53 protein-coding genes (1 of these 53 running past the window's edge) are annotated in these 57,074 nt (G+C 72.7%); 23 read left to right on the forward strand and 30 right to left on the reverse strand.

Translation table 11 applies throughout. The annotated features are described in order from the left end of the window. Positions 1-82 precede the first annotated feature (82 nt). Complete coding sequence (locus M8C13_RS33330; RefSeq protein ID WP_252484751.1) at positions 83-580, forward strand: peptidylprolyl isomerase; 498 nt, start codon at positions 83-85, stop codon at positions 578-580. A gap of 47 nt (positions 581-627) precedes the next feature. On the opposite strand, the gene M8C13_RS33335 is transcribed toward M8C13_RS33330, so the two are convergent. After that, complete coding sequence (locus M8C13_RS33335) at positions 628-1,584, reverse strand: SDR family NAD(P)-dependent oxidoreductase (RefSeq protein WP_252484752.1); 957 nt, start codon at positions 1,582-1,584, stop codon at positions 628-630. Between the two features lie 811 nt (positions 1,585-2,395). Here M8C13_RS33335 and M8C13_RS33340 point away from each other — a divergent pair. From M8C13_RS33340 to M8C13_RS33360, 5 genes are all read left to right on the forward strand, one after another. Beyond that, entirely contained in the window at positions 2,396-4,180 is a 1,785-nt protein-coding gene (locus M8C13_RS33340) for a sugar-binding domain-containing protein (RefSeq protein WP_252484753.1), read from the forward strand. A gap of 109 nt (positions 4,181-4,289) precedes the next feature. Then, the gene (locus tag M8C13_RS33345; protein ID WP_252484754.1) at positions 4,290-5,459 is read left to right on the forward strand and encodes an acyl-CoA dehydrogenase family protein; all 1,170 of its coding nucleotides are present in this window, start codon (positions 4,290-4,292) and stop codon (positions 5,457-5,459) included. After that, positions 5,456-7,585 (forward strand): thiamine pyrophosphate-dependent enzyme, encoded by a 2,130-nt coding sequence (locus M8C13_RS33350; RefSeq protein WP_252484755.1) that lies wholly within the window; start codon positions 5,456-5,458, stop codon positions 7,583-7,585. The genes M8C13_RS33345 and M8C13_RS33350 overlap by 4 nt, the downstream gene beginning before the upstream one ends. A gap of 128 nt (positions 7,586-7,713) precedes the next feature. Then, complete coding sequence (locus tag M8C13_RS33355; RefSeq protein WP_252484756.1) at positions 7,714-8,181, forward strand: hypothetical protein; 468 nt, start codon at positions 7,714-7,716, stop codon at positions 8,179-8,181. Between the two features lie 51 nt (positions 8,182-8,232). Continuing rightward, positions 8,233-9,105 carry a ketopantoate reductase family protein gene (locus M8C13_RS33360; RefSeq protein ID WP_252484757.1) on the forward strand — a complete coding sequence of 291 codons (873 nt, stop codon included), beginning with the start codon at positions 8,233-8,235 and terminating at the stop codon, positions 9,103-9,105. Here the strand turns inward: M8C13_RS33360 and M8C13_RS33365 are convergent. After that, a complete protein-coding gene (locus M8C13_RS33365; protein WP_252484758.1) occupies positions 9,102-9,905 on the reverse strand; it encodes an SAM-dependent methyltransferase in 804 nt (267 codons plus the stop codon). The genes M8C13_RS33360 and M8C13_RS33365 overlap by 4 nt on opposite strands. A gap of 64 nt (positions 9,906-9,969) precedes the next feature. Here M8C13_RS33365 and M8C13_RS33370 point away from each other — a divergent pair, with 64 nt between their 5' ends. Both M8C13_RS33370 and M8C13_RS33375 read left to right on the forward strand, forming a co-directional pair. After that, positions 9,970-11,061 (forward strand): serine hydrolase, encoded by a 1,092-nt coding sequence (locus tag M8C13_RS33370; RefSeq protein ID WP_252484759.1) that lies wholly within the window; start codon positions 9,970-9,972, stop codon positions 11,059-11,061. A gap of 12 nt (positions 11,062-11,073) precedes the next feature. Next, on the forward strand, positions 11,074-11,664 hold the full coding sequence (locus tag M8C13_RS33375; protein ID WP_252484760.1) for a DsbA family protein: 591 nt from the start codon (positions 11,074-11,076) through the stop codon (positions 11,662-11,664). Between the two features lie 18 nt (positions 11,665-11,682). On the opposite strand, the gene M8C13_RS33380 is transcribed toward M8C13_RS33375, so the two are convergent. The 5 genes from M8C13_RS33380 to M8C13_RS33400 all read right to left on the reverse strand — a co-directional run bounded on the left by M8C13_RS33380 (position 11,683) and on the right by M8C13_RS33400 (position 18,063). After that, positions 11,683-12,342, reverse strand: coding sequence for a response regulator transcription factor (locus M8C13_RS33380; RefSeq protein WP_308202885.1), 660 nt, complete (start codon positions 12,340-12,342; stop codon positions 11,683-11,685). Beyond that, complete coding sequence (locus tag M8C13_RS33385; protein ID WP_252484761.1) at positions 12,339-13,901, reverse strand: histidine kinase; 1,563 nt, start codon at positions 13,899-13,901, stop codon at positions 12,339-12,341. Before M8C13_RS33385 ends, M8C13_RS33380 begins: the two co-directional genes overlap by 4 nt. A 102-nt stretch (positions 13,902-14,003) precedes the next feature. Then, positions 14,004-15,362, reverse strand: a complete 1,359-nt coding sequence (locus M8C13_RS33390; RefSeq protein ID WP_252484762.1) for a carboxyl transferase domain-containing protein — start codon at positions 15,360-15,362, stop codon at positions 14,004-14,006. Continuing rightward, positions 15,355-16,806: an acyl-CoA synthetase gene (locus M8C13_RS33395; protein ID WP_252484763.1), complete on the reverse strand. Its 1,452-nt coding sequence runs from the start codon at positions 16,804-16,806 to the stop codon at positions 15,355-15,357. Before M8C13_RS33395 ends, M8C13_RS33390 begins: the two co-directional genes overlap by 8 nt. Before the next feature lie 15 nt (positions 16,807-16,821). Continuing rightward, complete coding sequence (locus M8C13_RS33400; RefSeq protein ID WP_252484764.1) at positions 16,822-18,063, reverse strand: SLC13 family permease; 1,242 nt, start codon at positions 18,061-18,063, stop codon at positions 16,822-16,824. A gap of 99 nt (positions 18,064-18,162) precedes the next feature. Here M8C13_RS33400 and M8C13_RS33405 point away from each other — a divergent pair, with 99 nt between their 5' ends. The 3 genes from M8C13_RS33405 (at position 18,163) to M8C13_RS33415 (ending at position 20,131) form a co-directional block, all read left to right on the forward strand. Further along, positions 18,163-18,870: a FadR/GntR family transcriptional regulator gene (locus tag M8C13_RS33405; protein ID WP_252484765.1), complete on the forward strand. Its 708-nt coding sequence runs from the start codon at positions 18,163-18,165 to the stop codon at positions 18,868-18,870. Beyond that, complete coding sequence (locus M8C13_RS33410) at positions 18,860-19,168, forward strand: helix-turn-helix transcriptional regulator (protein WP_252484766.1); 309 nt, start codon at positions 18,860-18,862, stop codon at positions 19,166-19,168. Before M8C13_RS33405 ends, M8C13_RS33410 begins: the two co-directional genes overlap by 11 nt. A gap of 78 nt (positions 19,169-19,246) precedes the next feature. Beyond that, positions 19,247-20,131 carry a TIGR03620 family F420-dependent LLM class oxidoreductase gene (locus M8C13_RS33415; RefSeq protein ID WP_252484841.1) on the forward strand — a complete coding sequence of 295 codons (885 nt, stop codon included), beginning with the start codon at positions 19,247-19,249 and terminating at the stop codon, positions 20,129-20,131. Here the strand turns inward: M8C13_RS33415 and M8C13_RS33420 are convergent. Then, on the reverse strand, positions 20,119-20,490 hold the full coding sequence (locus M8C13_RS33420; RefSeq protein ID WP_252484767.1) for a DUF4406 domain-containing protein: 372 nt from the start codon (positions 20,488-20,490) through the stop codon (positions 20,119-20,121). The genes M8C13_RS33415 and M8C13_RS33420 overlap by 13 nt on opposite strands. A 49-nt stretch (positions 20,491-20,539) precedes the next feature. Between M8C13_RS33420 and M8C13_RS33425 the strand changes: the two genes are divergently transcribed. After that, entirely contained in the window at positions 20,540-21,319 is a 780-nt protein-coding gene (locus tag M8C13_RS33425; RefSeq protein WP_252484768.1) for a DeoR/GlpR family DNA-binding transcription regulator, read from the forward strand. Positions 21,320-21,409: 90 nt separating this feature from the next. On the opposite strand, the gene M8C13_RS33430 is transcribed toward M8C13_RS33425, so the two are convergent. Beyond that, a complete protein-coding gene (locus M8C13_RS33430) occupies positions 21,410-22,300 on the reverse strand; it encodes an alpha/beta fold hydrolase (RefSeq protein ID WP_252484769.1) in 891 nt (296 codons plus the stop codon). A 558-nt stretch (positions 22,301-22,858) separates the two neighbouring features. Then, the gene (locus M8C13_RS33435; protein WP_252484770.1) at positions 22,859-24,445 is read right to left on the reverse strand and encodes an NAD(P)/FAD-dependent oxidoreductase; all 1,587 of its coding nucleotides are present in this window, start codon (positions 24,443-24,445) and stop codon (positions 22,859-22,861) included. Between the two features lie 121 nt (positions 24,446-24,566). Between M8C13_RS33435 and M8C13_RS33440 the strand changes: the two genes are divergently transcribed. The 3 genes from M8C13_RS33440 (at position 24,567) to M8C13_RS33450 (ending at position 28,160) form a co-directional block, all read left to right on the forward strand. Then, positions 24,567-25,262: a response regulator transcription factor gene (locus tag M8C13_RS33440; protein ID WP_252484771.1), complete on the forward strand. Its 696-nt coding sequence runs from the start codon at positions 24,567-24,569 to the stop codon at positions 25,260-25,262. After that, a complete protein-coding gene (locus tag M8C13_RS33445) occupies positions 25,252-27,003 on the forward strand; it encodes a cell wall metabolism sensor histidine kinase WalK (protein WP_252484772.1) in 1,752 nt (583 codons plus the stop codon). Before M8C13_RS33440 ends, M8C13_RS33445 begins: the two co-directional genes overlap by 11 nt. Positions 27,004-27,146: 143 nt before the next feature. Then, positions 27,147-28,160, forward strand: coding sequence for a Gfo/Idh/MocA family protein (locus M8C13_RS33450; RefSeq protein WP_252484773.1), 1,014 nt, complete (start codon positions 27,147-27,149; stop codon positions 28,158-28,160). Between the two features lie 7 nt (positions 28,161-28,167). On the opposite strand, the gene M8C13_RS33455 is transcribed toward M8C13_RS33450, so the two are convergent. Then, positions 28,168-28,824, reverse strand: a complete 657-nt coding sequence (locus M8C13_RS33455) for an anti-sigma factor (protein WP_252484774.1) — start codon at positions 28,822-28,824, stop codon at positions 28,168-28,170. Further along, positions 28,821-29,405, reverse strand: coding sequence for a sigma-70 family RNA polymerase sigma factor (locus M8C13_RS33460; RefSeq protein WP_252484775.1), 585 nt, complete (start codon positions 29,403-29,405; stop codon positions 28,821-28,823). The genes M8C13_RS33455 and M8C13_RS33460 overlap by 4 nt, the downstream gene beginning before the upstream one ends. 135 nt (positions 29,406-29,540) lie before the next feature. Between M8C13_RS33460 and M8C13_RS33465 the strand changes: the two genes are divergently transcribed. Next, on the forward strand, positions 29,541-30,611 hold the full coding sequence (locus M8C13_RS33465) for a GDSL-type esterase/lipase family protein (protein WP_252484776.1): 1,071 nt from the start codon (positions 29,541-29,543) through the stop codon (positions 30,609-30,611). Positions 30,612-30,669: 58 nt separating this feature from the next. After that, positions 30,670-31,491, forward strand: a complete 822-nt coding sequence (locus M8C13_RS33470) for an alpha/beta fold hydrolase (RefSeq protein WP_252484777.1) — start codon at positions 30,670-30,672, stop codon at positions 31,489-31,491. On the opposite strand, the gene M8C13_RS33475 is transcribed toward M8C13_RS33470, so the two are convergent. Beyond that, positions 31,460-32,842, reverse strand: a complete 1,383-nt coding sequence (locus M8C13_RS33475) for a phenylacetate--CoA ligase family protein (protein ID WP_252484778.1) — start codon at positions 32,840-32,842, stop codon at positions 31,460-31,462. The genes M8C13_RS33470 and M8C13_RS33475 overlap by 32 nt on opposite strands. 91 nt (positions 32,843-32,933) lie before the next feature. Between M8C13_RS33475 and M8C13_RS33480 the strand changes: the two genes are divergently transcribed. Together M8C13_RS33480 and M8C13_RS33485 are read left to right on the forward strand one after the other, a co-directional pair. Continuing rightward, complete coding sequence (locus M8C13_RS33480) at positions 32,934-34,310, forward strand: serine hydrolase (protein WP_252484779.1); 1,377 nt, start codon at positions 32,934-32,936, stop codon at positions 34,308-34,310. A 54-nt stretch (positions 34,311-34,364) separates the two neighbouring features. Next, the gene (locus M8C13_RS33485) at positions 34,365-35,285 is read left to right on the forward strand and encodes a pentapeptide repeat-containing protein (RefSeq protein ID WP_252484780.1); all 921 of its coding nucleotides are present in this window, start codon (positions 34,365-34,367) and stop codon (positions 35,283-35,285) included. Here M8C13_RS33485 and M8C13_RS33490 read toward each other — a convergent pair whose 3' ends face one another. The 5 genes from M8C13_RS33490 to M8C13_RS33510 all read right to left on the reverse strand — a co-directional run bounded on the left by M8C13_RS33490 (position 35,286) and on the right by M8C13_RS33510 (position 40,668). After that, positions 35,286-37,043, reverse strand: a complete 1,758-nt coding sequence (locus M8C13_RS33490; protein ID WP_252484781.1) for a serine/threonine-protein kinase — start codon at positions 37,041-37,043, stop codon at positions 35,286-35,288. It lies immediately after the preceding gene. A 28-nt stretch (positions 37,044-37,071) separates the two neighbouring features. Continuing rightward, positions 37,072-37,521 (reverse strand): Lrp/AsnC family transcriptional regulator, encoded by a 450-nt coding sequence (locus M8C13_RS33495; protein WP_252484782.1) that lies wholly within the window; start codon positions 37,519-37,521, stop codon positions 37,072-37,074. Continuing rightward, positions 37,518-38,669: a Xaa-Pro peptidase family protein gene (locus tag M8C13_RS33500; protein WP_252484783.1), complete on the reverse strand. Its 1,152-nt coding sequence runs from the start codon at positions 38,667-38,669 to the stop codon at positions 37,518-37,520. Before M8C13_RS33500 ends, M8C13_RS33495 begins: the two co-directional genes overlap by 4 nt. A 161-nt stretch (positions 38,670-38,830) precedes the next feature. Continuing rightward, positions 38,831-40,084: an MFS transporter gene (locus M8C13_RS33505; RefSeq protein WP_252484784.1), complete on the reverse strand. Its 1,254-nt coding sequence runs from the start codon at positions 40,082-40,084 to the stop codon at positions 38,831-38,833. Further along, a complete protein-coding gene (locus M8C13_RS33510) occupies positions 40,081-40,668 on the reverse strand; it encodes a helix-turn-helix domain-containing protein (RefSeq protein WP_252484785.1) in 588 nt (195 codons plus the stop codon). Before M8C13_RS33510 ends, M8C13_RS33505 begins: the two co-directional genes overlap by 4 nt. 83 nt (positions 40,669-40,751) lie before the next feature. Here M8C13_RS33510 and M8C13_RS33515 point away from each other — a divergent pair, with 83 nt between their 5' ends. Further along, positions 40,752-41,699, forward strand: coding sequence for a 5'-3' exonuclease (locus M8C13_RS33515; RefSeq protein ID WP_252484786.1), 948 nt, complete (start codon positions 40,752-40,754; stop codon positions 41,697-41,699). On the opposite strand, the gene M8C13_RS33520 is transcribed toward M8C13_RS33515, so the two are convergent. Genes M8C13_RS33520 through M8C13_RS33530 form a run of 3 tightly spaced genes read right to left on the reverse strand, consistent with a single transcriptional unit; the run spans position 41,696 to position 44,639 of the window. Further along, positions 41,696-42,358, reverse strand: a complete 663-nt coding sequence (locus M8C13_RS33520) for a hypothetical protein (protein WP_252484787.1) — start codon at positions 42,356-42,358, stop codon at positions 41,696-41,698. The two genes, M8C13_RS33515 and M8C13_RS33520, sit on opposite strands and share 4 nt — an antisense overlap. Before the next feature lie 28 nt (positions 42,359-42,386). Continuing rightward, positions 42,387-43,394 carry a hypothetical protein gene (locus M8C13_RS33525; RefSeq protein WP_252484788.1) on the reverse strand — a complete coding sequence of 336 codons (1,008 nt, stop codon included), beginning with the start codon at positions 43,392-43,394 and terminating at the stop codon, positions 42,387-42,389. 42 nt (positions 43,395-43,436) lie between these two features. Beyond that, complete coding sequence (locus M8C13_RS33530) at positions 43,437-44,639, reverse strand: GNAT family N-acetyltransferase (protein ID WP_252484789.1); 1,203 nt, start codon at positions 44,637-44,639, stop codon at positions 43,437-43,439. A gap of 132 nt (positions 44,640-44,771) precedes the next feature. Between M8C13_RS33530 and M8C13_RS33535 the strand changes: the two genes are divergently transcribed. The 3 genes from M8C13_RS33535 to M8C13_RS33545 are packed head-to-tail and all read left to right on the forward strand — an operon-like array spanning position 44,772 to position 47,688. Continuing rightward, positions 44,772-45,752, forward strand: coding sequence for a helix-turn-helix domain-containing protein (locus M8C13_RS33535; RefSeq protein ID WP_252484790.1), 981 nt, complete (start codon positions 44,772-44,774; stop codon positions 45,750-45,752). Further along, positions 45,749-46,732, forward strand: coding sequence for a helix-turn-helix domain-containing protein (locus M8C13_RS33540; protein WP_252484791.1), 984 nt, complete (start codon positions 45,749-45,751; stop codon positions 46,730-46,732). The genes M8C13_RS33535 and M8C13_RS33540 overlap by 4 nt, the downstream gene beginning before the upstream one ends. After that, on the forward strand, positions 46,729-47,688 hold the full coding sequence (locus M8C13_RS33545; RefSeq protein ID WP_252484792.1) for a helix-turn-helix domain-containing protein: 960 nt from the start codon (positions 46,729-46,731) through the stop codon (positions 47,686-47,688). Before M8C13_RS33540 ends, M8C13_RS33545 begins: the two co-directional genes overlap by 4 nt. 287 nt (positions 47,689-47,975) lie before the next feature. Here the strand turns inward: M8C13_RS33545 and M8C13_RS33550 are convergent, their stop codons facing one another. The 9 genes from M8C13_RS33550 to M8C13_RS33590 form a co-directional block, all read right to left on the reverse strand. After that, positions 47,976-48,749, reverse strand: a complete 774-nt coding sequence (locus tag M8C13_RS33550; RefSeq protein ID WP_252484793.1) for a DUF4333 domain-containing protein — start codon at positions 48,747-48,749, stop codon at positions 47,976-47,978. Between the two features lie 103 nt (positions 48,750-48,852). Next, positions 48,853-51,639 carry an RNA helicase gene (locus tag M8C13_RS33555; RefSeq protein ID WP_252484794.1) on the reverse strand — a complete coding sequence of 929 codons (2,787 nt, stop codon included), beginning with the start codon at positions 51,637-51,639 and terminating at the stop codon, positions 48,853-48,855. Between the two features lie 29 nt (positions 51,640-51,668). Then, positions 51,669-52,067 (reverse strand): hypothetical protein, encoded by a 399-nt coding sequence (locus M8C13_RS33560; RefSeq protein WP_252484795.1) that lies wholly within the window; start codon positions 52,065-52,067, stop codon positions 51,669-51,671. A gap of 34 nt (positions 52,068-52,101) precedes the next feature. Then, positions 52,102-52,998 carry a diacylglycerol kinase family protein gene (locus M8C13_RS33565; RefSeq protein ID WP_252484796.1) on the reverse strand — a complete coding sequence of 299 codons (897 nt, stop codon included), beginning with the start codon at positions 52,996-52,998 and terminating at the stop codon, positions 52,102-52,104. Continuing rightward, on the reverse strand, positions 52,995-53,978 hold the full coding sequence (gene tatC, locus M8C13_RS33570; protein ID WP_374213236.1) for a twin-arginine translocase subunit TatC: 984 nt from the start codon (positions 53,976-53,978) through the stop codon (positions 52,995-52,997). Before tatC ends, M8C13_RS33565 begins: the two co-directional genes overlap by 4 nt. A 26-nt stretch (positions 53,979-54,004) precedes the next feature. After that, positions 54,005-54,334, reverse strand: a complete 330-nt coding sequence (gene tatA / locus M8C13_RS33575) for a Sec-independent protein translocase subunit TatA (RefSeq protein WP_252484797.1) — start codon at positions 54,332-54,334, stop codon at positions 54,005-54,007. A gap of 23 nt (positions 54,335-54,357) precedes the next feature. Continuing rightward, on the reverse strand, positions 54,358-54,594 hold the full coding sequence (locus M8C13_RS33580; RefSeq protein WP_252484798.1) for a bacteriophage holin: 237 nt from the start codon (positions 54,592-54,594) through the stop codon (positions 54,358-54,360). A gap of 147 nt (positions 54,595-54,741) precedes the next feature. Further along, complete coding sequence (locus M8C13_RS33585) at positions 54,742-55,641, reverse strand: alpha/beta hydrolase (protein WP_252484799.1); 900 nt, start codon at positions 55,639-55,641, stop codon at positions 54,742-54,744. A gap of 477 nt (positions 55,642-56,118) precedes the next feature. Beyond that, positions 56,119-57,074: the 3' portion of a YafY family protein gene (locus M8C13_RS33590; RefSeq protein ID WP_252484800.1), read on the reverse strand. The gene runs 22 nt beyond the window's last position; only the last 956 of its 978 coding nucleotides appear in the window; the start codon falls outside the window, past its right edge — the gene reads right to left on this strand; its stop codon occupies positions 56,119-56,121.

Genomic DNA, 57,074 nt, shown 5'->3' on the forward strand with positions numbered 1-57,074 from the left:
GCGCGGCTACCGCGGGCGGGGCTTTGACGACCCGGCCTAGCCCAGCCCAGCGTGCGCCGTCGTGCGGTGACAGAATCGTGGCATGACCAAGGCACGTCTGGACACCAACCACGGCAGCATCGTCCTGGAACTGGACGCCGACAAGGCGCCGAACACGGTGGCGAACTTCGTGGAGTACGTGAACAAGGGCCACTACGACGGCACGATCTTCCACCGCGTCATCAGCGGTTTCATGATCCAGGGCGGCGGTTTCGAGCCGGGCCTGAAGCAGAAGCCCACCGGCACCCCGATCAAGAACGAGGCCACCAACGGCCTGAAGAACAACCAGTACACCGTCGCCATGGCGCGCACCGGTGACCCGCACTCGGCCACCGCCCAGTTCTTCATCAACACCGTCGACAACGACTTCCTCAACCACACCTCGCCCACCCCGAACGGCTGGGGCTACGCGGTGTTCGGCAAGGTCGTCGAGGGTCAGGAGACCGTCGAGTCGATCCGCGGCGTGGCCACCGGCAACGCGGGCGGCCACTCCGACGTCCCGAAGCAGGACGTGATCATCGAGAAGGCCAGCATCGTCTGACCCCCCGGTCCCCGACCGGCGCCCCACGACCGGTCGGGGACCACAGGTCACCGCCTGACCAGCAGATCCACCCCCGTCAGCTGCGCGGACAACCCCCACAGCCGCTCCGCCGACGCCGGGTCCACCGCGTAGGCCGCGACCCCGCGGTGCTCCACCACCGAGCCACCGACCTCGGCGATCTCGCAGTCCTCCAGGTAGACCCCGCCCATCCCCGCCAACTGCGGCGAGGTGGCCGCCCAGACCTGGGTCGCCGCCCCCTCCGGCACGGTCTTGAAGGACGGGTCGACCGGGTTGCCCTCCTCATCCGCCCACCCGTTGGCGATCTGCTCCTCCAACGGGATGTGCCGGGCCAGCGGCGTCATGATCGCCCCCGGGTGCAACGCGAAGGCCCGCACCCCGTGCTCCCGCCCGATGGCGTCCAGGTGCACGGCAAAGAGCACATTCGCGGTCTTGCTCTGCCCGTAGGCCTGCCACTTGTCGTAGCCATTGGCGAACTGCGGGTCCTCCCAGCGGATGTCGGAGAGGAAGTGCCCCCGCGAGGACACCGAAACCACCCGGGCATCCCGACCCGTCAGCGCCGGCCACAACCGGTTGACCAGCGCGAAGTGCCCAAGATGGTTGGCCGCGAACTGAAGCTCCCAGCCCGGTCCCACCCGGGTCTCGGGCGAGGCCATCACCCCCGCACTGTTGACCATGATGTCGATACCGCGACCAGTGGCGAGGAAGTTGTCGGCGAAGGTCCGCACGCTGTCGAGGTCGGCCAGGTCCAGCGCGGCGACTTCGGCCTCGTCGCCAAGGGCTTCGGTGGCCAGAATCGGACGTCGGGCTGGGACCACGACGTGCGCACCGGCGGCAGCCAGCGCCCGGGTGGTCTCCAGGCCGAGACCGGAGTAGCCGCCGGTGACGATGGCGAGCTTGCCGGTGAGATCGATACCGGCGAGGACTTCGGTGGCGGTGCTGTGCGCGCCAAAACCGGAGTTGAGGGGCCGTTGTGGGGTCGTCATGGCAACGACGCTATGACTTGAAGCGCGCTCCAGGTCAAGCGAATCCACTGTGGACAGTCCCGATGTGCGACAAGGTCCACCCCGGGGGTGAAAACCCACAAAGCGGGCCTCTCGTCTTCTCCGTACGGCCTGGAGACTGCTGACCGCGCCTCCCCGCCCGGCCCCTGCAACCTGCCGCCGCCCGGCCTGCCCAACGTGACGGGGGCCGGGCGGGGAGGTGTGGTTTGCTGTCGGAAGGTCGTGCGGAGAAGACGAGAGGGTCGCGAGCACGCTGGAACCGGCCCCGGCAGCCTGCTCAACCCCGCAACCTGCTTGTCCCGGCTTTTGACTTGTCCCACCCCTCCGGGGGCCTGCCCGTCCGGCGAGGACAATCTTTTCGCTTTTAAAGAAGAAGAAGAAGAAGAAGAAGTGTCCTCGCCGGACGGGCAGACCATCAAAGCAGGGGGGAGGATCAAAGGCGGCGAGATGAGTTGCAGACAAGTGCGAGTTTGTGTTGGCGCGCTTGCAGCGGCGTGGGTGGTTCCGCGGGGTCTGGGTGGTTCTGCTTCGACGGCCTTCCAAAACCAAACCAGCCCTGTCAAGCGCCCCAGTGCCAGCCTCCGGTGCGGTTGGCGGGGTGGGTGGGGCGCTTGACAGGGCTGGTGTGTTTTTTCCAGGCCGTCGAAGCAGAACCACCCAGACCGGCCGCTCCGTTTGCGATCAAAAGCCAAGGCCAGGCAAGTGTCGCGGAAAGTTTGCCAACATCAACTTACAACGTTGTACACTGGGGGTCTGCGACCGTGTCCTCGACCGTATCGGGAGCCCTGGTTTCGTGACCGCCGCGCACCTCGCCGCAGCCGACCATCCCCGCCCGCAGCTCATCCGCGATCCTGACTGGTCCGATTTGTCCGGGCCGTGGGGGTTTGCGCATGACGACACCGACTCCGGGCTGAGCTCCGGCTGGTACCGGAGTGCTGAGCCGTTCGACCGGACCATCGCCGTGCCCTATCCGCCGGAGTCCAAGCGGTCCGGGATCGGGGACCGGGGGTTCCATCCGGTGGTCTGGTACCGGCGGGAGTTCACCGCCGCTCCCCCTGCTCCCGGGCGGGCCTTGCTGCTGCACTTCGGTGCGGTGGACTACCGGGCCACGGTGTGGGTCAACGGGCATCAGGTTGGCGCGCACGAGGGTGGGCATGTTGGGTTCTCGCTTGATGTGACCTGGGCGCTGACTCAGTCCGGCACCCAGGTGGTCACTGTCCGGGTGGAGGACTGGCCGCAGGACACCGCGCAGCCCAGGGGGAAACAGGACTGGGCCGTTGAGCCGCATGTGATCTGGTACCACCGGACCACCGGGATCTGGCAGCCGGTGTGGCTGGAGGAGGTGCCCGCGCTGCGGGTGGACTCGCTGCACTGGACGCCGGAGGTGGCCGCTTGCCGGGTGCGGTGCGAGCTGGGGCTCAACACCTGGCCCGCGGAGGCGCACACGGCGGAGGTGGAGCTCCGGTTCGGGGACGAAGTCCTTGCGGTGCAGAGTTTTCGGCTCACCACTCGTGAGCTTCGGTGCGATATCGCCATTCCGGCGCTGCGGAACGCGCAGGACCTGGACCGTCTACTGTGGACTCCGGAGCGGCCGCACCTGATCGACGCCTCGGTACGGTTGCTGAGCGCGGACGGGGCGGTGGTGGACAGTGTGTCCTCCTACCTCGGGTTGTCCAGTTTTGGGGTGGCTGACCGGCGGTTCCTGGTCAACGGGCGGCCCACGTTCCTGCGGTTCGCGCTTGCCCAGAACTACTGGCCGGAGTCGCATCTGGCGGCCTCGGCGCAGGAGTTGCGGCGGGAGGTGGAGCTGGCCAAGGCGCTGGGGCTCAACGGGATCCGGGTGCACCAGAAGGTGGAGGATCCCCGGTTCCTGTACTGGTGCGACCGGCTTGGGCTGCTGGTGTGGGAGGAGATGCCGAGCGCGTTCGAGTTCGGGCCGACCACCGCCCAGCGGCTGCTGGCCGAGTGGCCCAGGGCCGTGCAGCGGGACCGCAGCCATCCCAGCATCATGGCCTGGGTGCCGTTGAACGAGAGCTGGGGGGTGCCGGACATCGGGGTCGACCCGGCGCAGCGGCACCTCGCCCAAGCCTTGTTCCACCTGACCAAGTCGCTGGATCCCTCGCGTCCGGCCATCGCCAACGACGGCTGGGAGATCGCCGGGGGTGACTTCTGGGGTGTGCACGACTACCACCAGGACCCGGACACGCTGAAGTCCCGCTACACCAGGGAGAACCTGGACCGGGGGCAGTTCACCGAGCGCTGGCCCAACTCGCGGCGGCTGCTGCTGGACGGGGTGGACTACGCGGAGCAGCCGATCATGCTCAGCGAGTTCGGCGGGGCCACCTTCACCCCGGTCAACGGGGCGGAGGTCTTCGGCTACGGCACCATCGACTCGGCCGAGGACTACGCGGCCATGCTGGACGCGGTGATCGGCGCGGCGCGCTCCGGTGGGCTCGCGGGGTACTGCTTCACCCAGCTCACCGACACCGAGCAGGAGACCAACGGGCTGCTCGACGAGCACCGTACGCCCAAGATTCCACTCGAACGGCTGCACTCCATCCTGTCCCGCAACCCCTAGGCCCAGCCGTCGTTGTGCTCAGCGCGAAGGTCCGTCGGCCTGGGGGACTTGGGGCTGCCCCGGCCCCCGGGCCATGCTGGAAACCCGGCGTGAAATGAGCGGAGAGACGATGCCCGAGCGGATCGACCCACTGGACCTGCTGTCCGCCGACGGGCTGCTCACCGAGGAGGAGCGGCTCATCAGGGACACCGTCCGGCGGTTCGCCGACCAGCGGCTGCGGCCGGTGATCGGGGACTGGTTCGAGCGCGGCTACTTCGATCGGGACCTGGCGCTGGAGTTCGGCAAGCTCGGGCTGCTCGGCATGCACCTCCAGGGTTACGGCTGCGCCGGGTCCAGCGCGGTTGGGTACGGGCTGGCCTGCTTCGAGCTGGAGGGCGTGGACTCCGGGTTCCGCAGCTTCGTCTCGGTGCAGGGCTCGCTGGCCATGTACGCCATCCACCGCTGGGGCTCCGAGGAGCAGAAACAGCGCTGGCTGCCGGAGATGGCCGCGGGCCGCGCGATCGGCTGCTTCGGGCTCACCGAACCCGACCACGGCAGCGACCCCGGCAACATGCGCACCAACGCCAAGCGCGACGGCGGCGACTGGATCCTCAACGGCGGCAAGATGTGGATCACCAACGGCGGGCTGGCCGACGTGGCCGTGGTGTGGGCGCAGACCGAGGACGGCGTGCGCGGGTTCCTGGTGCCGCGCGACACCCCCGGCTTCAGCACCCGGAACATCACGCACAAGCTGTCCCTGCGCGCCTCGGTCACCTCCGAGCTGTTCTTCGACGACTGCCGCCTGCCCGCCGACGCCCAGCTACCCGAGGCCGCCGGACTGCGTGGCCCGCTGAGTTGTCTGAGCGAGGCCCGCTTCGGCATCATCTTCGGCGCGCTGGGTGCGGCCAAGGACTGCCTGGACACCGCGCTGGACTACTCGGTCACCCGCACCCAGTTCGGCAAGCCCATCGCCGGGTTCCAGCTCACCCAGCAGAAGCTCGTCGACATGAGCCTGGAGCTGCAGAAGGGTTTCCTGCTCGCCCTGCACCTGGGCCGGCTCAAGGACGCCGGGCAGCTGCACCCGCGGCAGGTGAGCATCGGCAAGCTGAACAACGTGCGCGAGGCCATCAAGATCGCCCGCGAGGCACGCACCATCCTCGGCGCCAGCGGCATCACCCTGGAATATCCGGTGCTGCGGCACGCCAACAACCTGGAGTCCGTGCTCACCTACGAGGGCACCAGCGAGATCCACACCCTGGTGCTCGGCGAGGCCCTCACCGGCAACCCGGCCTACCGATGACCCAGCCGGTCGACCAGCACTTCCTTGACGTCATAAGGAATATGCCCACCGCACAGTCCACAATGGACATTGATGGGCTGGACGCGGACCGGGCGCTGGCCCTGTTCGACGCCCAGCTGGGCAGCCGCCACCTGGACCTGGCCGCGCGCGAGCTGGGCCGGCGCGGCGAGGGCTTCTACAGCATCGGCTCCAGCGGCCACGAGGGCAACGCCGCGGTCGCCGCCGCGCTCCGGGTCACCGACCCCGCCCTGCTGCACTACCGCTCCGGCGGCTTCTACCTCGCCCGCGCCGCCCAGAAGCCCGGCTCCACCCCGCTGCGGGACGTCCTGCTCGGCATCACCGCGGCGGCGGCCGAACCCATCTCCGGCGGACGGCACAAGGTCTTCGGCCACCGCGCCCTGTCGGTCATCCCGCAGACCTCCACCATCGCCTCGCACCTGCCCCGCGCGGTCGGCGTCGCCTTCGGCATCGAACGCGCCCGGAAGCTGGGCCTGCCCACCGAATGGCCGGCGGACGCGATCGTGGTCTGCTCCTTCGGCGACGCCTCCGCCAACCACTCCACCGCCACCGGCGCGCTCAACGCCGCCACCCACTGCGCCTACCAGAAGCTGCCGCTGCCGGTGCTGTTCGTCTGCGAGGACAACGGGATCGGCATCAGCGTGCGCACCCCGAAGGACTGGATCGCCGCCGCCTACGGCAACCGCCCCGGCCTGCGCTACTTCGACGCCGACGGCACCAACCTGCCCGAGGCGCTCCGGGTCGCGGAGGCCGCTGCCGACTGGGTGCGCACCCGCCGAGCCCCGGCCTTCCTGCGGCTGCGCACGGTGCGGCTGATGGGACACGCGGGCTCCGACGTCGAGTCCGCCTACCGCAGCCAGGCCGAGATCACCGCCGACCTGTCCCGCGACCCGGTCCTGCGCACCGCGATCCTGTTGGCCGAGCACGGCATCCTGACCCCGGCCCAGCTGCTGGCGCGGTACGAGGCCAAGCGCGCGGAGGTCGCCGCGCTGGCCGCCGAGGCGATCGCCGAACCGAAGCTGGCCTCGGCGGCGCAGGTGCTGGCGCCGCTGGCCACCGGCGACTTCCCTGCCACGCCAACGCTTTTCGTCGACACGTCCGCTGCCGAGCCCCGCACGCTGGCCCAGTCCATCAACCACGCCCTGGCCCAGCTGCTCACCGAGGACCCGGCCACCCTGGTCTTCGGCGAGGACGTGGCGGCCAAGGGCGGCGTCTACGGCGTCACCCGCGGCCTGCGCAAGTCCTTCGGCGCGGCAAGGGTTTTCGACACCCTGCTGGACGAGCAGACCATTCTCGGCACCGCGCTGGGCACCGCGCTCTGCGGCTTCCTGCCCATCCCGGAGATCCAGTACCTGGCCTACCTGCACAACGCCGCCGACCAGCTCCGCGGCGAGGCGGCCACGCTGCGCTTCTTCGCTGACAACCAGTACCGCAACCCGATGGTCGTGCGGATCGCCGGACTGGCCTACCAGAAGGGTTTCGGCGGCCACTTCCACAACGACAACGCCCTGGCCGCCCTGCGCGACATCCCCGGTCTGGTCATCGCCGTCCCCGCGCACCCGGCCGAGGCCGCCCCGCTGCTGCACGCCTGCGCCGCCGCGGCCCGCGGGCACGGCGCGGTCTGCGTCTACCTGGAACCCATTGCCCTGTACCACACCAGGGACCTGCACTCCCCCGGCGACAACGCCTGGCTCGACCCGCTACCGGCCGCCCCCGCCGGCCCCGGCCGGGCCCGCACCCACGGCGAGGGCACCGAGCTGACCATCGTCACCTTCGGCAACGGCGTGCCGATGAGCCTGCGGGTGGCCCGCCGCCTCGGCCTGTCCTGCCGGGTGGTCGACCTGCGCTGGCTGGCCCCGCTGCCCGTGGCCGACCTGCTGCGCGAGGCCGAGGCCACCGGCCGGGTGCTGATCGCGGATGAGACCCGGCGCACCGGCGGGGTGTCCGAGGCCGTGGTCACCGCGCTCACCGACCACGGCTTCCGCGGGCCGATCCGCCGGGTGTCCAGCGTGGACAGTTTCATCCCGCTCGGCCCGGCCGCGCACCACGTGCTGCTGGCCGAGTCCGACATCGCCGAGGCGGCCCAGGAGCTGCTGCACATTTCCTGAACCACCCGCCTTCAGCCCTGCCTGAACCATCTTGCGGGTGGTCCGAGCCATTCCTAGCTTCGTCCACAAGAAATGCGGGGGACTGGCCGCCACTGTTGCCCTCGCACTGACGGAAGTGGGGTTTCCACATGTCCAAGTTGAAGGCACTCGTGCTGGCCGCGGCCAGTGCGATCGCGCTGACCATGGGCGCAACCGCCCAGGCCACGGCCACGCCAGAGGCATCCGCGCCCGCGCCGAGGATCCCGGTGCCCTGTGACAACCAGTGGCACCAGACCGGAACCTTCGTCGGCGAGTGGATCTCGCCCTGGTTCGGGACTTCCCCCGGCCCCGGCTACACCCGGGAGATCCAGTTCAGGGCAACCGGCGGCGTGAACGCGACCCGGGGCATTCCGCAGGGCACCGTGGGCTGCTTCTGGCAGACCACCAAGGTCGCGGTCGCGGGTCAGCAGCGCACGACCAACTGCATCAGGCCGACCTCGTGCAACGTGAGCGGCTGGGCGAGCACCAACTCCCCGTGGCACAACTGGCGCAGCCCCGGCAAGGTCATTGGTTGGGATCCGTTCGCCTTCATCTGGCGCGAGTACGCCCAGCTCTGATCTGATGGGTGCCGGGCCGGACGCGGCCCGGCACTACAGACTGGAGGGGTCATGGCGAGCATCGGAGTACTGGGACCGGGCGGAGTCGGCGGGTTGATCGCGGCCCGGCTGGGCGCGGCCGGACATGAGGTCACCGTGGTCGCCACCGAGCGGACCGCGGCGGAGATCACCGCACACGGACTGTCCTTCCAGGCCCCGGGCGCCGCGCCGGTGGTGAGCCATCCGGACGCGCGCCCGTGGCTCACCGCACCGGTGGAGGTGCTGGTGATCGCGGTCAAGGCCACCGAACTGCTCGCCGCGGTGCAGCGGGTCCCGGCCGCGGTGCTGGACAAGGCGATCGTGCTGCCGCTGCTCAACGGGATCGACCACCTGCCGGTGCTGCGGGCGAGCTACCCGCGGGCCACCGTGCTGGCGGCCAGCATCGCGGTGGAGGCGGTCCGGCACCGGCCGGGTGCGATCGAGCAACTGTCCACAATGGCCGATCTGGCGATCGCGGACGGCACACCCGAGGGCGTGCGGGCGGCCGAGCTGTTCCGCGCGGCCGGGCTGACCGTGGGCACGCACCCCGACGAGCAGACCGTGTTGTGGCGCAAGCTGTCCTTTTTGGACCCGTTCGCGCTGCTCACCACCGGCGCGGACGCCCCGATCGAGGAAGCCTTGCGGCGCAAGCCGGAATGGCTGCGGCCACTGGTGGACGAGGCCGCGGCCGCGGCGGCCGTGCACGGGGTGGACATCAACGCCGACGCGGTGGAGTCCCGCATCCGGAGCCTGCCCGGCACCATGCGGTCCTCGATGCTGCGCGACCGCCAGGCCGGCCGGGCACTGGAGCTGGACGCGATCGCCGGACCGGTGATCCGCGCCCTCGGCCACGCCAAGGCCACCACCACCGTCGAGGTGGCGCGCACGATCCTGGGCAACAGCTAGGGTTTCCGCGCCGCTCCGGCGTAGAAACCGCTCACCGCCAGGGCCGGCTGACCGCGATCGGGCAGCCAGTCCACCGCGTCCACCAGCCCTGGCGGGACCAGCGGCAGCTCGCCGAACATGGCCAGCACGTCAGCCTTCGGCCGCGGGTGGATCGGGGTGGCGCTGCGCTGGTACAGACCAGCGACCGAGCGCCACTCCGGCGGCAGGTTGTCCGTGGTGACATGGGAGATCGCCACCAGGCTGCCGGGTGCGAGCCGTTCGGCGTAACGCCGCACCACCTCGGCGGGCTCGTCCTCATCCGGCAGGAAGTGCAGCACCGCCACCAGGAGCAGCGCGATGGGCTGACTGAAGTCCAGCTGCGCGCGCACCCCGTCGGCGGCCAGCACCGTTGACACGTCACGGAGATCGGCCTGGGTGACGCTCACCCTCGGATGCCCGGCCAGCAGCCGGTGGCTGTGCGCCACGGCCACCGGTTCGGCGTCCACATAGGCGATCCGGCACCGCCGATCGGCCGCGTGCGCCACCTCGTGCACGTTCGCCTCGGTCGGAATTCCTGAGCCCAGGTCCAGGAACTGCCGGAGGCCCAGGTCCACCGCGTACCGCACTGCCCGGCCGAGGAAAGCCCGGTTCAGCCGCGCCGCCCTGGGCAGTTCCGGGCGCAGCGCGATGGCCGCGTCGGCGAGCTCCCGGTCCACCGGGAAGTTCTGCGTGCCACCAAGGAAGTAGTCGTACATGCGCGCGGGATTCGCCCTGGTCAGGTCGATCTCCCCGCGCACCCAGCCCAGCTCGTCCGGACCCACACGATTGAGTGTGCGCACCCGCACCGGTTGCGGGCAAGATGGCAGCAACCGGAAGGGGAGTCCGATGACATCGATCCGTGCCACCACCGCGGTGTTCGCCGCGCTGGTCCTCATCACCACGTCTACAGGTACCGCCGCCGCGAGCACCGACCCGCATCGCGAGGCGGTGCAACGGCAACTGACCGCCGCGGTGGCCAGCGGGGCCGCGGGTGTGCAGATCCGGGTCACCAGGGACGGCCGCCAGTTCACCGCCCGCGCGGGCGTGGCCAAGCTGGGCAGCCCACAGTCGGTACCGCTGAACGGCCGCTTCCGGGTCGGCAGCATCACCAAGACCTTCGCCACCACCGTCACCCTGCAACTCGTCGGCGAGGGCCGGATCGGCCTGGACGACCCGGTCTCCCGCCACCTGCCCGGCCTGCTGCCCGACGGCGACCGGATCACCGTGCGGAACCTGTTGCAGCACACCAGCGGCCTGCACAACTACACCGACGACATCCCCAGGGACCCCAAGGAGTTCCTGCCCCGTCGCTTCGACCACCACACCGCGCTGGGCACCGTGCGCAAGGCCGCGGCCAAACCGCTGCTGTTCCCGGTGGGCACGAAGTCCTCCTACTCCAACACCAACTTCCTGGTGGTGCAGCTGCTGATCGAGAAGGTCACCGGGCGGTCGTGGCGCGCGGAGGCGCACCGGCGGATCCTGGGCCCGCTGCGGCTGACCGACACCGAGGTGCCCGGCGACAACCCGTTCATCCTCGGCCCGCACGCCCGCGGATACCTGGTGGTGGAAGGGAAACCGGTCGACGTCAGCGCGCTGAACCCGAGCATGGCAGGGGCCGCCGGGGAGATCATCTCCACCACCGCCGACCTGGACCGCTTCCACCTCGCCCTGCTCGAAGGCCGGCTGCTCGCCCCGGCTCAGCAGGCCGAGCTCACCAGGACCACCGCGGTCAGCCCGGGCTACGGCCTCGGCTACTTCAAGATGACCAGCAGCTGCGGGATCACCCTGTGGGGCCACACCGGCGGAATTCCCGGCTACCTCAGCGTGATGCTCAGCAGCGCCAACGGCAGCCACCGGCTGGAGAGCTCGCTCACCACCGGCACCGCGCTGGACCAGCAGGTGCTGACCAAGGTGGTGGACAGCGCGGTGTGCGGCTGACAGCCTTGTCGCGTGGCGGAAACCGATGTCGACTTCTGGTTCGACCCCAGCTGCCCGTACACCTGGGTCACCGCGCGCTGGCTGACCGAGGTGGCACGGGTCCGGCCGATCACGTTGCGGTACCACGTGATGAGCCTGTCCGTGCTCAACGAGCACCTGGAGGTCGACCCGGAAGGCGACACCGGCGGCTACCTGTGGATGCCGGTGCGGGTCTGCGCCGCGGTGGAACGCCAGCACGGCCAGGACGGTCTGCGCCGCTTCTTCGCCGCCTACGGCGCCAGGGTGCACGAGCACGGTGACTGGGACTTCGCCACCGCGCTCACCGAGGCCGGACTACCGGCCGACCTGGCCGGGGCCGCCGGCGACGAAAGCTACGACGCGGCTGTGCGCGCCTCGCACGAACGGGGAATCTCGTTGGTGGGCAAGCATGTCGGCACCCCGATCATCGCCGCCCAGGGCACCGCTTTCTTCGGCCCGGTGATCTCCACGGCGCCGCGCGGCGAGGCGGCCGGGCGGCTGTGGGACGGCGCACTGCTGGTCGCGGGCACCCCGGGATTCCACGAGCTGAAGGGAATCCCGCACCTGCCGCCGGACTTCACCTGAAGCCCCACCCACCGGGGATCAGTCCAGCAGCCCGGCCTCGTGCGCCACGATCGCCGCCTGCACCCGGTTCGCACAGTCCATTTTGGTCAGCACCCGGCTCAGGTGCGCCTTGGCGGTGCCGACGCCGATGTGCAGCCGCTGCGCGATCTCCGCGTTGGACAGCCCTTCGCCGACCAGCTTGAGCACCTCGCGCTCGGCGTCGGTGAGCCGGGCCACCCTGGGCCCGGCGTCCCTGGCGCGGGCCGGGCCGAGCAGGTGCCGCTCGATCAGGTCGCGGGTGATCCGCGGCCCCAGCACCGACTCCCCCGCCGCGGCCAGCCGCACCGCGCGGATCAGCTCGGTCGGCCCGGTGTCCTTGAGCACGAACCCGGTCGCCCCGGCCCGCATCGCCTGTGCCACATAGCGTTCCTCGCCGAAGGTGGTGAGCATGACCACCCTGGTGTCCGGGGCCAGCCGGGCGATCTCCGCGGCCGCGGCCAGCCCGTCCCCGCCGGGCATCCGGATGTCCAGCAGCGCCACGTCGATCCGCTGCCGCACACAGACCTCCACCGCCTCCGGCCCGCTACCGGCCTCGGCGGCCACCACGATGTCCTCGGCGGTCTCCACGATCATCCGCACCCCGGCGCGCATCAGCCGCTCGTCGTCGGCGATCAGCACCCGGATCTCCCGCTCGCTCACCGGCGCAGTTCCTCCTTGCTGACCAGCATCCCGTCCCGGAAGCACAGCCGGTACTGGCGCACCGCGGGATCGTCTGCCGCACGGTAGTGCAGGCACTCGGCGTTCTCCGGCATCGGCACCGGGTCGAACGGGCTGAGGTCGCTGCCCTGGCCGAAGCGCTCGCGCACCGACTCCTGGCTGGCGCCGAGGTTGAGCCCGGCGTAGTCGGCGGCCGGGATCGGGCCACCGCCGGTGAAGAAGCCCAGCACCACGAACACCACCGCGACCAGCAGCATCGGCGCCACCACCAGCAGGCCGAGGCAGCCGGAGCCGAGCACCCGGCCCGCGGTGAGCACCTCCCCGGCCAGCGGACCCGGCGGCGCGACCGGCGCCGCGCGCTCCGGAGCCGGCGCGGCGGGCGGCAGCATCGGCAGCGCGGCCCGCAGTTCGAACCCACCGTCCACAGTGGACCCGCTGGTGCACCGGCCGCCCAGCAGCTCCACCCGTTCCTGCAACCCGGCCAGCCCGCGCCGGGTGCCCAGCGGCCCGCCGGCGGCCGGACCGTTCTGCACCGCCACCCGGACCCAGTCCGCATCGACCTCGACCCGCACCTTGGCGGTCGCGGCCGGGGCGTGCTTGTGCACGTTGGTCAGCCCCTCGCGCACCACCCGGTGCACCGCCCGCCGCACCCGCACGTCGACCTCGTCCAGCTCCGGCCCCTGCCAGCACAGCTCGACGTCCACCCCGACCCGCCGCGACTCGGCCACCAGCCGGGCCAGGTCGGCCCTGGTGCCGCTGTCCTGGTCGAGCTCCTCGGCCGGGCCGACCCGCAGGATGCCCAGCACGTCACGCAGTTCGGCCATGGCGGTGCCCGCGGTGGTGCGCAACAGGTGCGCGTGCTCGCTCAGCTCGGGGGCCTGCTTGGCGGTGGCCAGCTCCAGCGCGCCGGCGTGCATGGAGATCAGGCTCAGCCGGTGCCCGAGCAGGTCGTGCATCTCCGCGGCGATGTGCGCGCGCTCGGCGGTGCGCGCCTCCGCGGCAGTGAGCAGCCGCACCTGTTCCAGGTACTCGTTCCGGTCGCGCAGCACCCGCGACAGCGGCCGCCGCCGCCCCACCAGCAACCCGGCCAGCGCGGGCAGCACCAACAGGCCCGTGGTGATCAGCAGGTACCCGGCCAGTTCCTCGGTCTCGAAGTCCGGCCCGCCGAGCAGGAACCCGGCGAGCAGGGTCACCGCGAGCGCGAGCCACAGCCGCGACCGGGGCAGCACCCGCCGCCCGGCGTGGAAGCTGATCACCGCCAGCACCGGCATCGCGGCGAACGAGCCGACCAGGTACAGCCCGGCCGTGCCGAGGAGCGCACCGGCCGGCCAGCGCAGCCGGGCCACGGTCAGCAGCACGGCCAGCGCCGCCGCGACGAACACCGACGGCATGGACAGCGGCAGCAGCACCACAGGCAGCAACGCCAGGCCGAGCACGAGCAGCACGAGCAGCGACTCACCGACGATCCGGGCCGGGGAGGCCGCGCGCACAGCGTCGAGGATCAGTCGGGGCTCCGCGCGGAGCCGGTCCAGCCAGGTCACGTGCACACCGCCTCTGTCCTACGTTCGGCGCAGTACATCGTGCCCGGCGCGGCCGCGGCCAGTGCCGACCGGCCATCGCCACCTGGCCGGGTGGCCACCGGCTCAGTCGATCGGCTCCTCGCCCGCGATGCCGTGCACCAGGCCCAGCTCCAGCAGGTCCTGCGGGCGCAGCCGGAGCTGGTTGGCGGTGTGCTCGACCTCGGCGGCCTCCCGCTTGAGGATCGCCGCGCCCAGCTCGGGGGCGATCACCGAGAAGTAGGCGTCCGGGGTGATCCACAGCCGGTCGGCCGAGGACAGCGCGAGCGCGCCGCCGGAGCCGCCCTCGCCGATGACCAGGGTGGTGATCGGCACGTCCGCCGCGGCCACCGCGCCGAACAGCTCGGCCAGCGAGCTGCCCACCCCGGCCTGCTCGGCGGCGCTGTCGTTGGCCGCGCCGGGGGTGTCGACCAGGGTGAGGATGGGCAGCCGGAGCTGGTCGGCCAGCCGGATCAGCCGGGCCGCGGTGCGGAACCCGGCCGGGGTGTTGGCGGTGCCGGTCTGGGCCACGTAGGCCACGGTGGCGCCGTCGCGGCGGCCGAACCCGCAGCGCATGCCGGGGTCCACGCCACCGGCCCGGTCACCGCTGATCTCGAAGCGCCGGTCGAAGTAGTCCTCCAGGTAGGCCTGCGCGCGCGGGCGTTCCGGCGCGCGCGCCCTGCGCACCGCGGACCAGCCGTCGGCAGGCCAGTCGTCGCGGCCCAGCGCGCGCGGCACGGTGGCCGGCTGCACCGGGGCGGCGCCGATCGGGGCGAGCAGCTCGACCACCTGCCGCAGCACCTCGGGCAGCTCGGCGGGCGTCAGCACCGCGTCCACCGCGCCCGCGGCGAACTGGCCCTCGCTGTGGAACTCCGGCCCGTCCCCGGTCTCCGGCGGCCGCACCCGGCGCCCGCCGAAGGCGACGGTGGCCCCGCGCAGCGCGAGCACCACGTCCGCGCCCGCGCCGAGGGAGGCCCACACCCCGCCGGTGGTGGGCTCGCGCAGCACCGCGATGTGCGCCAGGCCCTCCCACCGGGTGAGCTGGCACTGCCGGGCGATCCGCTGCAGCTGGGCCAGCGAGCGCATGCCCTCCTGCATCCGGCTGCCGCCGGTGGAGATCAGCGAGACCACCGGCCAGCGCAGCCGCCGGGCGATCTCGAACGCGCGGCAGATCCGGGTGCCCGCGCGCTGGCCGAGCGAGCCGCCGATGTAGCGGAAGTCGAAGGCCACCAGCACCACCGGCTGGGTGCCGATCTGGCCCTGCCCGCAGACCACCGACTCGGACTCGCCGGACCGGGTGCGCGCCCGAGCCCGCTGCTCCTTGTAACCGCTCCAGGAGAGCGGGCCATCGCCGTAGTCGGCCTCCGGGCCGGTGTCGGCGAAGGAGAACTCGGCGAACTCACTGGTGACCGCGGCGATCGCGGTCCGGGCGCCCCCATCAGTCACCGGCAAGCGACCTCTTCATGATCTTTCCCATCTCGTTGCGCGGCAGGCGGTCCAGGAACTGTACGCGGCGCGGGCGCTTGTGCGGAGCGAGCTGGGTAGCCACGAGGTTAACCAATTCTTCCGGCTCGGGTGTGCGGCCGGGAGCCGGCACGATCCAGGCCACGATGCGCTCGCCAAGATCGGGGTCGGGCTCGCCGGTGATCGCCACCTCGGCCACGTCCGGGTGCTCCAGCAGCACGTTCTCGATCTCGCCCGCGCCGATCTTGTAACCACCGCTCTTGATCAGGTCGGTGGCCTTGCGCCCGACCAGCCGGAGGTAGCCGTCGGCGGCGCGGGTGGCCACGTCACCGGTGCGGAACCAGCCGTCCCGGAAGGCCGCGGCGGTGGCGTCGGGCCGGTTGAGGTACTCCAGGAACAGGTTCGGGCCGCGCACCTCGACCTCGCCGACGGTCTCGTCATCGCTGCTGGTGACCACCGTGCCCTGCTCGTCAACCAGCCGCACCTCGACCCCGTCCACCGGTGCGCCGACCGTACCGGGCCTGCGCTCGCCGTCGGCCCTGACCGCGCAGTTCATCAGCGTTTCTGTCATGCCGTAACGCTCGAGGACTTTGATGCCGGTGGCCGCGGTGATCCGCTGGTGGTCGCTGACCGGCAGCGCGGCCGAGCCGGAGACCAGCAGCCGGGCACGGCCGATCGCCGCGGCCAGCGCCGGGTCGGCCTCCACGTCGGCGGCCAGCCGGTGGTACATGGTCGGCACGCCGAACATCATGGTGCCCGCCCCGGCCAGCTCGCGGGCGGCCGCCTCGGTGCTGAACCGGCCCAGGTGGCGCACCGACCCGCCCAGCCGCAGCGGGCCGAGGATGCCTAGGATCAAACCGTGCACGTGGAACAGCGGCAGGCCGTGCACCAGCACGTCGGCCGAGGTCCAGTCCCAGGCCTCGGCCAGGGCGTCCAGGTTGCTGGCCAGTGCGCGCCTGGGCAGCACCACGCCCTTGGGCGGGCCGGTGGTGCCGGAGGTGTAGACGATCAGCGCGGGCGCCTCCGGCCCCGGCTCGGCCGGGAGCTGCACCCGGGGCGTTTTCGCCAGCGCGACCGGGTCCACCTCGATCCTGGGCAGGGCGGCCAGCGCGGGCGGCAGGGTCTCGCCGGGGGCGGTGAAGACCAGGCCGGGCCTGCTGTCGCCGAGGATGTGCCCGAGCTCCCGCGCACCGGCCTTGGGGTTGATCGGGATCACCGGCACCCCGGCGAGCAGCGCGCCGACCACGGCCAGGCAGGTCGACATCGAGTTGGTGGCCCACACCGCGACCCGCTGCACTGAGGCGGCCTGACCGGCCAGCGCGCCCGCGGCGGCGGCGAGTTCGGCGTAGCTCAGCGCCAGGTCGCCGAACCGCAGCGCCTCCCGGTCACTCGGCTCGGTCAGGGCGGGCAGCAGCGGTGAGGACACGGGCACCTCTTTCGATCAGTGGAGCGTGGGCACGACCAGGGTGAGCCAGAGCAGCGGCGGGGCCGCCACCACGATGATGCCGCCATAGGCCATCAGCCTGCGGAAGAGCCGGTCCCGGTCGGCCTCGGCCGCGTTGGCCAGCACGATCGCGCCGTTGGTCGAGAACGGGCTGACGTCGACCACGGTCGCCGAGACGGCCAGCGCGGCGATCATGCCGACCGGGCCGACCGTGCCCTCGGCCAGGAAGGGCACCGCGAGCGGGATGGTCGCGCCGAGCAGGCCGACCGAGGAGGCGAAGGCGGAGACCACCGCGCCGATGTAGCAGAGCAGCAGCGCGGCCAGCAGCGGCGCGCCGACGTCCTTGACCGCCTCGGCGATGTAGGTGATGGTGCCGAGCTTCTGCAGCACGCCGACGAAGGTGAGCACGCCGCAGATCAGCAGCACGGTGGGCCAGGTGATCTGCCCGACCGCGGCCTTGTGCGTGCTCGGGGAGAGCAGGCCGAGCAGCACCGCGATGGTGATCGCGACCAGGCCGACGTCCAGGTTGAACGCCAAGGTCAGCACGACCAGCACGAGCAGTCCGGCCAGGGTGAGGACCCGGTCCCGGTCCAGCCGCACCCGCTCGCCCGCCCCGGCCTCGGCGACCGGGGTGCGGGGCAGGCGCAGGCCGCCGAGCAGCACGAAGGCCGCCACGGCGATGACCAGGTTGGCGATCAGGCTGGCCAGGAACACCGTGACCGGGCTGCCGGGCAGGCCGTTCTTGTCCACCAGGCCGTTGACGATCGCGCCGTAGACGCTGATCGGGGAGAAACCGCCTGCCTGCGCGCCGTGCACGACCATGATCCCGATCAGCAGCGGGTTGATCTTGTACTTGGCCGCGAAGCCGAGCGCGATCGGCGCGACGATGGCCACCGCGGCCGGGCTGACCGCGCCGATCGCGGTGAGCAGCGCGGCGACGGTGAACATCACCCACGGGATCACCGCCAGCCGCCCGCCAGCCAGTCGCACCGCGGCCGCGACCAGCCAGTCGGTGGTGCCGTTGGCGCGGGCGATGGCGAACAGGTAGGTGACGCCGACCAGCACCACGAAGATCCCGCCGGGGAAGCCGGACATGATCTCCTCGGTGGAGAGCCCACCGGCGAAGGCGCCGACCAGGAACGCGGCCGCGAAGGCCAGCAGTCCCATGTTGACCGACCACACCGAGGCCACCACGAAGATGGCGGCCAGCGCGAGGATGGAGACGATCTGAGCGGACAAGGCGACCCCCTCGAATTGGCTCAGCCACTGAACCACCAGGCCACTGACCGGGTCAACTGCTAACGTGGCCGGGAGCGTGCCGTCCTAGGGGGAAAGCCGGTGTCCGACACCCTGCGCCCGATCAACCGACCCCGCCTCTACGAGCAGGTCGTGGCGAGTCTGCGGGACTACGTGAGCAGCTCGGGCCTGCGCACCGGCGACCGGCTGCCACCCGAACGGGAGCTGGCCGAACGGCTCGGGGTCAGCCGCGCCTCGGTCAAGCAGGCGATCGTGGTGCTGGAGGTCCAGGGCCTGGTCGAGGTCCGCCACGGCGGCGGCAGCTACCTGCTCCGGGACACCCTGGACACCGAGCCGGTGGCCGCGCTGGTCGAGCGCCGCCGCAGGCTGCCGGACGTGCTGGAGGCCCGCGAGGCGATGGAGACCAAGCTCGCCGAACTGGCCGCCGAGCGCCGCACCGCGGCCGACCTGGAGGCCATCGAGGCGGCGCTGCGGCACATGTCAGCCGAGATCGAGGCGGGCGGCATCGGCATGGAGGGTGACCGCCGCTTCCACGCCGCGGTCACCGCCGCGGCCCGCAGCTCGCTGCTGGCGGAGTTCATGGGCATGATCGCCGAGCAGATCACCGAGAGCCGGGCGGAGTCGCTGCGCCAGCAGGGCAGACCGCGGCGCTCGCTGGAGCAGCACCGGCGGATCGCGGCGGCGATCAGGGCTGGGGACGGGCCGAGGGCGGTCTCGGCGATGCGGCGGCACGTGCGCACGGTCAGCCGGGTCCGGCTGCTGACCTGGGAGCCGGCCGATGAGGACTGAGATGACCGAAGCCGAGCTGCTCGAGGTGTTCAAGGCCCTGGCCAACCCGGTGCGCCTACAGCTGCTGCGCTGGCTGCGCGAGCCCGCCCGGCACTTCGCGGAGATCAACGAGGTCGGGGTGTGCGTGAGCCACATCCAGGCCAAGGCGGGGCTGGCCCAGTCGACGGTGTCGGCCTACCTGACCACGCTGGAACGGGCCGGGCTGGTGCGCTCCACCCGGGTCGGGAAGTGGACGCACTACCGGCGCGACGAGGACCGCATCGCCCAGCTGGTCGAGGAGCTGGGCCACTCGCTCTGACCCTTGCCTCAAATCGACAATCTGCGATACTTCGATTCAACTGAGTCGAGGGAGAGCAACGTGAGCACGATCGAGGGCATGGACCTGGGGCGCTTCGGGGTCTGGACGTTCGACTTCGAGGACCAGCCCGCGAGCCGGATGCGCGAGGCCATCCAGGAGCTGGAGGAGCTCGGCTGGCCCGCATTCTGGATCCCGGAGCGGGACGGGCGCGAGGCGCTCACCCACGCCGGGTTCCTGCTGGCCGCCACCGAGCGGATCGCGGTGGTCAACGGCATCGCGCGGATCTTCTCCCGGGAGGCCCGCTGGACCCGCGGCGCGGCCCTGCTGCTGGCTGATGCCTACCCGGACCGGCACCTGCTCGGCCTGGGCGTCAGCGGCGCCCCGACCGAGGTGCCGCCGCTGCGCGCGATGCGCGAGTACCTGGCCGAGATGGACGCGGTGACCAGCGCCAACCCCCTGCCTGCCAGGCCGATGCGCCGGGTGCTGGCCGCCTACGGGCCGAAGATGCTGGCGCTGGCCCGCGACTTGTCAGCGGGCGCGCACACCTACCACGTGCCGGTGCGGCACACCGCGCAGGCGCGGGAGGTGCTGGGCGCGACGCCGTTCCTCGGGGTGGAGCAGGCGGTGCTGTTCGAGACCGATCCGGCGCGGGCCAGGGAGATCGCCCGCGAGCACCTGCACGTCTACCTCACCTCGCCGTTCAACGTGGCCAAGTTCCGGCGGCTGGGCTACACCGAGGCCGACCTCGACGGCGGCCGCGGCAGCGACCGGCTGGTCGACGACCTGGTGGTCTGGGGTGATCTCGACACCATCACCGGCAGGCTGCACGAGCACCTGGACGCCGGCGCGGACCACGTCGGCGTGCAGGTGCTCGGCATCCGGCCGGGCGAGTCGGCGCTGCCCCAGTGGCGGCTGCTGGCCGAGGCGCTGCTGCCGCGGCCGGGGGCGGGTCAGGCGGCGTAGCCCGGGATCTCCTCGATCCGGTGGTAGACCGGGATGCCCCGCTGCCGCGCGATGGCCACGTCCTGGTCAGCGCCCTGGGATTCGCCGGGCAGGCGCAGCACCGCGTCGCAGTGCGCGAGCAGGCGCTCGGCGGTGGGGTACATGATCCCCTCGGCCACCGGATCGGCCGGACTGGTGCCGCCCGCGCCGCGCAGCACGGGCAGCGCGACCCACTCGCCGATCATCGGCAGGTGCCCGCTGCGGAAGATCGGCCAGGCCGCTTCCTCCAGCCTGCGCAGGTTGGCGGCCAGCAGCTCCGGGTCGTCACCGGTGCCGGAACGGTAGGGACCGGCGATCAGAATCAACAGTGGTGTGTGCATGCCCGGCACGCTAACGTGCATAAGTCGGCAAAAACAAGGAGAAATACGGATGCTCAGTGCGCAACGCCGCGAGCTGCTGCTGGCCCGCCTGCGCGAGACCGGGCGGATCGTGGCCAAGGACGTGGCGGCCGAGCTGGGCACCTCCGAGGACACCATCCGCCGGGACCTGCGCGAACTGGCCGCGGACGGGCTGTGCCAGCGGGTCTACGGCGGCGCGCTGCCGGTCAGCCCGGCCATCGGCGACTACGCCACCAGGGAGAACCTGCGGGTCTCGGCGAAACAGCTGGTGGCGGCCAGGGCCGCGGCTCTGGTCCGGCCACACAGCACGGTGATCCTGGACGGCGGCACCACCGCGCTGGAGGTGGCCAGGCGACTGCCGCGGGACCTGACCGCCACCGTGGTCACGCACAGCCCGACGGTGGCGGTGGCCTTCGTCGACCACCCGGGGGTGGAGGTGTTCCTGCTCGGCGGCCGCCTGTTCAAGCACTCCCTGGTCACCTGCGGCGCGGCCACCGCCGAGGCCGCCGAGGGCGTGCGCGCGGATGTGTTCCTGCTGGGTGTCACCGGTGTGCACGCCGAGGCCGGGCTGACCACCGGCGACGCCGACGAGGCCGCGATGAAGCGCACCCTGGCCGGGCGGGCCGCGGACACCTACGTGCTGGCCAGCTCGGAGAAGATCGGCGCGGCCTCCCGCTTCTCGGTGCTCCCGCTGACCAGGGTCGCCGGCATCATCACCGACGCCCCGCCGACCGACCCGACCGTGGCCCGCCTGACCCACGAGGGCATCGAGGTCCTGCACACCGAGTCAACCGTGCAAGATCGTGCATAACCAGGACCTCCCCGTCCCAGGGACGGAGAGGTCTCTGGTACTCCCCCGGCATCCCCGCCAACCTGGATGCCATGACCCCCACACCTCGCCTCAGACGGCATCCAGGAAGTCCGGCACCAACGGGAACAGCAGCGCGGGCTGCGCGGTCACGGTCGTGTGCTTGGTCCCGGGCAGGACCGCCAGCCGCGACTTCGGCAGCCCGGCGACATCGCCGTTGACGCCCCCGCCGAACAGCGAGAACAACTCCACAGTGTGAGCCAGCCGGATGATGTCGGAGTCACCGGCGATCAGCAGCACCGGTGCGGTCACCGCACGCAGCTGCGCCGGGGTGATCACCGGGAAGGCGGTCAGGTAGTTCTTGACCTTCTCCACCAGCCGGGGGAAGTCCTGCGGTCGCGGCGCGATCCGCAGGTACTCCTCGTGGTAGGGCGAGCCGACCAGGTGTTCGGGCTTGAGGTTGGCCATCGACTCGACCATGCCGGGGTGCATCCCGTCCAGCGTGTAGGCGACCGAGGCCAGCACCAGTTTCCGCACCTGGCCGGGATGGCGCAGCGCCAGCGACAGCGCCACCCCCGCCCCCATGCTGTAGCCGAAGACATCGGCCTTCGGCACCCCGATCGCGCGCAGCAGGGCGGCGGTGTCATCGGCCATGCCTTGCAGCGTCAGCGGCCGGTCGATGTCCGCGGTGTGCCCGTGCCCCTGGAGCTCCACCGAGATCACCTTGCGCCCCCTGGCCAGCCGCGGCAGCAGCGCGCCGAAGGAGGTCCCGGTGGCGGAGAAGGCCCCGTGCACCAGCACCAGCGGCGTCCCCCGCCCGTGCCCGTGCACCTCGTAGTAGGACCGCAGCCCGTTGACCTCGACGTAGTGCCCCTTGCCCGCCGCCGACTCGGGCGCGGCGGCCACGGTCGGGGCCGCGCCGACCGCGACTACGGCGGTGGCGGCCAGCACGACGCTGGTCAAGGTGGCGATGAGTGTGCGCATGGGTTCCTCCCGGTGTCTGTCCCACCCCTGCGTCGAACGGGGACCGGACGGATCGACACCCCCGCCGGAACTTTTTCCGCGAGTTCAGGCGACACCCGCGGGGCCGACCCGGGCCACCCCGGCCACAACCAGGTCCGAGCTGCGCCCGGCCGTCACCGTCGGGACGCTGCCCAGCACCCGAGGAGCACCGACCACCAGCGGCCCTGACGACAGCCGCACCCACCCCGCCGCCGCACCGCGTCCCGCTCCCGCTCGGCCAACGCCAGCCGCTCCAGCCGCAGCCAGGTCAGGCGCGCCAGCCTTCCCGCCGGGGCGCTGCCCGGCACCCAAGTGGCTGCGTCTCCTGCGGCCTCGGGCGACGCCCGCACCCCCAGCGGCACACCGCGTCCCGCTTCCGGACGGCCCGATGGCGTGGTCATTTCTGGACCCCGGCCAGTCGGCTCCGGCGAGCGGAAGCCGCCGCCAAGGACGCGACGCCGCCCTTCGCCCTCCGTGCGCAGGCTGACCCGGCCGATCAGCCCGCCTGCCGCGCGCGATCGCGATCGCGGTCGCGGTCGCTCAGGACAGCCGCAGGCCGCGATAGCCCTCGGCGGCGATCTGTTCGCACAGGGCCCGGTAGTTGTGGAAGCCGCCCGCGTACGGCATGAAGACCCTGGGCTTGCCGGGCACGTTGGCGCCCAGGTACCAGGAGTCGGCGTGGGGGTACAGGGTGGCCGTGGCGGCTTCGGCCACGTGGCGGGTCCACTCCTGTTCGGCGGCGGGGTCGGCCTCGGCGCGGTGCAGGCCCTGCTCGCGCAGGTGGGTGAGCAGGGCGGTGAGCCAGTCGACGTGTTGTTCGGCGGCCAGGATGACGTTGGCCAGCACCGAGGGGCTGCCGGGGCCGGCGAGGACGTAGAAGTTGGGGAAGCCGGCCACGGTCAGGCCGAGGTAGCTGGTGGGGCCTTCCGCCCAGCGGTCGGCCAGGCGGACGCCGTGCTCGCCGCGGATGTCCAGGCGGAGCAGTGGGCCGGTCAGGGCGTCGTAACCGGTGGCCAGGACCAGCACGTCCAGGTCGTGGTCCTGGCCGCCTGCCTGCACGCCGCTGGGGAGGATCTGTTCCAGGGGGTTTTTGCGCAGGTCGACCAGGGAGACGTTGGGGCGGTTGAAGGTCTGGAAGTAGCCGTCGTCGACGCAGGGGCGTTTGGCGCCCACCGGGTGTGAGTCGGGGGTGAGGGCGGCGGCGGTGTCCGGGTCGTGCACCAGCTCGGCGATCTTGGCCCGGAGGAACTCCGCGGCGGTGGCGTTCGCGGCCGGGTCGAGGATCAGGTCCTGGTAGGTGAAGAAGAAGCCGAGACCGCCTTCCCGCCAGCGCTGCTCGTAGAGCTCCGCGCGTTCGGCCGGGGTGGCCGCCAGCGCGGAGGGCTCCGACTCCAGCGGCACCCCGGCGAAGGAGGCCAGGGACTGCTCGCGGAGCTCGGGGTAGGTGGCCTGGACTTGCTGCCACTCCTGGTCGGTGAACCGGCGGTGCTGGGCGGGCACCGAGTAGTTCGCGGTGCGCTGGAAGACGGTCAGGTGTCCGGCGGTCTCGGCGAGCACCGGGATGGCCTGGATGCCGGAGGAGCCGGTGCCGATCACGCCGACCCGCAGGCCGGTGACGTCCACCGGTTCGGCGGGCCAGGCGCCGGTGTGCAGCAGCAGGCCGGTGAAGGTGTCCAGGCCGGGCAGGTCGGGCACGCTCCTGGCGGACAGGCTGCCCACCGCGGCGACCAGGTGCCTGGCACGCAGTTCGGCGCCGGTGTCGGTGTGCACCAGCCAGTCCTCGCCCTCGCGGGTGGCGCCGGTGACCCTGGTGCCGAAGGTGATGTCCCGGCGCAGGTCGAAGCGGTCGGCCACGTGCTGGGCGTAGGCCAGGATCTCCGCCTGGGTGGCGAAGCGCTCCGACCAGCGCCACTCGCGTTGCAGGTCCGCGTCGAAGGAGTAGGAGTAGAAGACGCTGGTGATGTCGCAGCGCGCGCCCGGGTACCGGTTCCAGTACCAGGTGCCGCCGACGTCCTCACCAGCCTCGACCACCCGGACCCGGAAGCCCGCGCCGCGCAACCGGTGCAGCGCGTACATCCCGGCGAACCCAGCGCCGACCACCACCACGTCGAACTCCGGCTCCCGCATGAGATCAAGGCTGCCGAAGTCAGCAAGCGCTCACCAGGTGTGATCGGGTGAGTTGTGAAGAACCTGTCAGGCCGGCGGGCGCGGCCACGGCACCGAGCCCGGTGCGCCTATCGTCGCGGGGGTGTGCGCGTTTGTGCTGGTCGCCGAGGACGATGTCAAACAGGCCGACATCCTGCGGCGCTACCTGGAGCAGGAGGGCCACACGGTGACCGTGGTGCACGACGGGCGGGCCGCGCTGGAGGTGGCCCGCACCCGCGGCCCCGACCTGGTGGTGCTGGACGTGATGATGCCCGAGCTGGACGGGCTGGACGTGTGCCGGCTGCTGCGCCGGGAGTCCGAGCTGCCGGTGCTGATGCTCACCGCGCGCTCCACCGAGGACGACCTGCTGCTCGGCCTGGACCTGGGCGCGGACGACTACATGACCAAGCCGTTCAGCCCGCGCGAGCTGATGGCCAGGGTGCGCACCCTGTTGCGCCGCACCAGGTCCGCCGCGGATGACCACGTGCTGCGGGCCGGTTCGCTGACAGTGGACCCGTTGCGGCACGAGGCGTTCGTGGACGGCAGGCTGGTGGAGTGCACGGCCGGGGAGTTCGCGCTGCTGACCGCGCTGGCCGAGCAGCCAGGGCGGGTGTTCACCCGCCAGCAACTGCTGGAGCGGACCAGGGGCTACGACAAGTTCATCACCGAGCGGATCATCGACGTGCACGTGATGAACCTGCGCAAGAAGATCGAGGCCGATCCGCGGCGGCCGGCCCGGCTGCTGACGGTGTACCGGGTCGGGTACAAGCTCGCCGACGGCGGCCGTGATGCGCCGTAGGGTCTCGCCGCACCGCAGCCTGGTGGTCAAGCTGCTGGCCAGCTCGGTGCTGATCGCGGTGGCCGCGGTGGGGCTGACCATGTGGCTGACCGCGACCACCACCAGCGAGGCGATCCGGCAGGAGCAGGGTCAGGTGCTCGCCGACGACGCCAGCATCTACGACGGACTGGCCGGCTACGCCGCGACCCACCCGAGCTGGGCGGAGGTCGGGCCGCTGGTGCGGGAGCTGGCGGCCAGGACCGGGCGGCGGATCGCGGTCACCGATCAGGACCGGCGGATCCTGGCCGACTCGGCCGCGCCGGGCACGCCGCTGCCCGCGCGCACCGCCGCGGTGGTGGACCCGCTGCGGCTGGATCCGGCACTGGCGCCGGGCGCCGCGCTGAGCCTGATCGACGCGCGCGCCATCGGGCCGTTCCGGCTCAGCGAGCAGGAGCGGGAGCAGTCGCGGCTGAAGGCGGAGAGGATGGCCAACTGCCTGCGCGGCGCGGGCATGTCACCGCAGACGGTGGTGCTGCCCAACGGCAGGGCCGAGGTCAAGGCCCCCGGTCCGTTGGTGAAGGCGGGGCTGGAGGAGTTCTGCGACCAGGGCTGGATCAGCGACACCGAGAAGCAGGCCCTCGACGAGGTGAACAAGCTCGCCGCGGGCTGCCTGCGCGAGCACGGGCAGCCCAGGATCCGGGTGGCCGAGGACTTCACCTGGTACGGCGGCAGCGGGGACGCGGCGGTGATCCGGTCCTGTGTGGACGACGCCCGCCGGGAACAGCTGCGGCCACACGTCTCCCCGGCCGCGCTGCTGTTCCTGGCCAGCCAGGCCGATCCGCGCGCCCAGCCCGATCCGGTGCGGGTGGACACCAGCCGGTTGCTGGGACTGGGTTTGCTGGTGCTGGCGCTGACCGTCGGGGTGACCGTGCTGGTCGGCGGGCGGCTGGTGCGACCGCTGCGGCTGCTCACCGAGGCCGCCTCGGCGGACGGGCGGCGGCGGGTGCCGGTGACCACCAGGGACGAGATCGGCGTGCTGGCGCGGGCGTTCAACGACCTGGCCGACCGGCGGCAGCGCCTGGAGGAACAGCGCAAGGCGATGGTCAGCGACATCGCGCACGAGCTGCGCACCCCGCTGACCACCATCCGCGGCGGGCTGGAGGCCGCCCAGGACGGGGTGGCCGTGCCGGATGACGCCTGGCTGTCCTCCCAGCTGGAGGAAGTGCTGCTGCTGCAACACATCATCGACGACCTGCAGGACCTGGCCGCGGCCGACGCCGGGGCGTTCCGGCTGCACCCGGAACCGGTGTCGGTGCCCGACCTGCTGGAGCAGGTGGCCGGTGCGCACCGGGCCAGGGCCGAGCAGTCCGGCATCACGCTGCGCACCGAGATCGACGGCGACCCGGAGCTGCACGCCGACCCGGTCCGGCTGCGCCAGCTGGTCGGCAACCTGGTGGCCAACGCGCTGCGGCACACCCCGGCGGGCGGCGAGGTCGTCCTGGCCGCGGGCACCGAGCGCGCGGAGGTGGTGATCTCGGTGGCGGACAACGGTTCCGGCATCACCGAGGCGGACCTGCCGCTGGTCTTCGAGCGGTTCTGGCGGGCGGAGAAGTCCCGCAACCGGGGCACCGGCGGCAGCGGGCTGGGCCTGGCCATCGTCCGGCAGCTCGCCGAGGCGCACGGCGGCACCGTGACCGCGACCAGCACCCCGGGGGTGGCCACCGTGTTCACCCTCCGGCTGCCCGCGGACCAGCCGAGCTGATCGGCTGACGGCTGAGCTGATCGGCCGACGGCCGCGATGACCGGCTAGCGGCCGGAGCCGCTCCCGGTCACGATGTGTGCCCTCGATCGGCCCCGGCCACCGCGCGCGTTCACAGCTGCCGCCGATCGGTGTAGAAGTGGGGCGTGCCCGACAAACCCCCACTGCGGATCGGCGTGCTCGGCGCGGCCCGCATCGCCCCGGCCGCCCTGCTCACGCCCGCGCGCGCGACACCGACGGCGGAGGTCGTGGCGATCGCCGCGCGGGATGTGGAACGGGCGCGGCGGTTCGCGCGCAAGCACGACATCGCCAGGGTGCACCCGGACTACGCGAGCCTGCTCGCCGATCCGGACCTCGACGCCGTCTACCTCCCGCTGCCCAACAGCCTGCACGGCCGCTGGACCCTGGCCGCGCTCGCCGCGGGCAAGCATGTGCTGTGCGAGAAACCCTTCACCGCCAACGCCGCCGAGGCCCGCCAGGTGGCCGCCGCGGCGCTGGGCAGCGGCCTGGTCGTGATGGAGGCCTTCCACTACCGCTACCACCCGCTGTTCCGGCGCGCGGTGGAGATCATCGCCGCCGGTGAGCTGGGCACGGTCGAGCGGATCGAGACCGCGCTGTGCTTCCCGCTGCCCAAGTTCTCCGACATCCGCTACCGCTTTGAGCTGGCCGGCGGGGCGCAGATGGACGCGGGCTGCTACGCCGTGCACATGGCCCGCACCCTGGGCCTGGCCGCCGCCGAGGGCGAGCCCGAGGTGCTCTCCGCGCGGGCCAGGCTGCGCGGGGAGGACGTGGACCGGGCCATGCGCGCCGAGCTGCGCTTCCCGGCCGGGCACACCGCGCGCACCCGCTGCTCGATGTGGTCGCGCGACCTGCTGCGAATCTCGGCCAGCGTCCGCGGCGACCGCGGTGAGCTGCGCATCCTCAACCCGGTCGCGCCGCAGTTCGGCCACCGGCTGACCGTGCGCGCCGGCGGCCACCGCCGGGTCGAGCGCTTCGACAAGCGCAGCAGCTACGCCCACCAGCTGGACGCCTTCGTCGCGGCTGTCCGGGACGGCGGCCCGGTGCTCACTCCCCCGGCCGACTCGGTGGCCACCATGGCGGTCATCGACGCGATCTACACCGCGGCCGGTCTGCCGGCCAGGGTCGCCGACGCCACCTGAGCGCGGTTCAGAACGCGGCGGCCAGCACCGTGTGGCCCTCGGTGTCCAGCACCCGGAAGCCGGTGGCCTCGGTGCGCAGCACGGCGCTGCTGAGGTTGCACCGGATCTCCCCGGAGCCGTTGCCGACGAACTCCCCCGCCGGGTGGTCGCCGCCGCGGCGGTCGGTGACCACCACCCGGTACCCCGCGCCCTGCTCGAAGCCGCGGGCGGTCAGCTTGATCTCGGTGCCCCAGCTGTGCGGCACCAGGTTCGCGCTGGCCGCCACCCTGGCCGCCAGCTGCTGCACCGCGACCGTCTCCAGCGGGGCCGGCGGCAGCCGGAGCAGGTCCGCGGCGACGTAGCCGACGGCGGTGCCGGTCAGCACCGCGAGGGCCACCCCGACGCTGAGCCGGGCCGAGCGGCGGCGCACGGTGCGCCGTTCGGCCCGGATCCGGCCCAGCACCGCCTCACCCAGTCCCGGCGGCACGGCCGGTTCGTCGCTGACCCGGTCCGGGTCGACCTCGGCCAGCGCCTCGGCCACCGGGACCAGCTCGGCCACCTCGGCCCGGCAGTCCCCGCAGAAGTCCAGATGTGCTTGCAGGGCAACGCATTCGGGTTCATCCAGCCGGCCGAGCACGTACGCGCCGAGCTGGGCGCGCAGTACCTGGTGCGACTCGCCGTTCACGGTTCCACGCCCATCTCCTCCATCGTCAGGTGCAGTGCCTTCAGGGCATAGAACAGCCGGCTGCGCAATACCGCGACCGGCACGCCGACCTCGGCGGCCAGCTCCGCGCTGGGCCGTCCGCGCAGGTACGCCTCGACCAGCACCACCCGGTGCGGGCCGGACAGGCGGCGCAGCGCCTCCTCCACCAGCCAGCGGTCCAGCATCGACTCGGCCAGTCCCGGCTCGGTCGCCAGCGCCGGCATCCTCGGCCCGGCGGGCTGGGCGGCGGGGCGGCCGGCCAGCCGCCGCGCCTGGTCCAGCACCACCGTGCGGGCGATCGCGAACAGCCACACCCGCAGCCCGGTCAGGTCCGGGTCGAACCGGTCCGCGGCCCGCCAGGCCCGCAGGAACACCTCCTGCACCGACTCCTGGGCGGTGCCCTCGTCCCGGAGCTGGCGCAGCGCGAAGCGGTACAGCTCGGGGCCGTGCGCGGCGTAGGCCGCGCGCAGCCCGGTCTCGGCGCTGAGGTCGGTGGCGAGACCGCCCGCGGCGGCGGTCCTGCCCCGTCGACGCCCAGTGCCGCGTCCAACGGTGTGCTCCATTGTTTCCCCTTGTGCCGTCGCCGGTGTCTACGAGTCCCGGCCCGGGGTCGTTCAGCCAAGGCACACAAACAGACGTATTCGTGACATCCGGTGAACCGGATCCGCCCGCTCCGGCGAATCCTTAGAATGGTCGTGATGCGTCGCCTGCGTTCCCCTCTCGTCATCCTGCTGCTGGTGATCCCGCTGGTCGGCCTGCTGCTGCTGATCAGCGACGGCCCGGCCCCGAAACTGCCCGCGCCCCCCGAGGACGCGCCCAGGGCGGTGGTCGCCCTCGGCGACAGCACGCTGTCCGGGGAAGGCGCGGGCGACTACGAACCGGGCACCAACGGGGAGAACGGCAACTGGTGCCACCGCTCCACCAAGGCGATGATCAACAAGCTGTCGGTGCCGGACATCGCGAAGACGTTCAACCTGGCCTGCTCCGGGGCGCGCGCGGCCAACTTGGTCGACCGGCCGCAGCACAACGAGGGCCCGCAGGTGCCCAAGCTGCTGGAGATCGCCCGGCAGTACCGGATCGCCGCGGTGGTGGTGCAGGTCGGCGCGAACGACGAGCCGGGGTTCAGCTCGGTGGTCAAGGACTGCGCGGAGGCCTGGCTGCGGTCCAACGTCACCGGCTGCTCCGGCGCGCTGGCCACCGGCTGGGGCGAGCGGGTGGACAAGATGGTGCCCAAGGTGGCCGCCGCGCTCAAGGCGATCCGCGCGGGCATGCGGGAGAACGGCTATCCGGACGCGAGCTACCAGCTGGTGGTGCAGTCCTACGCCGCGCCGGTGGGCCGCACCGTGGTGCACAGCCTGCGCAACCTGGGCGGCTGCCCGTTCCGCGGCGGCGACCTGGAATGGGTGCAGGACAAGGCGGTCGGCGAGCTGGCCGCCGGGCTGCGCACCGCGGCGGCCGCGGCCGACGCCCGGTTCCTGGACCTGTCCAGGGCCGGCATGGGCCGGGAGGCCTGCTCGACCAGCGGCACCGGCGACGGGGAGTGGTTCACCCGCTTGAAGATCAGCTGGAAGGACCTCAGCGACGAGGCCCGCTCGGCGCACGCGATGCAGGAGTCCTTCCACCCCAACGCGGCCGGGCACGAGCAGTTCGCCCGCTGCCTGAGCCAGTTCCTGCAGACCTCGGACAAGGCCGCGGCCTGCGTGGCCGACACCGAGCGCAACCTGCGGCCGGTGCCGGGCGCGGCCATCGGAGCGCGGGCGGCGAAGTAGCGGGTGTCCCGCGTTCCGGGGATACGGCACTAGCTGGTTCTCGTTCTAGGCTGCTGCCATGGACCTGGTCTACGAGCGTCGCGGTTCGGGTGCGCCCTTGGTGCTGCTGCACGGCGTCGGGCACCACTGGCAGGCCTGGGAGCCGGTGCTGGACCGGCTGGCCGCGCACCGGGACGTGATCGCGCTGGACTTCCCCGGCTTCGGGGCCTCGCCGATGTTCCCCGAGAACGTGCGGGTGCACCCGGGGCTGCTGGCCGACGCGGTGCTGGAGTTCTGCGCCGGGCTGGGCGTTGACCGGCCGCACGTGGCCGGGAACTCGATGGGCGGGCTGGTCGGGCTGCTGCTGGCCCAGCGCGGACAGGTGCGCAGCGTGACCGCGCTGTCCCCGGCCGGGCTGTGGACGCCGCGCGAGCGGGCCTGGGCGTTCCAGGTGCTGCGCGCCTGCCGGAACGCGGCCAGGGTGATGCCGCCGGGCATGGTGGCCAGGCTGGCCGAGCGGCCGGTGGCGCGGACCCTGTTCACCGGGATGATCTACGCGCGACCGGCGGCCCGGTCCGCGGCGGCGGTGGTGGCCGAGGTGCGGGCGCTGCGCGAGGCGGCCGGGTTCGACGTGGCGCTGGCGGTGGGCCGGGAGTTCCGGCTCCAGGGCACGGTGCCGGCCGAGGTGCCGGTGACAGTGGCCTGGGGCACCAAGGACCGGGTGCTGTCCCGGCGGCAGGGCCTGCGGGTGCGGGAGCTGGCGCCGCAGGCCCGGCTGGTGGAGCTGCCCGGCTGCGGGCACGTGCCGATGAGCGATGACCCGGACCTGGTGGCCGAGGTGCTGCTGCGCGGCTCGTCAGGCGGGGTGGTCAGTCCGCCTTCGCCACGAGCACCAGCTTGAACTTGCCAGTGACAAGATCCCGTTCCGGCGGGCGCGGATCGAGGGAGACGTCCACCGTGCCCAGACCCTGCCTGGCCAGGTAGCCGCACAGCTTGTCCCGCAGCAGCGGCCAGGCGTCCTCGGTGGTGGCCGCCACCCGGACCTGGAGCCGGTCGGGCGCGGTCTGCACGATCTGGAAGCGGCGCACCCCGGGCAGGCCGTCGACCACCGTGGTGACCGCCAGCGGCAGCAGTCGCACGGTGCTGCCGTCGGGGGCGCGCAGCGCGAGCAGGTCGTTGGTGCGGCCCTGCACGCGCACGGTGGGGAACTGGCGGCCGCAGCCGCAGAAGTCGGCGTCCACGGTGACCGCGTCGCCCAGGTCGTAGCGGATGATCGGCTGCACCCGGTTGGCCAGGTTGGTCAGCAGGACCGAGGTGGAGGGCATGCCGGGGGTGACCGGGCGGCCGCGCTCGTCCACCGGCTCCAGCACCGCCCAGTCGTCGTTGACGTGCAGCCGGTCCAGCGCACAGGCGAAGGTGAGCAGCATGAACTCCGAGCAGCCGTACTGGTTGCGCACCTCGGCGCCGAAGGCCTGGGCCAGCAGCTCCCGGTCCGCGGCCGGGATGGCCTCACCGCCGGTGGTGACCAGCGCGGGCGCGATGCGCAGCCGCCCGGCCAGCTGCTCGTGCGCGAGCGCGACCTGCGCGGTGGCGTAGCCGCCCAGCATGGTGGGCTGGTACTCGTTGAGCTCGGCCACCGTCTCCGCGATCGGCGCGTGCACCGAGAACAGCCGCAGCCGCTCGGCCCGCGAGGCCCGCCGGGAGCGCTGGAACTCCGCGGTGGCCACCCCGCCGAAGTGGCCGTCGGTGGCGACCAGGCTGGCCATCCGCCCGCCCTCGGCCGCGACCCGGCGCAGCAGGCCCGGCCCCAGCGCGGGCATGGTGCGCAGCGCGCCCAGCGCGGTGGACACCGAACGCATCCGCTCGTCCTGCAGCACCACCGCGCGCTGCCCACTGCTGCCCGAGGTGGTCGAGACCAGGTAGCGGTCCCGGAACAGCGTGCCGATCCGCGCCGGGTCGGCCAGGTGGGCCTCCACTTCAGCGAGCCGGACGGCCGGGTCGGTGACCCACTCGTCGAAGCGGTCCATCAGCTCCGGCTTGCTCGTCGGCGGCAGGTCGGTGAGCCGGAAGTCCCTGGTCAGGTCCGCGTAGTGGGCACGGTAGAAGGGGGAGTTGGCCCTGGCGAAACAGACCAGCTCGGTGATCCGGGCCCGCTGCCGGGAGAGCACCCGGCCGCGCTCGCCCCGCCGGTCCCGCCACGCCTGCCAGTGCGTCTTCATGGTCAGCCCCCAGGCCGCTGGTTGGGCGACCACGGTATTTCCTCCCGCGTACGGCCACAACCGAGTGCGGTAGCGTCCGCCGGGAGAAATCGCCAGTACGAGCCTGTTCTAGGGAGTGCCTGCCATGTCGTCCAGTGAGCTGCTGCCCGGCACGCGACGTGCGTTGTTGCGGCGGGTGGCCGTCGAGCAGGCGAGCAGCCGGCTCCCCTCGCTCACCACCGGGCTGGTCCGCGGCGGCGAGCTGGTCTTCAGCGCCTCCCGCGGCCAGGTCGAGGGCGCGCCGGTCACCCTGGACACCCAGTACCGGATCGGCTCGATCACCAAGACCTTCATCGCGCTGCTGGTCATGCGCCTGCGCGATGAGGGCAAGCTGGACCTCTCCGACGAGCTCGACCGGCACCTGCCCGGCACCCCGCTGGGCGGGCGGACCGTGGCGCAGCTGCTCTCGCACACCTCCGGCCTCACCGCCGAATCCCCCGGCCCCTGGTGGGAACGCTCCCCCGGCTACCCGGCCAGCACCCTGATCGACGGCCTGACCAGCGAGGACGTCCCGCACCGGGCGGGCCGCCGGTTCCACTACTCCAACGTCGGCTACGGCCTGCTCGGCGAGCTGGTGGCCCGGCTGCGCGGCCGGTCCTGGGAGGACGCGCTGCGCGCGGAGCTGCTGGAGCCGCTGGGCATGCAGCGCACCACCGCGATGCCCAAGCCGCCGCACGCGCACGGCTGGGCGGTGCACCCGTGGGCCGACGTGCTGCTGCCCGAGCCCGCGCACGACGCCGGCTCGATGGCCCCGGCCGGGCAGCTGTGGTCCACCATCACCGACCTGTCCCGGCTGGCCCGGTTCCTGCTCGGCGACACCGCCGAGGTGCTGCACCCGGACACCGTGGCCGAGATGCGCGAACCGGCCACCGTGGACGACGGCGACGAGTGGCGCGCCGGGTACGGCCTGGGCCTGCAACTGGTGCGGCACAAGGGCAGGCGGCTGGCCGGGCACACCGGGTCGATGCCCGGCTTCGTCTCCACGGTGTGGGTGGACCCGAAGGAGGACACCGCGGTGCTGTACCTGACCAACAGCACCGTCGGCCCCGCAGGCCCGATCGCCACCGACCTGCTCGACCTGCTGCACGAGCTGGAGCCACACCTGCCGGAGGAGTGGGCGCCGCAGCCCTCGGCCGATCCGGCGCTGCTCGCGCTGACCGGCCAGTGGTACTGGGGCCCCAGCCCGTACGCGCTGCGACTGCTGCCCGACGGCCTGCTCGACCTGAGCCCGTGGAACGGCCGCGGCCGGGCCTCCCGGTTCCGCGCCAACGACGACGGCACCTGGACCGGGCTGGACGGCTACTACGCCGGGGAGAAGCTGCGCATCGGGCGCGCGGCCGACGGCACCGCCATCCACCTGGACGTCAACACCTTCATCTTCACCCGCACCCCGTACGACCCGGCCGCGCCGATCCCCGGCGGGGTGAACCCGGAGGGCTGGGTGCCGGTCGAGCCGAACTGACGATCTACCTGCCGGTGTTGGCGGGACTGGGCGGATCGGCCAAGATTCCGTGGCATGCCGTCCAGTCCCCGCCGACGACGCCCCCGCCTGAGCACCACCAGCCGGATCCGCCGCGCCCGCCCGGATGCGCGCCCCGCCCCGCCGCGCGCATCCGCCGCGCCCGCACCCTCCGCGCCCGCGGCTCCGCCCCCGCTGCCGCCCGCGCCGCCCGCCCGGCGCGCGGCCCGCGGTCTGCTGCTGCCGGTGGCCGTGTTACTGGTCGGCCTGGCCGCGCTGGGCACGCTGTGGATCGCCTCCCGTTCGCTGGCCGCCACCGAGGCGCAGCTCGCGCTGACCGCGCAGTCCCAAGCGGCGCAACGGTTCACCGAGGCGGTCGGCCAGCTCGACTCGGCCAAGGCGGACATCCGGCTGGGCGCGATCTACGGCCTGGACAGCCTGATCCGCGACTCGGCCAAGGACGCGGCCAGGGGCGTGCAGGTGCTCACCGCGTTCGTGCGCAGCAGGGCCCCGATCGAGAACTGCGCCGGTGACACCGCACAGGCCCTGCAACGCCCCGCCGAGGACGTGCAGGCCGCGATCACCGTGATCGCCCGCCGCGGCAGCGTCTCCGGCGACCGCCTCAACCTCAGCCGCGCCTGCCTGGCCGGGGCCGACCTGACCCAGGCCCACCTGGACCGCGCCGACCTGACCGGCACCGACCTGAGCCGGGCCACCCTGGCCCGCGCCCGGCTGCGCTCGGCCGACCTCAGCGACGGTGTGCTGGTGCAGACCGACTTCACCGGGGCCGACCTGCGCCGCGAGGACGGCGCGGACGCCTGGACCACCCGCCTGCGCCAGGCCAACCTGACCGGCGCGAACCTCACCTCGGCCAACCTCACCGGCGCGGACCTGGCCGGTGCGGAGCTGACCTCGGCCCGGCTGACCGGCGCCAACCTCACCGGCGCGGACCTGCGCGAGGCCACCGGGGTCAGCTGATCAGCGCGGCAACCGGGCGGCCACCGCCCTGGCCAGCTCGGTGACCGGCGGACAGAGCTGCTCCCCCGGCGCGGTGTTGTCGCGCAGGTGCAGCCGGACCACCTCGATCATGGGGCGGCCCTGGACGTCGGCCAGCGGCCGGTGCGGGATGTCGGCCTCACAACCGTCGCTGTCGGCCTTGACCAATCCGTCCACGCCCGCGCCGAGATCGACGCTCCGGCCGCCTTTGCGCTGGGCCAGCGGCGGCTTGCGGTCGAACTCGATCATGACCTCGCGGCTGCCCCGCACCCACTCGCAGTCCCAGTCGCCGAAGCCGGGATCGGCCTCGGCCTCGCCGATGACCGGGGACAGCTCGGCGCGGGTGAGCAGCGCGCAGGCCTCCAGGCGCACCAGCGAGTTCTCCGGGGCCTCGGTGGCACGCCGCTTGACCCGGCCCTGGGTGAGCACCTGGAGCACGCCGGTGGTCAGCGTCTCGGCCATGTCGCACAGCGGGGCCGGCCGGTCGCGGAGGTGCTCGGCGCGGATCCGGATGCGGTAGCCGTCCGGCAGGTGCACGGTGCGTTCACATTCATCGCCCCGTTGCGCGGGCCGGTTGATCGGGGCGATCACGGTGGCGGTCGGCGTGGGGGTGCTGGGGCCGGGATAGCCCTGCAACTGCACCTGGACGCTGACCTCCTCGGCCGGGTCCTCCGGCTTCATGCGCACCAGCACCCGGCAGCGGTTGAAGTTGCCGTAGTCGTTGTCCAGGACCGGCTGGCCGAATCGGCTCAGCGCGGCGGCCTCGACCAGGGCGCACGGGTCGACGGTGCGCGGGTCGCCGAGCAGGCGCAGCCGGTCCTCCGGCGGCGGGTCGGGCGTCGGCCAGAACACCACGGCCGCGGCCACCACCAGCACCGCGGCGGCCGCGGCGGGGTAGACCGGCCAGCGCCGGCGCGGCGGCGGGACGCGGATGGTCAGCTCCAGGCCGTTGGCCACCTCGGCGAGCATGGCCCGGGCCGCCTCCGCGCTGGGCCTGCGGCGGGGATCCTTGTGCAGCAACACATCCAGCACCGTGCCCAGCGGACCGTCCTGGTGGTGCGGCTCCAGCAGGCAGGCCCCGGCGAGGGCGAGCTGGCCCTGCGGCCCGACACCCGATCCGCCCCACGGCGAGTGGCCCTCCACCGCGGCGAAGAGGGTGGCGCCCAGGGAGAAGACGTCCGAGGCGCTGGTCGCCAGCTTCCGGTTGGCCACCTCGGGGGCGACGTAACCAGGGGTGAAGTCCGAACCGGCCCCGCTGTCGCCGGTCTCCTCGGCCCAGCGGGCGATGCCCAGGTCGGTCAGCTTGGCCTGGCCGGTCGCGGTGATGAGCACGTTGCCCGGTTTGACGTCCTGGTGCACGATCCCGGCCCGGTGGATGGCGGCCAGCGCGGCGGCCAGCTGCTCGCCGATCCGGGCCGCCCGCTCCGGGGCCAGCGGACCGTCCTCGTCGATGACCTTGGCCAGGTCGCGGGACTCCAGGTACTCGGTGACCACCCAGTGGTCCTCGCCCTCGGTGAACGAGGTGAACACCGTGACCACGTTCGGGTGGTCGAGCGCGGCGCCCTGGATCGCTTCCCGCCGCGTCCGCCGCCCCCGCTCCCGGTCGTCCGCCCTAGATCGCTTCATGGCCACGACGCGCTTCAGGTCGGTGTCCATGGCCCGCCAGACCTCGCCGTGACCGCCGCTGCCCAGCTTCGCCAGCAGCCGGTAACGTTCCGCGACCAGCTCGTCACTCCCCATGTGGGCGGAGTGTAGGCACGGCCGTTATCTAGACAGCTGGTGGCCGGTCCTCGTACGGCGTGGAGAGCACAACCGTGGTCCGGGTGGAGACGTTGGCGACCTCGCGGATCCGCCGCAGCAGATCCTCCAGCGCCGTCGCCCTGGCCACCCGGACCAGCAGGATGTACGACTCGTCCCCGGCCACCGAGTAGCAGGACTGCACCTCGGGCAGGGTGGCCAGGCGTTGCGGGTAGTCATCAGGAGCCGAGGGGTCGATGGGGGTGAGCGAGATGAACGCGGTCAGCGGCAGGCCGACCTGCTCGTGGTCGAGCCTGGCCGCGTAGCCGCGCAGCACCCCGCGCTGTTCCAGCCGTCGCACCCGTTGGTGCACGGCCGAGACGCTCAGCCCCACCTTCTCCGCGAGATCGGTGAAACTGCATCGGCCGTCCTCGGACAGCACCCGCAGGATCGCGCGGTCGATCGGCTCAAGATTCGTCACGCGGGTAGTGATACCAGGTCATGGGGCTGGTTGTTCAGTCGCTGGACACCGGTTTCCGTAACGACCACGATGTCCTCGATCCGCGCGCCCCACCGGCCGGGCAGGTACACCCCCGGCTCGACGCTGAAGGCCATGCCCGGCTCCAGCACCAGGTCGTTGCCCGCCACGATGTAGGGCTCCTCGTGCACCTCCAAACCGATGCCGTGGCCGGTGCGGTGCACGAAGTACTCGCCCAGCCCGGCCTGCTCCAGCACCTGGCGGCCGGCGGCGTCCACCGACTCGGCGGTCACGCCGGGCCGGACCGCGCGCACCGAGGCCTCCTGGGCGGCCAGCAGCGCGGCGTAGCCGGTGGCCACGTCGGCGTGCGCGGGCTCGCCGAGCACGTAGTTGCGGGTGCAGTCGGAGTTGTAGCCCTCGGCGACCGGGCCGCCGATGTCGACCACCACCACGTCCCCGGCCTGGATCACCCGGTCCGACAGCGAGTGGTGCGGGCTGGCGCCGTTGGGGCCGGAGCCGACGATGACGAACTCGGCGTGGGTGTGCCCCTCGGCCACGATCGCGGCCGCGATGTCCGCGCCCACCTCGGCCTCGGTGCGCCCGACCTTGAGCCACTCCGCCATCCGGGCGTGCACCCGGTCGATGGCCTCGGCGGCCTTGCGCAGCCCGGCGATCTCGCTGGCGTCCTTGCGCATCCGCAGCTCGCGCAGCACCGGCCCGGCCAGCACCTGCTCGGCCCCCGGCAGCGCGGCCCGCAGCGGCAGCACGTGCCGGGCGGTCATGGCGTCGGCCACCGCGACCCGCGACGGCGCCTGGCCCGTGCACCGCAGCAGGTCGGCCACCAGCCGGTACGGGTCCTCGCCGTCGACCCAGGTGACCAGCTCCACGCCCAGCTCGGCCAGCGGCAGCGCGCTGTAGCCGGGGGCCTCCAGCTTGGGCAGCACCAGCGCGGGCGGCGCGCCGTCCTCGGCGGGCAGCACCAGGCAGGTGAGCCGCTCGAAGGACTCCCCGCCCGCGCCGAGCAGGTAGCGCAGGTCCGAGCCCCCAGCGACGAGCAGCGCGTCCACCCCGGCGGCGGTCGCGGCGGCGGCCGCGCGCTCCAGCCTGGCGGTGTGCGCCTGAACGTCCACTTCTCCGGTCGTCGTCGACATGAGCGCTACTCTAGGTCCTGCGTGAGGAGTGTCCCGCGCGATAGCCGCGCCGAGGCGGCCCCTGGCGGCACGGCCGGACCACCCGGATACGCCCGGTATGAGGGTGGTCCGGCCGCGCCGCCAGGAACCACCTCGATCACGACTCTCACGCAGGACACTCCTCACGCAGGACCTTGGCGGTCCATCTGCCGCCACACCCGGAAGACCAGCGGACACAACGTGGCAACCAGGTACAGCCCGCCGGTGAGCCACATCGTGGTGGACAGGCCGAGGTGGTCCACCGAGAGTCCGGCCAGCACGGTGCCCACCGGCATCCCGGCCGCGCAGCCCGCGGCGGTGACGCCGAAGACCACCGGCCGCTGCGCCTCCGGGATCCGCTCGTACTCCACCACGGTCAGGATCGGGTTGATCGCCCCGCACAGCAGCCCGATCGCCACAAAGCCCGCTACCAGCGTGAACATCCCCGGTTCGGCGATCAGCAGGAGCTGTTTGGGCGCGCCGACAGCGAGGAAGGCCAGGGTGTAGACCGGCCAGCGCGGCAGCCGCGGCCCGAGCCAGCCGTAGAGCACGGTGCCCACCAGCGCCGCCCCGCCGAAGACGCCGGTGACCACACCCAGGGCGACGCTGCTGCCCAGCACGTCCTTGGCGTAGCGGGGTAAGAGCACCGAGTAGATCGCGGCGTCCATCAGGTTGGTGACCATCAGCATCAGCGTGATCGCGCCGATCAGCCGGTCCTTGCGCAGGTAGCCGACCCCGGCGCGCAGATCGGCCAGGTAGGCCCGCGCGCCGCGCTTGGCCGGCACGTCGTCGGGGTGCACGCCGGGCACGAACAGCCCGACCAGCAGCGCGGAGACCAGGAAGGTGGCCGCGTCCACGAACAGCACCTCGGCCGCGCCGGTGACCGCGATCAGCACCCCGGCCAGCATCGGCCCGACCATCTTGGCCGCGCGGGAGGCCCCGTCCGCGGCGCTGGCCGCCCGCTCCAGCGGGGTGCCGCCGAGCTTGGCCAGCTCGGGCACGACCGTCGAGCGCGCGGTCTCCCCCGGCGCCCGGCTGATGCCGAGCACCGCGACCAACAGCACCAGCTGCCACAGCGCCAGTCCGACGGTCAGGTGCAGCACCGGGATGGCCAGCACCGCCAGCGCGGCCAGCAGGTCGGAGAGCACGCTGGCCCCGCGCGCGCCGAAGCGGGCCACCATCGGCCCGCCCAGCGCCGAGGAGGCCACCACCGCGATCAGCTCGACCGCGGCGACCAGGCCGGTCTGGGTGGAGCTGCCGGTGGTCTCCAGCACGAACCACGGGATGGCCAGGAAGGTCATCATGGTGCCGCACACCGACACCCCGTTGGCCGCGAACAGGGCCACCAGCGGCGCGCGGCGGCGCACCGGCGCGGGCGCGAGGTCCTCGACGATCACGCTTCCTCCTTCTTGCTCCGGCGCGGGAAGGACTGCCACTGGGTGACCACCGAGGTGTCGCCCTCGCGGCGCGGGCGTTCGTAGCGGTCGAGCACCTGCTCCAGCTCGGCGTTGAGCGCGGTCAGCTCGTCCGGGGTCAGCCACATCAGCCGGTCGGACAGCGCCGCGGCGTCGATCCACTCCCTCGGCCAGCTGGCCATCTCGCCCACGTACTGGGTGGCCTTGCGGTAGTAGATGTCGACGATCTCGTGCAGGAACGCGCCCATCGCGCCCCTGGCCGCCGGGTCCTCGAGCAGGTCGCCGACCTCGAAGTCGGTGAACTGGTGCCGGGCCCGCCACCAGCGGTCCCGGCGGCTGCCGCGCGCCGGGTCCTCCTCGATGAACCCGTACTCGGCGAGCTGGCGCAGGTGCCAGCTGGTGGTGCCGGAGCTCTCCCCCAGCCGCTCGGCCAGGCCGGAGGCGGTGGCCGGGCCGTCGGCGCGCAGCAGGCCCAGGATCTCCAGCCGCAGCGGGTGGGCCAGGCCGCGCAGGGTGCGCGCGTTCAGCTGGGTGGCCCGTTCCAGCGGACGTTCGTCTTCGCTCACGAGCAGCACCGTACAATCGCCAAGGACTCTTTGCAAAGGGTTCTTGGCGATTTTTGTCGGAGGGTCGTGGCAGGCTGTGCGGGGTGAACGCTCCCCTCGTGCTGATCGACGCGGCCAGCCTGTGGTTCCGGGCCTTCTACGCCGTGCCGGAGTCGATGACCGCCCCCGACGGCACCCCGGTCAACGCCGTGCGCGGTTTCACCGACATGGTGGCCAGGCTGATCGCCGACCGGCGGCCGGGCCGCCTGGTGGCCTGCCTGGACGCGGACTGGCGACCGGCGTTCCGGGTCGAGGCGCTGCCTTCGTACAAGGCGCACCGGGTGGCCGAGGAGGGCGACGGCAGCGAGGAGCAGGTGCCGGACACGCTGACCCCGCAGGTCCCGGTGATCCTGGACGTGCTGGACGCGGCGGGCATCGCCACCGCGGAGGCCGAGGGCTACGAGGCCGACGACGTGATCGGCGCGCTGGCCTTCGCCGAGAGCAAGGACCCGGTGGAGGTGGTCACCGGCGACCGCGACCTGTTCCAGCTGGTCCGCGACGCGCCGGTGCCGGTCCGGGTGGTCTACGTGGGCAAGGGCATCGCCAAGGCGGAGACCTTCGGCCCGGTGGAGCTGGCCGCCAAGTACGCCCTGCCCGAGCAGAACGCGGGCGCGGCCTACGCCGCCATGGCCGTGCTGCGCGGCGACCCCAGCGACGGCCTGCCCGGCGTCGCGGGCATCGGCGAGAAGACCGCGGCCAAGCTGATCACCCAGTTCGGTTCCCTGGACGCGCTGCTGGCCGCGGTGTCCGACCCGATGGACCGGGTGCTCACCGCCCGCGCCCGCACCAGCCTGACCGCCGCCGCCGACTACCTCGCGGTCGCGCCGAAGGTGGTCAACGTCGCGGTGGACGCCCCGGTCCGGATGTACCGCGAGGACGTCCTGCCGGCCACTCCCGCCGACCCGGCCCGCTTCGCCGCCCTCGGCCACCGCTGGGGCATCGACCGCTCCCTCAACCGCCTGCTCCAGGCCTTGAAGGCGAACGCGAGCTAGCCGACCGGCCAGCCCAGCGCCGAGACCTCATGCCGCACCCGCGCCCAGTCCGCGCCGGGCGCCAGCCGCCGCGTCAGCTCCGCGGTCAACGGCGCCTGGCGCAGCACCTCCCGGACCGCGCGGTAGTCCAGCTCGCGCTGGTAGTAGTCCTGCGCGAACCCGTGGTACCCCTCGGTCCCGTCCACGGCCACCACCTGGAACAGCCAGCGCGCCCCGTCCGGATCGTCCCCGGCCGGGAACACGATCTCCCCGCACTGCCACCGGTTCCCGTTCCACCGCCGCCACACCACCACGGTCGCGGCCAGCAGGTCGTCCAGGCAGAACGCGGGCTCCTCCACCAGGTCCGCGAAGTCGGTGGGCAGCTCGTCCACCAGCCCCGGCCACAGCTCCCCGTCATCGGAGACGAACGGGCTCATCGCCGACTCGTGGTCGAACCCCCTGATGAAGACCCCGGCCTCCTGGAACACGATCGAGTACTCATCGCCGGAGCCGTTGCGCATCCAGGCCAGCTCGCGGCCTTCCGCCCAGTCCGGGTCGTAGCCGAAGTAGCGGGACCCCGGATCGTCGTTGAGCACGACCTCCAGCGCCGCGATCGCGCGGCAGCGGGCGCGCAGGGTGTCGATGTCGGGCAACTCGCGCACCAGATCCAGGACCGTCACGCCTCCATCAGAGCACGCGACCCCGACATCAGCGGAACTTCGCCGTCCGCTGGTGGTACTCCTCTTCGGCGTCCGCGCCCAGATACCCCCACGGGATCCGGTGCAGCCGGTCCCCCATCCCGGCCAGGTGCGCCTTCGCCCGCTCCCGGTCCATCGCCATGCAGAACGCGGCCGCGAACAGGTTGTGCGCCTCCAGGTCCCGGGGGTGCCGCTGTGCCTCGGTGCGCCACCGGTCGGCGGCCTCGGCGAGCTCACCGGCGACCTTGGCGAAGTGGCGGACCTGCAAGGTGGCGATCTTGAGCGGGCTGCGTTCCTCGATCAGCTTGCGCAGCCGGGGCAGGTAGGTCTCGAAGTAGGCCAGCGGCAGCATGGCCACCAGCGGGTTGCCCGGCGGGGCCTTGTCCACGCAGCCGTGCGCGAAGGCCAGCATCTCCTCCTCCGAGCCACCCCACTTGGCCGCCAGGTACTGCAAGCGGTGCCAATGCGCCGGGTACAGCATCGGCGCCCGGTCGATGACCTTGCGCCAGAGGTCGTCGTTCTGTTCCCGGTCCACGTTCAGGCCGCGGGCCACCGGCATCAGGCTGACCCACGGCGCGGCGTCCTTGGGCAGCAGCTTCGCGCTGCGGTGCAAGGGTTCCACCGCGCGGCGCAGGGTGGCGTGGAAGAGCTTGGCGCGGTCGGCGCCGACGGTGGAGCCGCTGCCGGAGCCGCGGATGGCCCAGGCCTCCTGGATCCGGGCCTCGCCGACCAGCAGCCACAGGTCGGGGTCCTCGGCCTGTTCGGCGATGGCGGTCAGCTCGTCGCTGTGGCCGATCACGGTCTTGCCCAGCATCGCCGCGCGCAGGGTGCGGGTCTCGGGGTCCTCGCGGCATTCGGCCAGCACGGTCAGCCCGGCCTGCAGGCTGCCCTCGCCCAGCTCGGCGACCGCGGCGTCCAGCACCGGGTCGTGGTAGGCGCGGTCCTGGACCATCAGCGGTCTTGGCAGGGCCGCTTCCTTACGGGCGGCCGACCTCTTCCCCCAACCGAACAACCCCATTCAGCCACAGTATCCCGATCTCACCCGGCCCAGCGAGGCACCTCAGAAGAAGGTCCCGGACCACGGCACGCGGTCGCTGGCGAACAACCGGTCGGCCTCGGCGAGGGCCTCCGGCGTGGTCACGGTGACCCGTCCGGCCGCGGCCAGCTGGCTCGGCCTGCTGTCGCCGAGGTAGATCATCGCGAGCACGTCGGCGTCGAGCTCCAGCTGCGCCGCCGCCTCGGTCCGGGCCACCCCGTCCGGGCTGATGAGGTAGTGGCCGGTGTTGCCGGGCAGGAACCGGTCCCGCACCGAGAGCACCACCGGCTCGGCCGCGCCGTAGGTCCGCGCGGCCAGTGCGGCGGGCACGTCGATGAGCCGGAGCCAGATCTCGTCGGTCACGCCGGTGGTGCGCACCGCGTCCCGGTCGGTCAGCAGCGCCTCCAGCGGCAGGTCCATGGCCAGCGGGTCGTCGGTGACCACCTCCACCGCCAGGTCCACGCCGAGCAGGAACCGCCACAGCCCGGCCTGCGCGCCGGGGTTGTCCGCGTGCAGGTCCCTGATCTCCAGGTAGCGGCCGCGCTCGTTGCGGCCGGTGGTGTACACCACGTAGCCGTCCGGTCCGGCCGGTCCGGTGTGCACCGCGCCGACCAGGTACTCATCGCCGCCGCGGTGCCGGGCCAGCGCCAGCGACCAGTAGTGCTCGGAACGCTCCTGCCAGCCGGGCCGGGAGCGGTCCAGTCCGTGGTAGACCGAGGGCAGCAGCGTCTCCAGCTCCTCCGGCGCGAGCAGCCGCACCTCGCCGGTGACCGGCGCGCATGGGTGCAGCTTGGCCCGCGCGGTGCGCACCGCCAGGTCGCGGCCCCTGCTGGCCACGCCGTAGCCGAAGCGCCCGTAGATGGCGGCCTCGCTGGCCCGCAGGCTGGCCAGCACCTCGCCGCGTTCGGCCAGGTCACGCAGCTGGCTGCGCATCAGCTCGGTGACCACCCCGCGCCGGGTGTGGTCGGCGCGCACCCCGACCCTGGTGACCCCGGCGTGCGGCACCCCGGTCCGGCCGGGCACGGTCAGCGGCGCCGGGAACGAGGTGGTGGTGCCCACCAGCAGGTCGCCGCTGCGCACCCCCAGCGTGCGGCCGGGCACGTAGGCGCGCTGCGAGTGCTCCCACTGCTCGTCCGAAGCCGGCGGGTGGTGCATGGCGGCGCGGAAGAGGGTGTGCGCGGCCCGTACCTCGGCCGCGGCCAGCACCTGTACCTCGTGATCGGTCACCAGCCGATCGTGCCCCGCCCGCCTCGTTCTGACGAATGGTTTAACCGGCAGGACACTGCCATTCACCCCCCTGCCCCGATTTCGGCATGCTTGGCTCAGGGGTCGTTTCGAACAAGCTCGGGGTGGGGAAGCATGATCGAGACCTGGTTCCGGACCGCGGACGTGCCCGCCGCCGAACGACTCGACTACTGGCGGGAGCTGGCCGCCCGCCTGTGCGGCGAGGCCGCCATCGAACCGCTGGCCCCCGGGGTGTTCCACGCCGAGATCCGGGCCCTGACCATGGGCGAGCTCGGCGTGGTGCTGGAGCACCAGTCGCCGTTCTCCCTGGTGCGCACCACCACGCACGTGCGCCGCGAGGACCCGGACCGCTGTTACCTGATCCTGCTCGAGGAGGGCTCGGTCGGTTTCGATCAGGACGGCCGCTCCGGGGTGCGCCGTCCTGGCGACCTGATCGTGCACCACAGCAGGACCCCGTCGGTCACCCACGGTGGCACGGTCGGCCGGTCGATCAACTTGCACTTCCCGCGCACCCTGCTGCCACCGGTGGCCGGCGAGTTGCTGGGGGTCTGCTTACCCACGGGCGGCGGGCTCGGCGCGCTGGTCGCGGGCGCCCTGCGCGAACTGGCCGTGCTGCCCGGCGACCGCGATGAGGAGGCGCTCCGGCTGGCCGGGATCACCCTGGACCTGCTGGCCGCGCTCTGCCACCGGGAGCTGGGCACCGAACGCCCGGCCACCACCACCCCGGCCGCCCTGCTCGGCCAGGTGCGCGCCTTCGCCCAGAAGAACCTGGCCGATCCCGCGCTGGACCCCGCCATGATCGCCGCCGCGCACCACATCTCCGTGCGCTACCTGCACCGGCTCTTCCAACAGGAAGGCCAGACCGTGGCGGGCTGGATCAAGGACCAGCGCCTGGAACGCTGCCGCCGCGACCTCGCCGACCCCCTGCTGCGGGACCGGCCGGCGCACGCGGTGGCCCGCAGCTGGGGCTTCACCGACAGCGCCCACTTCAGCCGCGCGTTCCGCACCGCCTTCGGCCTGCCGCCCGGGGAGTACCGCAAGCTCGCGCAACCGCTCAATGATCGTCTCGAACAAGCTCGGGATGGGGCAGCATGATCGAGATCCGGTTCCGGACCGCGGACGTGCCCGCGGCCGAACGGTTCGACTACTGGCACACGCTGGCCAGCAGCCTGTGCGGCGCGGCCCGCATCGACAACCCGGGGCCGGGCGACTTCCACGCCGAGGGCCGGGCCCTCAGCCTGGGCGCGATGGGCGTGGTCACCGACACCAAGTCGGCGTTCTCCATCGTGCGCACCCCCGCGCACGTGCGCAGGCACGACGAGGAGCGCTGCTACCTCACCCTGCTGGAGGAGGGCGTGGTCCGGTACGAACAGGACGGGCGGCAGATCGAGCTCACCCCGGGCAACCTGATCATCTACCCCTCCTCCGCGCCCTCGGTGACCGCGGCGGTGAACCACGGCCGCTCCAGCATCCTGCACTTCCCGCGCACCCTGCTGCCGCCGGTGGCCACCAGCCTCATCGCGAGCACGCTGTCCGCGCGCGGCAGCCTGGGCGCGCTGGTCGCGGGCAGCCTGCGGGAACTGGTCGCGCTGCCCGGCGACCGCGCCGAGGAGGCGGCCCGGCTGGCCGGGATCACCCTGGACCTGCTGGCCGCGCTCTGCCACCGCGAGCTCGGCACCGAACGCCCAGCCACCACCACCCCGGCCGCCCTGCTCGGCCAGGTACGCGCCTTCGCCCAGCGGCACCTGGCCGACCCCGGCCTTGACCCGGCCATGATCGCCGCCGCACACCACATCTCCGTGCGCTACCTGCACCGGCTCTTCCACCAGGAAGGCCAGACCGTGGCAGCCTGGATCAAGGACCAGCGCCTGGAACGCTGCCGCCGCGACCTGGCCAACCCCTTGCTGCGGGAGCGCACGGTGCGCGCGGTGGCCCACCGCTGGGGCTTCACCGACGCCGCGCACTTCACCCGCGCCTTCCGCGCCGCGTTCGGCCTGCCACCCGGGGAGTACCGCAAGCTCGCGCAACCGCCCAGGCAGCGCCCGCACAGCGCACCGGCCCAGGCGGACCGATGATCGAGACCTGGCTGCGAACGGACGACCTGCCCGCCGAGGAGCGGCTCCCGCACTGGCACCGCCTCGCCGAGATCGGCTGGGGCCCGACCACGGTCAGCGTGCCGGAGGCCGCCGAGTTCCGCAGCACCAGCCGGGCGCTGCGCCTGGGCAGCCTGGTGATGACCGTCGAGGACTTGCAGCCGGTGCACCTGGCGCGCTCCCAGGCCCAGGTCCGCTGCTCCGACCCGGAACGCTGGCACCTGGTCCTGCTCGCCGAGGGCGTCTGCCGGTTCGCCCAGGACGGCCGCGCCGACGAGTTCAGCGCGGGCGACCTGCTGCTGCACCACACCTCCGCCCCGTTCACCGGCGAGGTGACCGCCTCGACCTCGCTGTTCCTGCAGTTCCCGCGCAAGCTGGGGCTCACCGGCCTGGAGTCGCTGACCTCGACCCGGATCCCGGCCGACCGCGGCATCGGCGCCCTGGTCGCGGGCTGCCTGCGGGAGCTGGGCGGACTGCCCGCGGGCCGGGCCGCCGAGGCCGACCGGCTGGCCGGGGCCACCCTGGACCTGCTCAACGTGCTCAGCGCGCGGGTGCGGGGCACGCCGAGCGCGCCGGAGGCCCACCCGGCGGCGCTGTACGCCGCGGTGTGCGCGTTCATCCGGGCCAACCTGGCCGATCCCGCGCTGGACCCGGCCATGATCGCCGCCGCGCACCACATCTCCGTGCGCTACCTGCACCGGCTCTTCCAGCAAGAAGGCCAGACCGTGGCGGCCTGGATCCGGGACCAGCGGCTGGAACGCTGCCGCCGCGACCTGGCCGACCCGCTGCTGCGGGACCGGCCGGCGCACGCGGTGGCCCGCCGCTGGGGTTTCACCGACGGCGCGCACTTCACCAGGGTCTTCCGCGCCGCCTTCGGCCTGCCGCCGGGTGCTTACCGCAGGCTCGTCCAGGCCGGTTCACTGAGCCGGACGGAGTAGTCCGTTGTGCCCGCACGGTCAAGGCCGGTGCGTTGGCAGTCAACGACGCCGGGTCCGGATTCGACCAGGATTGCTGACACGCGGGCGGCACGCTCCTGGGGAGGAAGCCCCGCCCGCCTGGACCGGCGCGGAGGCGTTCCTGGGGGCCGCCGACGCGCTGGTCCGCACCTACTCGCCGGACGGCCCCCCAGTGGCCGCGCCCGGTGGGGCCGGGTCAGGGCTGCCACCTGGCCCGCGCGCCGACCCCGCACGCCGGGCGGGCTCGGGGTCGGCGCTCCCACCCGGTCTCACTTGGGCAGGCTGACCTCGTAGATCGCGTCGCTGTTCTTGACCGTGATGGTCACGGTCTTCTCCTTGCCGTCGATCTTGACCTTGCAGTCGAAGGTCGAGCCCTGGGTGACGGCCTGGCCGGAGGGGCAGGTGGCGCCCTCCACCTTCTGCACGTTGTACTTCTCGGTGAGGATCTTCTTCACGCCCTCCTGCACGGCGTTCTCGTCGAAGACCTTCTTCAGGAACCAGCCGGGCCAGACGAAGCCGAGCACCGCGACCGCGGCCACCAGCAGCACCGCCAGGCCGCCGAGGATCAGCGGCAGCGCGGACTTCTTCCTCGGGCCGCTCGGCGGCTGCCCGTAACCGGGCTGCTCGCCGTAGCCGGGCTGGCCGTACTGACCGGGCTGTCCCGGCTGGCCGGGGAACCCTTGCTGCGGCTGGCCATAGGGACCGGTCGCCTGACCCGGCTGCGGCTGCCCGTACTGACCAGGCTGCGGCTGACCGGGCTGGGACTGACCGGGCTGCTGGCCGTACTGGCCGGGCTGCGGCTGGTTCGGGTCCGGCTGGCCGTACTGTCCGGGCTGCTGCCCGTAGCCGGGCTGCTGACCGTACTGGCCCGGCTGCGGCTGCTGCGGGTAACCGGGCTGCTGGCCGTACCCCGGCTGGCCGGGCTGCTGGCCCTCGGCCGGGAAACCACCGGAGGGGGTGCCCTGGCCAGGACCCGAGCCGTACGGCTGCTGGCCCCACTGCTGCGGGTTGTTCTCCCCGGGCGGGCCATACGGGCTGGTCATCCTGCGCCTCCGTGTTCGTGGTTGGCGCGGCCGTTCCGCACGCGCTGCGGGCGATCAAACCACAGCCGGACCGGCTGTACCCGGCCGACTGACCAAGTTGCCATCAGGTCACCATCGCCACCACGCCACGGCGGATGGACGCGGCGGCCTTGATCGCGGTGGCGCCGATCGGGTCCTCCCCGCCGAGCACGTCCCTGAGCTGCTCCAACAGGTCCACCACCTGCCGGCACCAGCGCACGAAGTCACCGGCGGAAAGCTCCTGCCCGTTGGCCTCGGCCGCGCTGAGCACCTTCTCCAGTGATTCCCCGCGCGCCCACCGGTAGACCGGCCAAGCGAACCCGGCGTCGGGCTCCCTGGTGCGGTCCAGGCGGTGGCGGCGCTCGTCGTCCTCCAGCTCGGCCCAGATGCGCATGGTGTTGTCCAGCGCCTCGGCCACCCCGCCACCGGGCAGCCGGGGCTGGGTCGGCGCGTCCCGGCGGGACTCGAAGACCAGCGCGGAGACCACCGCGGCCAGCTCGGCCGGGTCCAGGTGCCGCCAGGCCCCGGTGCGCAGGCACTCCGCGGCCAGCAGGTCGGACTCGCTGTAGAGCCGGGTCAGCCGCCGCCCGTGCTCGGTGACGATCTCGCCCACCTCGTCCTCGGTGCGCGGGGCCCGCAGATAGCCGCGTTCGCGCAGCAGCGCGCGGATCCGGTCGAAGGCGCGGGCCAGCGAGTGCGTGGTGGCCGCGACCTGGCGTTCCAGCTTCTCGGTCTCGGCCTGCAACCGGTGGAAGCGCTCGCCCCAGCGGGCGTGCTGCTCCCGGTCCTCGCAGGCGTGGCAGGGGTGCGCGCGCAGCGCCCGGCGCAGGGTGGCCAGCTCGGCGTCCTCCACCGCGCCGCCGGAGGAGCGGCGCCTGCCGCGGCCGGGCGGCTGGATGCCGGTGTTGCGCAGGGTCGCGGCCAGGTCCCGGCGGCTGCGCGGGGACCGCACGTCGACCTGCTTGGGCAGCCGTACCCAGCCCAGCGACTCCACCACCGACGGGAAGTCGTGCACGGACAGCCGCCCGGCCCAGCGGTCCTCGGTGACCACCAGCGGCCTGGGGTCCCCGTTGGGGTCCAGGCCGGGGTCGATCACCAGGGCCAGCCCGCTGCGCCTGCCGGAGGGCACCTCGATGACATCGCCCTTGCGCAGCTTCTCCAGCGACGCCGCCGCCTCCGAGCGGCGCACCGTGCTGCTCTGCCGGGCGAGGGTCTTCTCCCGCTCGGAGAGGCGCTTGCGCAGGCCGGCGTAGTCGCTGAAGTCGCCGAGGTGGCAGGTCATCGACTCCGCGTACCCGGCCAGGCCCTCCTTGTTGCGCTCGATCCGCCTGGCCAGCCCGACCACCGAACGGTCGGCCTGGAACTGGGCGAAGGACTGTTCGAGCAGCTCGCGGGCGGCCGCCGCGCCGACCCGCTGCACCAGGTTGACCGCCATGTTGTAGCCGGGCTTGAACGAGGAGCGCAGCGGATAGGTGCGGGTGGAGGCCAGGCCGCCGACCTGCCGCGGGTCCATGCCGGGCTGCCAGACCACCACGGCGTGGCCCTCGATGTCGATGCCGCGCCGCCCGGCCCGCCCGGTGAGCTGGGTGTACTCGCCGGGGGTGAGGTCGACGTGCGCCTCGCCGTTGTACTTGACCAGCTTCTCCAGCACCACGGTCCGCGCGGGCATGTTGATGCCCAGCGCCAGGGTCTCGGTGGCGAAGACGACCCGGACCAGGCCGCGGACGAACAGCTCCTCCACGGTCTCCTTGAACGCGGGCAGCAGCCCGGCGTGGTGGCTGGCGATGCCGCGTTCCAGCGCCTCGCGCCATTCCCAGAAGCCCAGCACGGCCAGGTCGTGCTCGGGCAGGCCGCCGGTCTTGGCCGCGATGATCGCCCTGATCTCGGCCACCTCGGCCTCGGTGGTCAGCCGCAGCCCCGAGCGCACGCACTGGTTCATCGCCGCGTCGCAGCCGTTGCGGCTGAAGATGAACACGATCGCCGGCAGCAGGCCCTGGGAGTCGAGCTGGCGGATCACGTCGTTGCGCGAGGGCGGCCGGAAGGTGCCCGCCCTGGGCCCGTGCCCGCCGCGCCGGTCCTGCCGCGGCCTGCCCCAGGGCAGGTGCCGCCGCTCCATCTCCTGGGTGTGCCGGTTGAGCTCGGGGTTGATCCGGATGTGGCCTTCGCGGGAGTCCTCGGCGAAGAGGTCCATCAGCCGGTTGCCGACCTGCATGTGCTGCCACAGCGGCACCGGCCGGTGCTCGTCCACCACCACGGTGGTGTCCCCGCGCACCTCGACCAGCCATTCGCCGAACTCCTCGGCGTTGCTGACGGTGGCCGACAGGCCGGTGATGCGCACCTGCTCGGGCAGGTGCAGGATGACCTCTTCCCAGACCGCGCCGCGGAAGCGGTCGGCCAGGTAGTGCACCTCGTCCATGACCACGTAGCCGAGGTTGTCCAGCGCCCTGGAGCCCGCGTAGATCATGTTGCGGAGCACCTCGGTGGTCATGATCACCACCGGCGCGTCCCCGTTGATCGAGGTGTCCCCGGTGAGCAGCCCGACCTGCTTGGGCCCGTACCTGGCGGCCAGGTCGGCGTGCTTCTGGTTGGACAACGCCTTGATCGGCGTGGTGTAGAAGCACTTCTTGCCCTCGGCCAGGGCCAGGTGCACGGCGAACTCGCCGACGATGGTCTTGCCCGCGCCGGTGGGCGCGCACACGAGCACACCGTGTCCGTCCTCCAGCGCCTCGCAGGAGCGGCGCTGGAAGGGGTCCAGTTCGAAGGACAGTCCCGCGATGAAGTCGGTCAGCTTCGGATAGGCGGACCGGCGGCGGGCTGCGGCGAAGGCCTCCGAGGGAGACCTGCCTGAGTCGGAGGAAGGGCTTGCTGCCACCTGTTCAGACTTTCACACGTCCCCGACAGTCACCGCGCGAAGTACCGGTTGGCCTCCGGACGCCAGGCGAGCACGACCGGCAGCGTGGCGATCGCCAGCAGCCCGAGCTCCGGGAGCAGGTCGCTGGTGGGTACCGGGAGCCCGCGGATCAGGTGCATCAGGCGATAGAGCACGTACAGCACCAGGTACACCGTGATCAGGACCCTGGCCCAGTTCCGCCCGCGGTGGAACGCCCTGGTCAGCCACCACAGCAGCAAGCTCAGGACGACGATGCCGACCAGCGTCACCAGGGAGGGCAGCAGGCGGTTGTCCGAGATCGCCAGGGTCAGCAGCGCCAGTCCCAGCGAGACCACCGCGGGCACGGCGAAGAGCACGGCGGCCACGGTGACGATGCCGGGCGGGGCGGTCTGCACGGGAGACTGGCTCACCAGGCGGAATCTAGGGCAGCGGCCTGTCAGCGCGCTAACGACCGGTCCCGGTCACCACGGTCAGCGCCCCCGGCACCGCGCGCACGGTCACCGGCAGCCGGGCCTGGCGCTCGCCGTCGGCGTAGGCCACCCAGCCGTTGTCGCCGCTGAGCTGCACCTTCCGCGCCCGGAAGGTGCGGACCACCGGGTGGTCCACGTGCCGCCCGGTGCGCAGGGTGGGCAGGATGCGCAGCAGCTGGCGGCGGCTGGCCGCGCCGACCACGGTCACGTCCAGCTCGCCGTCGGCGGGGTCGGCGTCCGGGCAGATCGGGATGCCGCCGCCGTAGCTGGTGGTGTTGCCCAGCGCGACCAGCGTGGCCTCCACCTCCACCCGGCCCGCCGTGGTCTCCAGCAGCAGCTGGCGCGGTCGCAGGCCGGCCAGCTCGGCCAGGATGGCCAGGTCGTAGCGGCGCGGGCCGCGTGGCCAGCGCATCCGGTTGGTGCGTTCGTTGACCGCGGCGTCGAACCCGGCGCACAGCACGGTGGCGAAGTAGCCGCCCCCGGCGATCCGCCCCAGGTCCAGCGTGCGCCGCGCCCCGCCGCGCAGGGCCCCGGCCACCGCGGCGGCGGCCTCCCGCGAGCCGCGCGGCAGCCCGACCGCGGCGGCCAGGTCGTTGCCGGTGCCCGCCGGGATCACCGCGAGCGCGGTGCCGGTGCCCGCGCAGGCCTGCACCGCGGCGTGCGCGGCCCCGTCCCCGCCGAGCACCGCGAGCACGTCCACCCCGTCGGCCACCGCGGACCTGGCGAGCTCGGCCAGGTGCTCGCCGCTACGGGCGACCAGCGGCACCAGCTCGGTCACCGCGGGCCGGAGCGCGGCGGCCACGGATCCGGCGACCCGCGCCGCCGACCAGGCCCCGGAGGCCGGGCTGACCAGCAGCGCGAGCCGCGTCACGTGGCGTCGTCGTCGTAGCGGACCCTGGGCTTGTCGACCACCGGCGACGGGGTGGCCCGCACCGGCTCGATCTGCTCCACCGGCGCGGCGCCGTCCGCGATCGGCGAGGCCTCGTCGTCGTTCCAGGTGTCCCAGCCCTCGGCGGCCCGCTTGCGCGCGGCCCGCTTGTCCCGGAACCGGGCGATCTGGATGGAGAGCTCGTGCAGCAGGGACAGCGCGAGGGCCAGGGCGAGCATGGAGAACGGGTCGGTGCCGGGGGTGGCGATCGCGGCGAAGACGAACAGGCCGAAGATCGCGCCGCGGCGGCTGCGCCGGAGCTTGTCATAGGTCAGCACGCCGGCGAAGTTCAGCATGACGACCAGCAGCGGCAGCTCGAAGCTGACCCCGAAGATGATCAACAGGGCGAGCACGAAGTTGATGTAGTTGCTACCGGCCAGCGCGGTGGCGAACTCCTCGCCACCGAAGCCGACCAGCGCGATCAACGCCTTCGGGATGATGAAGAAGGCCAGCACCGCGCCGAGCATGAACAGCACCGAGGCGCAGCTGACGAAGGCGCTGGCGTACTTCTTCTCCTTGTGGTACAGCCCCGGCGTGATGAAGGCCCACAGCTGGTAGAGCCAGATCGGGGCGGCCAGCACCGCGCCCACGGCCAGCGAGACCTTGAGGCGGACCATGAACGCCTCGAACGGCTGGGTCTGCAACAGCTGGCACTTGCCCGCGTTCAGCGAGACCTTGTCCGGGATGGCGCAGTAGGGGTCCAGCACGATCGAACCCAGCGTCGGGATCGGGCCGACCGTGTACACCCACCACAGGAACGCGATCACGGCCCCGGCCACCAGGGCCAGCACCGAGACGCCCAACCGGTGCCGCAGCTCGTAAAGGTGCTCGATGAGCGTCATCGTGCCGTCGGGGTTCTTCTTCCGACGGCCGCCGAACAGCTTGCCGAGCCCTTTACGGCGGCGGAGCTCTCCGCTCCCCACCGAGTCTGTCTCCTCTTACTCCGCGCTCAGCGGTTGTCAGCGCGACCCTGGGTCTGCTCCAGCGGCGGCGCGACCTGCGGCGCGGGCTGCTGGACGACCGGCTGGGTCGGCGGCAGCGGCTGCGGCGCGGCGGTGTAGGGCTGCTGCGCGGCGGGCTGCTGCTGGACCGGAGGCTGCGGGGCGGGCGCGGGGGCCTGCTCGGCCTGTCCGTCCTCCTCGCGCATGGTCTTGGTCTCGGCCTTGAAGATGCGCATGGAGCGGCCGACCGCACGAGCCATGTCAGGCATCTTCTTGGCGCCGAACAGCAGCACGACCACCACAGCGATGATCAGCAGCTCAGGTACTCCGATAGGCACGGTCGTTCCTCCTGTCTCCCCCGCTACCCGATGGTACGCGGAGCAGGCATGTCGTCCTTGGTCGAAGCGCGCCGCTCCATGATCGCCACGCGCAACGCGGCGGAGCGGGCACGCAGCAGTCCGGTGCGGTCCCTGACCGTGCCCTGGAACCTGGCCTGGGCCCGCCCGGCGCGCTTGACCGCACCGAACACCCGGACCAGAACGATCACCAGGACGACCAGTCCGGCGAGGACCGGCAACATGAGGGACAGGTACTGCACCAGCACACCGTAGCTGGCCGCACCGACCGTGACGAGACCCGCCCGATGGATCCGATCACCTGTTTCCCGAGGGATGAACGGTTCAGAACGATCGTCTTACCCATCCTTGAACAGCGCCCGGAATCCGCACCGCGGGTAGTCACGGCGTCACAGCCGCAGCGCCCAGTCCCGTGCGACGTCGTACCACTGCGAGGCGGTCCGGTGCAGGTTCAGCGAGTGCCCGGTCTCCGGCACCACGAACGCCTCCAGCGCCACCCCGTCCCCGTACAGCGGCCGCTCCCCCGCCAGCAGCGTCGCCGCGCTGGTGCAGTCGCTGGCCCCCTCCCCGGTGAACAGCACGTCCCGGTCGCCCACCACCAGCAGCACCGGCACGGTGATCCCCGGGTACTCCGCCGGCCCGGGAAAGGTGTCGTAGGCCGGGATCACGTCCGGCTCGGTCAGCTGCTCGTCCAGCGCGACCAGCTGCTCGTCCACGGTCGCCGGGTGCAGGAACAGCCCCGCCCTGGCGCCCGGGATGCTGGTCAGGTACCCGTCGTCCAGCCCCCGGCCGGCGAAGCGCGGGTCCTGGTTCGCCGGGTGGAAGTGCGCGCCGATCCCGGCGAAGACCTTCTCGTTGGGCTGGTTGGTGCCGCCGGTGAGGATGATCCCGTCCACGTCACCCGGATGGCGCAGGGCGAGGCTGAGGGCCAGCGCGATGCTGAACGAGTGGCTCACGAAGACCACCCGGCGGTAAGGAACCCCGTCCACCTCGCCCGCCCGCAACGCCTGGACCACGTGGTGCATCGAGTCGGCGTGCGTGGTGCCCAGCAGCTCGGCGCTCGGCGGCCTGCTGCTGTCCCCGGTCCCGAGCCGGTCCACGGTGAGCACCGCGTGCCCCGCGCCGACCATGGTGTCCACATAGGACGGTCCGTTGGCGCGCACCTGCCAGTAGCCGCGGCCGTAGTAGCCGCCGGGCACCGCCACGTGCACGGTGTCGGCCGGACCGACCGGGGTGCGCAGCTCGCCGGCGATGTGCAGGTCGAGGCCCACCTGGATCCTGACGTCCACTCTGCCCCCATTGCTCAAACTTGAATACCGGCGGCAGAGTATGCCCGACCAGCAACACCCCGGCAAGCCATCGGCCCGGAGCAGTTCGCCCACCGCGCCCCGGCCAAGCCACTCGCCCACCGCCGCCACTCCGCCCGCCGCCCAGCCAACGCCGCCGGTGGCAGCCGCCAGCCCCGGCCGTTCCGGCGACAGCGGTCCCGTCGCGACGGCCCGGCGACAGCGGTCCAACAAGCGGCAGTCCAATGCCGACCGCCCAGCCGCGACCTCTCAGCGGCGACCATCCCGTCCCGACCGCCCAGCCACCGACCGCCCAGCGGCGACCATCCCGTCCTGACCGCCCAGCCACGACCGCCCAGCAGCGGCGGCACCGTCTCGACCGCCCAGCAGCGGCGGCCCAGCGGCGGCTGCCCAGTCCCGGCCGCCCAGTCCCGGCCGCCCAGTCCCGGCCGCCCGGCCGCGACGCCCGCCCCGTCCGGCTCAGTCCACCGGTGCCAGGCTCGCGCGGCGCAACGCCTGCCGCGCCCGCTCCCTGATCTGCCCGGCCAGCTCCTCCGGCCGCTCCACGTGCACGTCCCGCCCCAGCCCCAGCATCAGCCGGACCATCCAGGACTCGTCGGTGTAGCGCATCAGCACCCTGGCCCGGCCGTCGCCCAGCTCGGTCACCTCGTCCACCGGGTAGTACTCGGCCACCCACCGCGCGTCCGGCTCCAGCACCAGCATCGCCACGTGCTGGTCCGGCTCCGGGCGGTACAGGCCCTCGGAGACGTCGGTGGGCTCGGCGTGCGGCGGGGGCGTGGCGGCCTCGGCCAGGACGTCCACCTCGTCGATGCGGTCCAGCCGGAACAGCCGCACGCCCTCGGCCCGGCGGCACCAGGCCTCCAGGTAGCTGCGGCCGTCCACCAGCAGCAGGCGCATCGGGTCCACCACCCGGTCGCTGATCTCGTCCCGGGAGATCGTGTAGTACCGCAGCCGCACCGCGCGCCGGTCCTGCAGCGCCCGCTGCAACGGCTCGCGGACCTCGGCGGTCGCCCGGCTCTCCCGCCCGGCCAGGCCGACCACCACACCGGCGGGCTGGGCCTGGCCCACCGCGGACTCGATCTTGGCCAGGGTGCGGCGCACCGCGTCGGTGTCGGCGACGCCGGGGGTGTCGGCCAGCGCGCGCAGCGCCACCAGCAGCGCGGTCGCCTCCTCGGCGGTCAGCCGCAGCGGCCGGTTCATGCCGGCGTCGTAGGTGACCGTGACGGTGTCCCCGTCGAAGGACAGGTCGATCAGGTCACCCGGCCCGTACCCGGGCAGCCCGCACATCCACAGCAGCTCCAGGTCCTTGCGCAGCTGCTGCGCGGTGACCCCGAAGTCGGCGGCGGCCTCGGAGATCAGCACTCCCGGCCGGGCCAGGAAGTAGGGCACCAGGGACAGCAGCCTGGGCAGCCGCT

It is taken from the genome of Crossiella sp. SN42, assembly GCF_023897065.1.
In the GTDB taxonomy this organism is placed as follows: domain Bacteria; phylum Actinomycetota; class Actinomycetes; order Mycobacteriales; family Pseudonocardiaceae; genus Crossiella.

Bases quoted from the DNA above. Each gene is read 5' to 3' on its own strand.
- M8C13_RS33335 (WP_252484752.1), bottom strand. From the start codon at position 1,584: ATGACGACCCCACAACGGCCCCTCAACTCCGGTTTTGGCGCGCACAGC.
- M8C13_RS33485 (WP_252484780.1), top strand. From the start codon at position 34,365: ATGCCGTCCAGTCCCCGCCGACGACGCCCCCGCCTGAGCACCACCAGC.
- M8C13_RS33445 (WP_252484772.1), top strand. From the start codon at position 25,252: ATGCGCCGTAGGGTCTCGCCGCACCGCAGCCTGGTGGTCAAGCTGCTG.
- M8C13_RS33470 (WP_252484777.1), top strand. From the start codon at position 30,670: ATGGACCTGGTCTACGAGCGTCGCGGTTCGGGTGCGCCCTTGGTGCTG.
- M8C13_RS33500 (WP_252484783.1), bottom strand. From the start codon at position 38,669: ATGTCGACGACGACCGGAGAAGTGGACGTTCAGGCGCACACCGCCAGG.
- M8C13_RS33425 (WP_252484768.1), top strand. From the start codon at position 20,540: ATGCTCAGTGCGCAACGCCGCGAGCTGCTGCTGGCCCGCCTGCGCGAG.
- M8C13_RS33435 (WP_252484770.1), bottom strand. From the start codon at position 24,445: ATGCGGGAGCCGGAGTTCGACGTGGTGGTGGTCGGCGCTGGGTTCGCC.
- M8C13_RS33345 (WP_252484754.1), top strand. From the start codon at position 4,290: ATGCCCGAGCGGATCGACCCACTGGACCTGCTGTCCGCCGACGGGCTG.
- M8C13_RS33330 (WP_252484751.1), top strand. From the start codon at position 83: ATGACCAAGGCACGTCTGGACACCAACCACGGCAGCATCGTCCTGGAA.
- M8C13_RS33525 (WP_252484788.1), bottom strand. From the start codon at position 43,394: ATGGGGTTGTTCGGTTGGGGGAAGAGGTCGGCCGCCCGTAAGGAAGCG.
- M8C13_RS33410 (WP_252484766.1), top strand. From the start codon at position 18,860: ATGAGGACTGAGATGACCGAAGCCGAGCTGCTCGAGGTGTTCAAGGCC.
- M8C13_RS33415 (WP_252484841.1), top strand. From the start codon at position 19,247: ATGGACCTGGGGCGCTTCGGGGTCTGGACGTTCGACTTCGAGGACCAG.
- M8C13_RS33535 (WP_252484790.1), top strand. From the start codon at position 44,772: ATGATCGAGACCTGGTTCCGGACCGCGGACGTGCCCGCCGCCGAACGA.
- M8C13_RS33430 (WP_252484769.1), bottom strand. From the start codon at position 22,300: ATGCGCACACTCATCGCCACCTTGACCAGCGTCGTGCTGGCCGCCACC.
- M8C13_RS33360 (WP_252484757.1), top strand. From the start codon at position 8,233: ATGGCGAGCATCGGAGTACTGGGACCGGGCGGAGTCGGCGGGTTGATC.
- M8C13_RS33540 (WP_252484791.1), top strand. From the start codon at position 45,749: ATGATCGAGATCCGGTTCCGGACCGCGGACGTGCCCGCGGCCGAACGG.
- M8C13_RS33420 (WP_252484767.1), bottom strand. From the start codon at position 20,490: ATGCACACACCACTGTTGATTCTGATCGCCGGTCCCTACCGTTCCGGC.
- M8C13_RS33490 (WP_252484781.1), bottom strand. From the start codon at position 37,043: ATGGGGAGTGACGAGCTGGTCGCGGAACGTTACCGGCTGCTGGCGAAG.
- M8C13_RS33355 (WP_252484756.1), top strand. From the start codon at position 7,714: ATGTCCAAGTTGAAGGCACTCGTGCTGGCCGCGGCCAGTGCGATCGCG.
- M8C13_RS33370 (WP_252484759.1), top strand. From the start codon at position 9,970: ATGACATCGATCCGTGCCACCACCGCGGTGTTCGCCGCGCTGGTCCTC.
- M8C13_RS33350 (WP_252484755.1), top strand. From the start codon at position 5,456: ATGACCCAGCCGGTCGACCAGCACTTCCTTGACGTCATAAGGAATATG.
- M8C13_RS33460 (WP_252484775.1), bottom strand. From the start codon at position 29,405: ATGGAGCACACCGTTGGACGCGGCACTGGGCGTCGACGGGGCAGGACC.
- M8C13_RS33550 (WP_252484793.1), bottom strand. From the start codon at position 48,749: ATGACCAGCCCGTATGGCCCGCCCGGGGAGAACAACCCGCAGCAGTGG.
- M8C13_RS33545 (WP_252484792.1), top strand. From the start codon at position 46,729: ATGATCGAGACCTGGCTGCGAACGGACGACCTGCCCGCCGAGGAGCGG.
- M8C13_RS33480 (WP_252484779.1), top strand. From the start codon at position 32,934: ATGTCGTCCAGTGAGCTGCTGCCCGGCACGCGACGTGCGTTGTTGCGG.
- M8C13_RS33465 (WP_252484776.1), top strand. From the start codon at position 29,541: ATGCGTCGCCTGCGTTCCCCTCTCGTCATCCTGCTGCTGGTGATCCCG.